A 46,503-nucleotide genomic window follows, 5' to 3' on the forward strand; every position below is an offset into this window, starting at 1 on the left:
ACCCCGCTCTCGGCGCTTTCTTCTCGCCCATAAGGGCGCTCCGGGCCACGCCCCACCCCGCCCAGCGGGGTGGGGGGGGGGGGCGGGGCCCCCCCGCGACACGGTATTTCTCGGCCACTTCCGGGCCGTAGAACTCTTCGGCGGCCGGCCTCCGTTCCGTCGACGGCACCACCCACGCGACCGTGCCGCCCGCCCGGCGGAGGGCGTCCGCGAGACGGCCGATGGCGGGCACGATGCCCCGGCAGTACGGGTTTCCGTGCACGAAGAACGGGATCATGTCGACGACCACCAGCGCGGTCCGCCCGGGAACGAGCCGGGGGAACGCGAAACGCCTGCCACGACGGGCCTCGTGCCGGGCGTACTCCCGTGGCTCGATCCGCCACGTGTGCTGCTTGCCGATGTCCACGCGGCGGACTGTAGCCGGGCGCACCGACAGAAACGCGCCGAACGGATGACGGACGCCCGGGGCCGCTCTAGATTCGGACCATGGAAATCTCCGAGCAGATCGTGGTTCCCGCGGACGCCGAGCGCACCTGGCGGCTGGTCACCGAGCCCGGGAACTTCCAGCGGTGGTACGCCTTCGGCGGCGCCGAGATCGACCTGGTGCCGGGCGGCGCGATGGCCCTGCGATGGGACGAACACGGCAGCTTCCCCGCGCGGGTCGAAGCCGTGACACCCGGACGTCGCTTCGCTTTCCGTTGGCTGCTGCCGGAACCCGGCGACCTGGTCGACATCACGATCGCCCCGGCGGAAGGGGGCACGCTGGTCCGGGTCACCGAGAGCGGCACGCTGGACGACGCCGGGACGAGCGCCATGGCTTGGCGGAATTCGCTGTCGCTGCTCCGGGAACTCGCGAGTTCGTGACGGCTGAGAAGCACCTCTTCCCGGCGTGACGACACTCGGGAAGAAGTCTTCGGTTCCCGGTGTCGATCCGGGCTCGTCCCGTTCGACGCACTGGTATGACTGACACTGCTTTCGAGCCGACATCGATCACCAACCTCGACCGATACGGGTCCGCGGAGCTGCCGTGGAGCCGTCCGCGCGACGTCCTCGTCGACGACACCCCCAAAGCCGACCTGACCTTCTTCCTGGCCACCGCGCGGCCCGACGGGCGGCCGCATTCGGCGGGCGTCGGGGCCTTGTGGCTGGACGACGCGCTGTACTTCACGAGCGGGCCGGGTACCCGCAAGTCGCGCAACCTCGCGGCGAACCCCGCCTGCTCCGTGTCGGTACGCCTGCGCGGCATCGACCTGGTGCTCGACGGCGAGGCCGAGCGGATCACCGATCCGTCCACTTTGGAGCGAGCGGCGGCCGTCTACCGCACCGGCGGCTGGCCGGTTTCGGCTGCGGGAGACGGTTTCACGGCCGCCTACAGCGCGCCGAGCGCGGGTCCCGCGCCGTGGCACCTCTACCGTCTCACCCTGCACACCGCTGTCGGCGTGGCCACCGCCGAGCCCTACGGCGCCACCCGCTGGGACTTCCGGCGCTGAACCGCCGCGCTTGACAACCGGCGCGGATCCGGGTTGACTGAACACGTCGAACAGGTGTTCGACGTGTTGGGAGAGTGCAACACCGAGTGAAGCCGCCTTCCCCGCGGCGTCCGTTGTCCTCCTGCCACGTTTCCGGGCGTGGCGGGCGGGCACGTGTCCGCAGTGGGGAGGTGCAGCAGTGACGGCCGTGGTGGAAACGCCGGTCGCGCCCGTGGCGCGGCTCGCGGCACTGCCCGGAGTGAGCACGGCCAGCCGTGCGCAGGCGAGAACGCCGGGAAGGGTGCTCCCGGTCTCTCCTGCCCTGGCCGGTCTCCTCCCCGCCACAGGGCTCCGGCGCGGGAGCACCGTGGCAGTGCACGGATCGACCTCATTGCTGCTCGCCCTGCTCGCCGGGGCCACCGCCGCCGGGTCGTGGGCGGCGGTGGTCGGCGTGCCTTCACTCGGGCTGGCCGCGGCGGACGAGCTCGGGGTGGACCTGTCCCGCCTCGCGCTCGTCCCCCGGCCGGGCACGGAGTTCGCCGCGGTGGTGGCGGCCCTGCTCGACGGGGTCGACCTCGTCGTGGCCAACGGGAACGCGGTGGCGCCCGCGGTGGCGCGGCGGCTGTCCACCAGGGCCCGGCACCGGGGTGCGGTGCTGCTCTCCCTCGGCCCCTGGCCGGGAGCCGAGGTGGAGCTCTCGAGCAGCCGTGACCGCTGGCAGGGGCTGGCCGGCGGTCACGGCTCCTTACGGGCGCGGCGGATGTCGGTGCGGGTGCGGGGCCGGGGCGCGGCCGCCCGCCCGGTATCGGCGGAGCTGCTGCTGCCGGGGCCGTCGGGCGACGTCGTCCGCGCGGACACGGCGGCGGTGCCCGCGGCGACGGTGTCTTCGGCGGTGTGCGAGGAGGCCACCGGATGACCGGCCCGCTGCCCGCCCGGATGCTGGTGCTGTGGTGCCCCGACTGGCCGGCGGTCGCCGCGGCCGCCACCGCCGGGATACCGGTGGCCCGGCCGGTCGCGGTGTTCTCGGCGAACCGGGTCGTCGCCTGCTCCGCCGTGGCGCGGACCCGCGGGGTACGCCGGGGCATGCGACGGCGCGAGGCGCAGTCCCGCTGCCCGGACCTCGCCGTGTTCGGCGTGGACGACGGCCGTGACGCCCGGCTCTTCGAGGCCGTGGCACGAGCGGTCGAGGAACTGGTGGTCGGCGTCGAGGTGGTCCGGCCCGGCGTCGTCGCGGTCCCGGTGTCCGGGGCGGCGGGCTACTTCGGCGGGGAACACCGGCTCGTCGAGACGCTGGTCGACAAGGTGGCCGCGGACGCGGGCGTGGAGTGTCAGGTCGGCGTTTCCGAAGGGCTCTTCGCCGCGACTCTCGCCGCCCGACACGGCGAGCTGGTCGAAGCCGGCCGTGGCGCGGAATTCCTGGCACCGCTGCCCATCCGGGAGCTGGACCAGCCGGACACCGACCGCGCCGAGCTGGTCGATCTGCTCGGCAGGCTCGGCCTGCGGACGCTCGGCGCCTTCGCCGGGCTCGCCGAGCGGGACGTGGCCTCCCGGTTCGGGCTCGCCGGAGTGCTCGCGCATCGGCTGGCACGAGGGCTGTCCGAACGCCCGCCGCTGCGCCGCACGCCGTCCCCGGAACTGGCGTTGCCGGAGACCTTCGACCCGCCGCTCGACCGGATCGACGTCGCCGCGTTCCGTGCCAAGGGACTCGGCGAGAAGTTCCACGCCCGCCTCGCCGATCGCGGGCTCGCCTGCACCCGGCTCGGTATCTACGCCACCACCGAGGAAGGCGAGCAGCTCGGCAGGGTGTGGCGCTGCGCCGAACCGCTGACCCCGCACGGCGTCGCCGACAGGGTGCGCTGGCAGTTCGAGAGCTGGCTGCGTGCCGCGCCGGGAGAACGTCCGACAGCGGGGGTGGAGCGGCTGCTGCTGGAGCCGGAGGAACTCGTCGAAGGACGTTCCCTGCAACTCGGGTTGTGGCGGGGCAAGGCCGCCGGCTTCACGGGCCTGGAGGAGGACGACGCCGTCGCCACCGAGCGGGCGGGCCGGGCGTTCGCCAGGGTCCAGAGCCTGCTCGGCCCGGAAGGGGTGTTCACCGCCGTGCTCGACGGCGGCTTCGGGCCTGCCGAGCGGGTCCGGAAGGTGCCGTGGGGCGACCGGCACGAGCCGAGCCCGGCGGCGGAAGCGCGGTGGCGGGGGCGGCTGCCCGCCCCGTCCCCGGCGACGGTGCTGGAACGCCCGTTGCCCGCTCAGGTCTTCGACGCCGAGGGGCGTCCGGTGGGCATCACCGCACGGCGCCGGATCACCGCGCCACCGCGCCGGATCAGCCTGGGCGGGGAAGTCCGGGACATCCTCGGCTGGACGGCGTGGTATTCGGGCGACCGGCGGGCGCGGGTTCCGCTGCTGCTCGCCGGTGGCCGGGGCGAGAGCGAAGAAGCGGTGCTGGCGCTGTGCGCCGGCACCGAGAATCCCGTGTGGACAGTGGAAGGGATGTACGACTGACCATGGACGAGGAATACCGGCGAAGCGTGCGGGACTGGCTGCGGGCGGAGCCGGTCGTACCGGCGCAGCGGCAGTCCTGGGACCTGCCCGAGGACGCCGTGCCGTCGCCGCCGATCCCGGTGCCCCGGGTCTCCCCGGAGAACTGGTGACCGATGGGCTGGAACAATCCGCCCGTTCCCTGGAAGGACCTCGCGGATGCGCTTTCGGGGGAGGCCACCGAGGGTGAGGTGTGGGGCGGCCGCAAGGAGAACCGGCGGAAGCCGAAGGACCCGCCCGCACTCCGGGGCGTCGAAGACGGGGGGAGCGGTGTCCGGGTTCCCTACGCCGAGCTGCACTGTCACTCCAACTTCAGTTTCCTCGACGGGGCAAGCCATCCCGAGGAACTGGTGGAGGAGGCCGCCCGGCTCGGGCTGGACGCGATCGCGCTCACCGACCACGACGGCATGTACGGGGTCGTGCGGTTCGCCGAAGCGGCCAAGGAACTCGGCATGGCCACGGTGTACGGCGCGGAACTGAGCATCGGGCTTTCCGGGCCGCAGAACGGGATCGCCGATCCCGAAGGCGAACATCTCCTGCTGCTGGCCAAGGGAACGGACGGTTATCGCAGCCTGTGCCGGGCGATCACTGCGGGGCAGCTCCACGGCCACGACAAGGCGGAGCTGCCGCCGGAACTTCGCGCGGAGAAAGGAAGGCCGGTCTACCGGCTGGAAGCGGTCGCCGAGGAGGTCGCCGGGGACTGCGTCGTTCTCACCGGCTGCCGCAAGGGCTCGGTGCGTGCGGCGCTGGAGACCGAGGGCCCGGCCGCGGCGGCGGAACGGCTCGCCCGGCTCGTCGACCTCTTCGGCAAGGACAGCGTCTACGTCGAACTGACCGATCACGGGCTGCCGCTGGACAGCGAACACAACGACCTGCTCTGGGAAATGGCGAGGGAGTTCGGGCTGCCGACGGTGGCCACCACCGGGGCGCACTACCCCTGGCCCGAACGCGGCAAGCTGGCCACCGCGCTCGCGGCGATCCGGGCGCGGCGCGGCATCGAGGACATGGCGGGCTGGCTGCCCCCGGACACGACGGCGTTCCTGCGCTCGGGTGCGGAAATGGCGGAGATCTTCGCCCGTTATCCCGGCGCGGTGCAGCGATCCGCCTTGCTGGGCAAGGAATGTGCCTTCGACCTCAAGCTGCTCGCGCCGAAGCTGCCCCCGTTCGACGTTCCGGAAGGTTCCACCGAAGCGAAGCACCTGCGTGAACTCACCTACCGGGGAGCGGAGAGACTCTTCCGAGGGGACAAGAAGGAAGAGTCGTTCCAGCAGATCGATCACGAGCTGGACATCATCGAGAAGCTGGAATTCCCGGGGTACTTCCTGATCGTGTACGACATCGTGCGTTTCTGCCACGAGAACGACATTCTTTGCCAGGGAAGGGGATCGGCCGCCAACTCGGCGGTCTGCTACGCGCTGGGCATCACCAAGGTGGATCCGGTGAAGTACGGGCTGCTCTTCGAACGGTTCCTCGCGCCCGACCGGGACGGCTACCCGGACATCGACATCGACATCGAATCCGACCGGCGCGAGGAAGTCATCCAGCACGTCTACCGGAAGTACGGCCGGTTGCGGACCGCGCAGGTCGCGAACGTGATCACCTATCGGGCAAGGTCCGCGGTACGGGACGCCGCGCGTGCGCTGGGGTACGCACCCGGGCAACAGGACGCGTGGAGCAAGCAGATCGATCGCTGGGGTGCGTTGCACGACACCGAAAAGGATCACGACCACGACATCCCGGAAGAGGTCGTCCAACTCGCCTGCGCGCTCGAAGACTTTCCGCGGCATCTGGGAATCCACTCCGGCGGGATGGTGATCTGTGACGAGCCGGTGAGCCAGGTGTGCCCGATCGAATGGGCGCGGATGGAGAACCGCAGCGTACTGCAGTGGGAAAAAGACGACTGCGCTGTCGCCGGACTGGTCAAGTTCGACCTGCTCGGGCTCGGCATGCTGTCGGCGCTGCACTACATGCTCGATATGGTCAAGGACTACAAGGGCGAGGAAATCGACCTCGCCACCTTGGACCTGAAGGACAAGAACATCTACCGGATGCTCCAGCGCGCCGACGCGATCGGCGTGTTCCAGGTGGAGAGCCGGGCGCAGCTGGCGACGCTGCCCCGGTTGAAGCCCGGCAACTTCTACGAACTCGCCGTCGAAGTGGCGTTGATCCGGCCGGGGCCGATTCAGGGTGGTTCGGTGCATCCCTACATCCGCCGCAAGAGCGGAAAGGAGGAGGTGAAATACGATCACCGGCTGCTGAAGAACGCGTTGGAGAAAACCCTCGGTGTGCCGCTGTTCCAGGAACAGATGATGCAGATCGCCCTCGACGTCGCGGACTTCACCGCCGCCGAGGCCGATCAGCTGCGGCACGCGATGGGCGCCAAGCGGTCCGAGAAGAAGATGGAGCGGCTACGGCAGCGATTCCTCGACGGTGCCATAGCGAACGAAGTCGAACCCGAGCTCGCGGAGCAGATCTTCGGCAAGCTCAAGGCGTTCTCGAACTTCGGCTTCCCGGAAAGCCACGCGCTGAGCTTCGCGCATCTGGTGTTTTCCAGTGCCTACTTCAAGTTCTACCACCCGGACGCGTTCTGCGCCGGACTGCTGCGCGCGCAGCCCATGGGGTTCTACTCGCCGCAGTCGCTCGTCGCCGACGCGCGGCGGCACGACGTCACCGTGCACGGCCCGGACATCAATCGCAGCCTGCCCCACGCGACGCTGGAACCCCTGCCGGACGGGGGAGAACTGCACGCCGTCCGTACCGGGCTCGGCACGGTCCGCACGATCGGCGAGGAACTGGCCAAGACGATCGTGGCCGAGCGCGAGGACGGCGGCCCGTTCGCGAGCATGTCCGATCTGGCGCGGCGCGTGCGGCTGACCCGCCCGCAGGTCGAAGCGCTGGCCACGGCCGGGGCGTTCGCCTGCTTCGATCTCGAACGCCGCGAGGCGCTCTGGGCGGCGGGCGCCGCCGCCGAGGACCGTCCGGAGAAACTTCCCGGCACCTCGGTCGGCGTGCACGCCCCCACCCTCCCCGGAATGTCCGAAATGGACACCGCGGCCGCCGACGTCTGGGCGACGGGGCTGTCCCCGGACAGCTTCCCGACCCAGTTCATCCGCGAACGGCTCGACGCACTCGGCGTGCTTTCGGCCGAGCGGCTGGCGAAGCACGGGCACGGCAGCCACGTCCTGGTCGGCGGCGCGGTGACGCATCGCCAGCGGCCGGGAACCGCGGGCGGGATCACCTTCCTCAACCTCGAAGACGAGACCGGCATGGTCAACGTCGTCTGCACCCGCCACGTCTGGCAGCGCTATCACCGGGTCGCCCGGTCCAGCTCCGCGCTGCTGGTCCACGGCATGGTGGAGAAGGTCGACGGGGTGATCAACGTGCTCGCCGAACGGTTCGAGCCGCTGCCGCTGCGGATTCCCTCGAAATCCCGGGACTTCCGCTGACCGTGCTCAAGCGGGCTTCGTCATCACGCCCCGCACCCCGCCGAGCTTCTGCTCCAGCACGTCACGGCCGCCGTCGACACGGATGATCTGTCCCGTCGCCGCACCGAAACCGTCGCCGGCCACCAGCGCGATCGTGCGGGCGACGTCTTCGGGCGTGAGCACCCTGCCGAGCGCCGAGTGCTCCCGCAGATACTGCCGGACGCCGTCGGTGATCACCTCCGCGGTCGCGTCGGTGTCGACTGCGCCGGGCGAGACCGTGTTCACGGTGACGCCGTATTGGGCGGCCTCGGCGGCGACCTGCCGGCTGAAGGTGTTGAGCGCCGCCTTCGCGGTGGAATGCGCGGTCGAACCACCGGCGTCGTCGGCGGCGGTGCTCGAAACGTAGACGATCCGCCCGGAACGCTGCTCCCGCATGATCGCCAGCACGCGCTGGGTCAGGAAGTACACGCCGGACAGCTCGTTGTTGACCTTCTCGGCGAAAACCTCCCACGGCAGCGAGAGCAGCGGTTCGAGCGGCGGCTGCGCGGTGTTGGCGTTGCACACCAGGACATCGACGCGGCCGTGCGCGGTACGGACGCGCTCGGCCAGCGCCGCCACCTGCTGCTCGTCGCACACGTCGGCCTGGATCGCCGCCGCGCTTCCGCCCGCCGTTTCGATCGCTTTGACGACACCGGCGGCGGCTTCGGCGTTGCGGTGGTAGTTGACGATCACGTGGTAGCCGCGTCGCCCGAGTTCCCGGGCTGTCGCCGCTCCGACGCCCCGGCTCGCGCCACTGACCACGGCGACCGGTGCTGGCTGGTTCATGGATTCCTCCGTCGGGGCAAGGAAATCCGGCGGGTCCGCCGGCAGGACCCAGGCAACCATATCGGCTTTCCTTTGGTAAGGACCTACCTTCAGGTAGGCTCCCTACCGATCGGGAGGTGCGCAGATGGGCAAGGGTGTGTCCGTCCCCGTGGGTGACGTGTTCGACAGCACGTGCCCCGGGCGCATGATCGTCGAGAACCTCACCAGCCGGTGGATGACGCTCATCCTCGCCGCGCTGCGGGACGGTACGTTGCGGTTCTACGAACTCCGCGACAAGGTCGACGGCATCAGCGAAAAGGTGCTGACGCAGAAGCTCCGGAGCCTGGTCCGCGACGGTCTCGTCGAGCGCACCGTCGAGCCGTCCACGCCGCCGAAGGTGAGCTACACCCTCACCGAACTCGGGCACAGCGTCATGCGGCCGCTCGGCGACCTCGTGCGGTGGATCGAGGACAACGGGAGTGCCGTCCTCGCCGCCCAGGACCGGCACGACCGGGAGCACGCCGGCTGATGCCCGGTCTCGTCGAACTCGCGTACACGACCGCGGGCGGTGCCGTCGGGGCGGTCGTGACCAACTACTTCACCAAGTACCAGGATCGGCGCCAGTTGCGTGGCGCAGTGATGGAAGCCCTCTACGCGCTGGCCGCGGTGCCCAGCGGTGTCCGCGAACTCGCGCCCGGCGCCGCGCCGATCCCGCCGGTGGCGGGACGGCCACGTTCGATCGCCGGCGAACTCGGTCTCGTCGTGACACTCGACGAAGGCTCCCCGGCGGATTCGGCGTTCCGCAAGGCGTTGGCGACGTACATGGTGGCCGCGCTCGCCGCCGGGATCCCCCGCGTCGCTATGGACTTCGCCGCGGGCGCGTACGAGCGCGAGCTGGAATGCGAGGCGCTCCGGCTGATCGACGCCGAGGCGGGCAATCCGCTCGGCGCGGCGCCCGCCGAACTCCTCGCCACGTGCGTGAGCTACCGGAAGTCCGCCACCGGACTGCTGCTCAAGCTGCTGTGGCATCCCCGGTGGACGCGGCCGCGGATGCGGTCCGGGATTCGCCGCCTGCGAGCCGGCGTCGAACCGCTGAACGGACAGCAGGAGGCCGTACACCGGCGGCTGCTCGAATCCGGGAGCGTCGCCGCGCTGGCCGAACGGATCAAGGAAAAACCGGAAACCTAACGGACGATTTCTGTCCTATATGGCTTCTAGCGTGGTCCGCACCAGACCACGGACGAAGGAGCCATCGATGACCACCCACCCCGCCGCCGGTCCGATCCCCGCCGGATACACCACGGTCACCCCGTGGATCATCTCCCGGGACACCGCCGCGCTGATCGACTTTCTCAAGCGCGCCTTCGGCGCCGAGGAACTGGGCAGGGTGACCGGCGAGGACGGCAGGATCGGGCACGCCGAGGTCCGCATCGGCGACGCCGTCGTGATGATGTTCGACGCGCGGGACGAGTGGATCGACACTCCCGCGTTCCTCCGGCTGTACGTCGAGGACAGCGAAGCCACGCAACGCCAAGCCGTCGCCGCCGGGGCGACCGAGGTGACGAAGCAGACCGACCTGGCCTTCGGCGATCGCGTCGGCCGCGTGCTCGATCCGTTCGGGAACCTGTGGTGGATCCAGACGCGCCTGGAGGACCTGGATTATCCGGAGATGGAGCGCCGGATGCGGGACCCGAAGTACATCGCGGCCATGGAGTACGTGCAGAGCGCGGACATCGTTCCGCGTAAGGCGTGACCGCGCCCGGAGGCGATGTGTCATCCTTGCCGGGTGACCACCGAGACCGCCGAAGACTACCGCGAGGCCGTGCTTTCCGGACAGTGGTGGGAAAAACGCCATTTCACCGGCTGCGATTTCACCGACGCCGACCTGCGCGGGCTGCGGACGAGGGGCTGCACGTTCGACGACTGCGACTTCTCCGGGGCCGATCTCAGCGGCTCCCGGCACGACGCGTCGGCGTTCCGCTCCTGCGTGTTCGAGCGGACCTCGCTCGGCGAGAGCCGGTGGAGTTCCTGTTCGCTGCTCGGTTCGTCCTTTGTGGACTGCTGGTTCATCGGGATCGCGCTGACCGAATGCGATCTTTCCCTGGCGTCGCTGGCACGGGCGCGGCTGCGCAAACTCGGCCTGTCCGGCCTGCGGCTGCGCGAGGCCAGCCTGATCGAGGCCGACCTCACCGGCGCGGACCTGCGCGGCTCCGACCTGACCGGCGCGCGGCTGGGCGACGCGAAACTGTCCGGCGCGGACCTGCGCGGCGCGATCCTGGACGCGAACGGGCTCGTGCAGGCCGACCTTAGCGGCGTCTACGTCGACCCCGAGACGGCGGTCGCATACGCCGCCGCGCACGGCCTGATCGTCAAGTAGCCCAACAGAAACGGGGCACGCGATGCTCGCGTGCCCCGTTCCGCCGAAGCCGGATCAGTCCACCGGGGGTTCGCCGGGATCGAGTTCGATCAGGTCACCCTCGGCCAGCAGTTCCTCGATCGACGCGGGCAGCAGGTACGCCGAACCACCGCCGGGCTGGTTGAACCAAGGGATGGCGACCCCGGCGAGCGTCTCGAGCGGACGCTGCACGCGGTAGACGTGGTACGGGCGGTTGACCCACTCGGGCACGAGCGAGCGCTCCTCGAACGGCGTGCCCGCGGCGTAGGTCAGGTTCCCGCTCGGCCCGCCGAACCGGTCCAGCTCGCTGCCCGCGGGCAGTTCCCGCAACTCCTTGCCGCGGAACAACGTCAGCGGCGGCTCCCCGGCCATCGGGGCGATCGGCCACTGCTGGTTCCCGCCGCCACCACCGGAGGCACCGGCACCCTGCGCGGCCCGCACGGGCGCTTCGCGGCGCGGAGCGGGCGGTGGCGGAACCGGGACGACCGCCGTCGGCGCCGGAGCGGGCGGCTCGCGCCTCGGCGGCGCGGGCGGGGGCGGCGGAGTCACCTGCCCGCTCAGCGCGGGGGCCGGGGGTGCCTGCGGACGTGCGGGCGGCGGCGACGGCTCGTCGAGCGGGTCGTCCCCGAGCAGTTCCTCGGCCGTGGTGAACGCGGTCTGCTCCTGGGCGGGAATCGACTCCCGCGGCGGAACGGGTTCCCGCACGGGGGCGGGCTCGCGGGCAGGCGCGGGCTCGCGCGGCGGGATCGGGTGCGACCCGGTCGCGATCTCCGGCGAGAGCGTCGCCAGCACCGGAGGCGGCGGGGCGTCCGCCGGATCCGGCTGCGCGGGCTCCGGCTCGGCGGGCGGCGGAGGCGCGGCCACGTGACCGTTCGGATTGAGCAGGACCTTGCCGAGCATGAACGCGGCCGCGTCCTCGGGGTCGCCGAAGACCGCCGGGTTGCTCAGCTCGCCGTCGTACCAGCCGACGCGCCAGCCCTCTTCGACCTGCTCGACACTCCAGCCGTGTTCGGCGGGCTCGCCCAGCCGATAGCCGTCGGCGGGCACACCGAGCTCGTCCAGCTTGGCCCGCAGATCCGCCAGCGCGGGCACGGGATGACGCTCTTCGGGCTGGGCACGGCGCGGCTCCTCGCGCAGCGCCCGGCGCGGGCCGGACTGCTGCTCGCGCCGCGGCGCGGCCGGGGGAGCGGGCGGCTGCTCCTGCCGCGGCTCCGGCTCGGCCAGCGGCAGCGGGCCGGGCACCGGCGCCGCGCCGGCGATACCAGGTTCGGCGATCATGGTCGGCGGGCCGGGGTCGTAGGCCTCCGGTTCCTCGTGGGCACCCACCGGCTCCGAGTGCTCCGCGGGCACCTGCCGCACGGGACCGGTGTCCCCGTCCTCGTGGGCCGCCGCGGGGGAGTACTCCTCGGTCTCGCCGAGATCGGGGTGATGCCCCGGCTCGGGCGAGGAGCCGTTGCTCCCGGCACTGTGCGCCGCGTGCGCAGCCTGCTCCTCGTGCTCCGGCTCGTCGACGAACCGGTCGTCGAACTCCTCGTGCTCCTGGTACGCCTCGTCGTCGTAGTGCTCGGCGTAGTCCCCGGCCTGTTCGTCATGCGCGGAATCCGCGTACTCGTGCCGCTGTTCGAAGTCTTCCTCAAACGGCGGCTCGGCCTGCGACGCCGCGGGCGGCTCGGCGGCAGGCGCGTGCACGGCGAGCGGGCTTTCGACCACCGGGGCGGCCTGCGCGGCGGCAGGCGGCTCGGCGGGCGGCGGACCGTCCTGAGCGGGCGGTGCCGGAGGCGCAAACGCTTGCGGGGCCACCGGCGGGGGCGGCGGCGCGGCCTGCGGGGGCGGCCCGCCGGGACGCTGCTGCGGCGGCTGGTTGCCCCGGGTCAGATACGCGCCGGCGGCCTGCAGCGTCGCGTCGTCGACCGGCGGAAGCGCGAAACCGACGGACCGGACGTGCTCGATCAGGTCCGGTTCGGGCGAGACGCCGTAGGTGCGCAGGTAGAAGTTGACCGCCGCGGGCCAGATCCACTGCCCGTCGCTGTGGAACGCGACCGGGACGGTGGCCTCCGGCGTCTGGGCGAGCCGGTCGATGTCGTAGCCGCGTTCGGTGACCACCAGCGGCGCGTGGTCGAGGTACTCCAGCAGCCTGTCCTGCTCTTCGACCTCGAGGTCGGGGCGGTTGATCACCGGACGGCCCGCCGGGCCGATGGTGTCGAAGATGCGGGCGATCCGGAAGTGCGGGCCGGGCAGCTCGGGTCCGAGACCCGACATGCGGCGGATCAGCCAGTCCGGGACGTTCTCCTCGGTCCGCGGGAACATCCGCAGCTCGTCGGAGTACGCCTGCGGCGGCGGCGCGAGGTCCCACTGCGGTTCGTCGCGGTTGTACTCGAGGTTGTAACTGGACGGGTGATCGAGCTGGTAGCGCGCGTTGAACCAGGTGCCACGGCCGTCGCGGTACATCCCGGCACGCAGGCGCCCGAACAGCGTCGCGATGTCGTGGGTGGCGACCCACTCCTGCGCGGTGCCGTCCTCGGTGATGATCTCCCCGGTCAGCTCGTGGTATCTGCCGACGGCTCGGTACTCCGCGGTCACCTTGCGCCAATCGCGCGGGGCGGCGCGCAGCAGGGCGAGGCCGATCTGCTTGACCAGGGTGTCCTGCTCCGTCGCGTTCAACTGCGTCGTCGGTTGTGCCACGGACACATTTTGACTGTTCGCGCGCGCGTGTGCACCCCGCATGTGGGTTTTGCCGCCCTCCGGCAGCCGGACACGCCCGCTGACCTCGGCGTATGTGGAGTGTCCTGCGTCACGTCATGATCGCGGGTGGGTGAGTGTAACGATATCGGGAGAGCCCGCCGAAAGCCCGGAACGACGCGCGGGGAGGCCGCGGAGCGCGCTTTGCCAGAATGGTGCTCATGACGGCCAAGGTTCTCGACGGTAAGGCCACCAAGGACGCCATCTTCGCGGAGCTGCGCCCGCGGGTGGCGGCGCTCGCCGCGCGGGGGGTGACCCCCGGGCTGGGCACGGTGCTGGTCGGCGACGACCCCGGCTCGCACGCGTACGTGAAGATGAAGCACGCCGACAGCGCGAAGATCGGCGTCAACTCGATCCGCCGCGACCTCCCCGGTGACATCACCCAGGACAAGCTCGAGGCCGTCATCGACGAGCTCAACGCCGACCCGGCGTGTCACGGCTACATCGTGCAGCTGCCGCTGCCGAAGCACCTCGACCCCGGCCGGGTGCTCGACCGCATCGACCCGGCCAAGGACGCCGACGGCCTCGCCCCGGTCAGCCTCGGCCGCCTCGTGCTCGGCGAGCGGGGCGCCCTGCCGTGCACCCCGTACGGGATCATCGAACTGCTCAAACGGCACGACGTCCCGATCGCCGGTGCGCAGGTCACCGTCGTCGGCCGCGGGATCACTGTCGGCCGCACCCTCGGGCTGCTGCTGACCCGGCGCAGCGAGAACGCCACGGTGACGCTCTGCCACACCGGCACCCGCGACCTCGCCGCCGAGGTCCGCCGCGCCGACATCGTCATCGCCGCCGCCGGAGTGCCCGGGATCATCACCCCCGAAATGGTCAAACCCGGTGCCGCCGTGCTGGACGTCGGCGTCTCCCACGTCGACGGCAAGCTGACCGGCGACGTCGCCCCCGGCGTCGCCGAAGTCGCGGGCTGGCTGTCGCCCAACCCCGGCGGCGTCGGACCCATGACCAGGGCGATGCTGGTCGGCAACGTGGTCGAGGCCGCGGAACGTTCGGTCGCGGGCTGATGGCCGTGGCCGGACAACGGAGCGACCGCCGCACGACGCGGGAGCACCTGCCGTTCGCGCTGGTCCTGCTCGTCGTCGCGGTCGCCGCGCTGCGGATCTTCCAGTACCACTGGCGGGAGGGCGCGGTGCTCATCGGCGGCGCGCTCCTGCTCGCCGGTCTGCTGCGCGGGATCCTGCCCACCGAGAAGGCGGGACTGCTCGCCATCCGCGGCAAGCCCGTCGACGTCCTGACCTACGCGGCCTTGTCGGTCCTCATCCTCTTCGTGGCGCTGACCATCATCGGCGGCCCCTTCGGCGGCTCTTCCTGAAGGGGACTTTTGTCTCGCGGGACGAGCTGAAGGGGACTTTCGTCGCATGTAACGCGAGGAAAGTCCCCTTCAGCACACGCTGGGTCAGGAGGCCATCGCGGGGGTGAGGCGGGACTCGCGGCGGTCCAGGCCGCCGGACACCGCCGCGATCGAAAGGCCCAGCACGGCGAGCAGCGCGCCGACCCAGTTCGGGGCGACCAGGCCGAGACCGCCCGCGATCACCAGGCCGCCGAGGTAGGCGCCGATCGAGTTGGCGATGTTGAACGCCGACTGCACCGCCGCCGACACCAGCGACGGCGTCCCGCCCGCCTTCTCCATGATCCGCGCCTGCATCATCGGGCCGATCATGAACCCGGCGACGCCGACGAAGAAGATCGTGATCGCCGCGCCGACCTTGCCCTGCGCGGTCACCGTGAAGATCCCGAGCACCGACGCCAGCCCGAGCAGCGCGACGTACAGGCTCGGCATCAGCGCGCGGTCCGCGAGCCGCCCGCCCAGCAGGTTGCCGATCGTCATGCCGACCCCGGCCAGCGCGAGCAGCACCGTGACGTTCGACGGCGAGTAGCCCGCGACGTCGGTCAGCATCGGCGCGATGTAGGACAGGCAGGCGAACACGCCGCCGAGGCCGAACATCACGATCGCCAGCGCGAGCCAGACCTGCGGGCGGCGGAACGCGCCGAGTTCGTTGCGCAGCGAAGGTTCCGCGGGCCTGCCCTGGTGCGGCACGAGCTTCGCGATCGCGGCGATCGCGACCAGGCCGATCACCGCCACGACGCCGAACGTCGCGCGCCAGCCGACCCGCTGGCCGAGCAGGGTGCCCAGCGGCACGCCGACGACGTTGGCCAGCGTCAGGCCGAGGAACATCATCGACACCGCCTTGGCGCGCTGGCCGTTCTTGGCCAGGCTCGACGCGACCACCGCGCCCGCGCCGAAGAACGCGCCGTGCGGCAGCCCGGCGAGGAAACGGAACGCCACCCCGAACTCCTGGTTGGGCGACAACGCGAACAACGCGTTGCCCAGGGTGAACAGGCCCATCATGGCCAGCAGCATCGTCTTGCGCGGCAGCCGGACGGCGGCCGCGGTGAGCAGCGGCGCCCCGACCACGACACCGAGCGCGTAGCCGGAGATGAGATAGCCCGCGGTCGGGATCGACACCCCGAAGTCGGCGGCGGCCTGGGGCAGCACACCCATCATGACGAACTCGGTTGTCCCGATGCCGAAGGCACCGATGGCGAGCGCGAGCAGCGCGACGGGCACGGCTCTCCTTCCCTGGGTAAACGATTTCTCAGACCAGGCTCCGGCCACAGTGCAGGCTCCGGCCACGGTGTCTGAATCGATTTAGTCGGCTGGCAAAAAGGAAGACAGCTTCAGCGGCCCCGGCGGCGCGTGCTGTCCCGCGTTCAGTTCAACCCACGAGGGGTGCCGTTGTCATCCCGGTTTCGCGTGAGCCCGCCCACGTGGACGATCAAGCGTCGTGGGGCGCGGCCAGCACCGCGTCGAGCAGTCCGGGGAAGACGACGTCAAGATCGTTGCGCCGCAACGAGTTGTAGCGCGTGGTGCCGTCCTGGCGGCTGGCGAGGACGCCCGCCTGGCGCAGGATTCCCAGGTGATGGGTCAGTGTGGACTTCGTCACGGGGACGTCGAACGCGCCGCACGCGACCTCGCCCTCGGTGTTCGCGACCTGGCGCACGATCGCGAGGCGGACCGGGTCGGCCAGCGCGCGGAGCAGGGCCTCGATCGTCAGCTCGGTGCGATCGGGATGGACGATCGGCGTCAGGGGTACGGCGCTGTTCACGGTCCCATAGTACGACAGTCATCGAAATTGTCGGTGCCGCGTAGTACGGTGATCTTCGTACTACGACAGCCATCGAACTATGTTTGTTGGGGGATCCACCTCATGGCCACCGTCTCCACGGCAGCACCGCAGGCACCGCCGGTGAAGCAGGCGAGAACGTCCGTGCTCGCGCTCGGCACGTTCGCCGTCGGCACCAGCGGGTACGTCGTCGCCGGGCTGCTTCCGGCGCTGACCACGCAGCTGCACATCTCCGCCACCACCGCGGCGCAACTGGTCACCGCCTTCGCCGTCGCCTACGCGATCGGTTCCCCGCTGTTCGCCGCGCTCACCGGGCGCTGGGAACGGCGTGCCGTCCTGGTCGGCGCGCTCGTCGTCACCGCGGTCGGCAATGTCCTGGCCGCGCTCGCACCGGAGTACTACACCCTGCTGGCCGCGCGGGTCGTCACGGCGATCGGGGCGGCCGTGTTCACGCCCGCGGCCAGCGCGGTCGCCGCCGAGCTCACCGCGCCGGAGCGGCGTGGCCGCGCGGTGGCGCTCGTGTTCGGCGGGCTCACCATCGCCACCATCCTCGGCGTGCCGCTGGGCAGCCTGCTGTCCCAGCAACTCGGGTACCAGACCGTGTTCGCGCTGGTCGGGGCGTTCGCGCTGGCCGGGGCGGTCGCGGTCCGGTTCGCGCTGCCGAAGGTCGCGCCACCGCCCCCGGTGCGGTTCGCGGAACGCTTTTCCGTCGCCAAGGACACCCGGGTCCTGGCGATGCTGGTGACCACCGTGCTCGCCTGCCTCGCGGCGTTCACCGTGTACACGTTCATCTCGCCCGTGCTGGCCACCACGGCCGGGCTGCACGGCACGGCCGTGACGGTCCTGCTGTTCTGCTACGGCATCGGGGGCGCGATCGGCAACTTCGCCGGCGGCCGCGTCACCGACCGCTGGGGCGCGCGGCGGCCGCTGCTCGCCGTGGTCGCCGGACTCACCGTGGTGCTGGCCGTGCTGCCGGTGGTCGCGAGCACGGCCGTCGGCGCGGGCATCGTGATGTTCCTGTGGGGCCTGTGCACCTGGTCGTTCAACCCGCCGGTGCAGCACCGGCTGATCGAGCTGTCGCCGGTGCACGCTGGGCTGGCGCTTTCGCTCAACGCCTCCGCGATCTACCTCGGGGTCGGCCTGTCCGGCGTCGTCGGCGGGGTGGTGCTGGACGTCGGCGGGCCGACCCTGCTGCCGGAGGTCGCGGCGGTGCTGACCGCGGTGGCCGCCGTGGTCGTCCTGGTGGGCTGGCGCGCCCGTACCGCCACCGCCCGGGAGGAGGTGGCGGTATCGAGCTGATGGCGCCGGTTATCCGGTGTGTGCCTGTACCTCGCAGTCGGGGCCGGGATACACCAGGGCTTCGTGCCCGTCGGCGAACCGGACCAGATAGGGCGGTTCCCCGTTCTTGCCCCGCACCTCGAGGATCTCGCCGCGCTGTTCGGCGGATCCCACGGTGCGGCCATGGACCTGGATCTCGTCTCCTACCATCGCGTGCATGGGGCTTCACCTCCGCAGGTTCCAGGTTAAAAGCGAGGAGGGATCGCGTACAGGGCCGATGGGTCGCCTGGCCAGTTACTGATCCGGCCAGAAAGCAGGCGGACACGGGCCGCAGCCGGCCTGCTCGCAGAGACCCGTCTCCGCCGTGGCTGTGGTCGGATCAGTAACCAACGGCACAGTAGAGTGGTGCCATGACCAACGCACAGTCTGGAGGCGTCGAGCCTCGACGCCGGTGAGCCCGTCGATCCGGGTCCGCACCCCTCGGGAACTGCGGGCGAACCGGCGGAAACGAGCTCACTCCTGCTGGGGACATCTGGTCGCGGCGCCGCTCTGGCCACAGCACGGCGCGAACCTCGGCACCCTGCTCCGCACGTGTGACGCCGTCGGCGCTTGCCTTGCGGTACCACGGTTTCCGTGGGTCCCGGAGGCATTGCGCCGCGGCAACACCTTGCGCCGCCCGGCCTGCGTGCACTGGGTGCACGATCCGCCCGGCTGGCTTGCGCGGGGGCGCGCGGCAGGTACTCACGTGGTCGGGGTCGAGCTGGCCGAGGAAGCGGTGCGGCTGGCCGACCTCCCGCCCGCGCGGGGCCGCACGATCGCGGTGCTCGGGCACGAGCGGCACGGCGTCCCGTCCGAGGCGCTGGACCTGCTCGACACCGTGGTCGAGATCCCGATGGCCGGCATGGGCGCCAGCCTGAACGTCGCGGTGGCCGGGAGCCTGGTGCTGTACAAGCTCGCCGGGCTGCTGTGAGAAGGTGCCGTCCGTGGCGGAAGTGGTCGATGTGGTGCGCGGCCGTGGCGGGGAACTGGTGCTGCGACGCGCCGGGGAAGCGTTCGAGGTCATCGCGAACGGGGTGTTCCTCATGGATACCCGCAACGGCGAATCGGAGCGGCTCCTGGTGACCGGCGCGGCGGACGCGCTGGCCCCGGGGGCGCGGATCCTGATCGGTGGTCTCGGCGTCGGGTTCTCGCTACGGGCGGCCCTCGAGCACCCGAACGTGGGCGAGGTGGTCGTCGTGGAACGAGAGCCCGCGGTGATCGAGTGGAACCGTGTCGGTCCTTTGAGGACGGTGCATGGCGACGCGCTCGCCGACCCGCGCGTCATCGTCGTCGAGGCGGATCTCGTTGCCTGGCTGCGGGAAACCGGCGAAACCTTCGACGCGCTGTGCCTCGACATCGACAACGGTCCTGAATGGACTGTCACGGACGGGAACGCGGCGCTGTACGGCGAGTCCGGCGTAGAAGGTCTCGTCGCGCGGCTTCGGCCCGGCGGCGTGATCGCGGTGTGGAGCGCCGGCGCGGCGCCCTCGTTCACCGAGCGGCTGCGATCGCGGTTCGCCGACGTCCGGGTGGCCGAGGTCCCGGTACTGCGCGGCGAACCGGACGTTGTCTGGTTCGCTAAGATGTCGGGCCGGTAATACGTGGTTATCGCTGGGAGGGGACGTTAGGTGACGACGTCGGCGGAGACGCTGGAGTTCCAGTCGGAAGCGCGGCAGCTGCTGCGGCTGATGATCCACTCGATCTACTCGAACAAGGACACGTTCCTGCGGGAACTGATCTCGAACGCTTCGGACGCGCTGGACAAGCTCCGGCTGGAGGCGTTCCAGGACAAGGACCTGCAGGCCGAGACCGATGACCTGCACATCACGCTCGAAACCGACCCGGAGCAGCGCACGCTCACCGTGCGCGACAACGGCATCGGGATGTCCCGCGACGACGTGGTGAACCTGATCGGCACGATCGCGAAGTCCGGCACCGCCGAGTTCCTCGCCAAGCTCAAGGAGGCGAAGGACGCGGCCGCCTCCGGCGACCTGATCGGCCAGTTCGGCATCGGCTTCTACTCCAGCTTCATGGTGGCCGACAAGGTCACGCTGGTGACCCGGCGGGCAGGGGCGGACGAGGGAGTCCGGTGGGAGTCCGAGGGCGAGGGCACCTACACGATCGAGCCGGTCGCCGACGCCCCGCAGGGCACCGCGGTGACGCTGCACCTCAAGCCGGTCGACGTCGAGGACCACCTCTTCGACTACACGTCGGTGGCGAAGCTCCGGGAGATCGTCAAGAAGTACTCGGACTTCATCACCTGGCCGATCCGGATGACGACCGAGCCCGCCGCCGAGGGCGAAGAGGGTGAGGAGAGCGCCGAGCCGAAGGTCGAGACGCTCAACTCGATGAAGGCGCTCTGGGCCCGCCCGTCCTCGGACGTGAGCGAGGACGAGTACCACGAGTTCTACAAGCACGTCAGCCACGACTGGCAGGACCCGCTGGAGACGATCCGGCTGCAGGCCGAGGGCACGTTCGAGTACCAGGCGCTGCTGTTCCTGCCCTCGCGCGCGCCGATGGACTTGTTCATGCGGGAGCGCAAGCGCGGCGTGCAGCTCTACGTCAAGCGCGTGTTCATCATGGACGACTGTGAAGCGCTGATGCCGGAGTACCTGCGCTTCGTCAAGGGCGTGGTCGACGCGCAGGACCTTTCGCTCAACGTCTCGCGCGAGATCCTGCAGCAGGACCGCCAGATCCAGCTGATCCGGCGCCGCCTGGTCAAGAAGATCCTCTCGACGATCAAGACCATGATGTCGGGAGACGAGAAGAGCGCCGAGAAGTACGCGACCTTCTGGCAGGAGTTCGGTCGCGCGGTCAAGGAAGGGCTGCTCGACGACACCGAGAACCGCACGGCCATCCTCGACATCTGTTCGTTCTCCTCGACACACGACGCCGAGAAGCCGACCACACTGCGCGAGTACGTCGAGCGGATGAAGGACGGCCAGGAGCACATCTACTACCTGACCGGCGAGTCGCGGCAGGCGATCGAGAACTCGCCGCACCTGGAAGCCTTCCGCGCCAAGGGGTTCGAGGTGCTGATCCTGACCGACCCGATCGACGAGATGTGGGTCGACGCCGTCGCCGGGTTCGAGGAGAAGCAGTTCCAGTCGGTCGCCAAGGGCCAGGTCGACCTCGACACCGACGACGAGGAGAAGACCGCCGAGCGCGAGCAGAAGCAGAAGGACTTCGCCGGCCTGCTCACGTGGATGTCCTCGGCGCTGGAGGACAACGTCAAGGAGGTGCGCCTGTCCTCGCGGCTCACCACTTCGGCCGCCTGCATCGTCGGCGACAGCTACGACATGACGCCGACGCTGGAGAAGATGTACCGGGCGATGGGGCAGGAACTGCCGCCGGTCAAGCGCATCCTCGAACTCAACCCGGAGCACCCGCTGGTGAGCGGCCTGCGCGCCGCGCACGAGGCGCGACCGGAGGACGAGGGGCTCAAGGAGACCGCCGAGCTGATCTACGGGATGGCGCTGCTGGCCGAGGGTGGCGAGCTGGCCGACCCCGCGCGGTTCGTCTCGCTGCTGTCCCAGCGGCTGCAGAGCGCGCTGTAGGCGAAACCCACGCACCGCCGCCGTCCACAGTGGACCCACCGGTTCACCGCGGCGGCGGTGCGCGGCGCCGTGTCGACGCCGTCGCGTGTTCCGGCGGCCTCATGTCGGCATTCCGGTTGGACGCCGCACTGCTTGCACAGCAGATCGGGGAAGATCTGGACCTTCTGGTCGCTTGACCTTGTCGATAATGGAGTAGGGCGTTTCGCTACTCTCCGTTACCAGAGACGCGTCGGCAGCCCGCGAAGTGGCGACATCATGTCGGTACCACTGGCCGGTTGACGGCGGACGAAGAACAACCAGTTCGGATGGCTGCGCACGCCCGAGGTTTCGCTCTCCGGTTTACCTGCCAAAATGACCTCATGACCCGTACCTTGCACCTGACCGGCAACGTCGAGGCGGACCAGCTGCTGAGCGAGGATGCGCTGGCGCTGCTGATCGGCATGCTCCTGGATCAGCAAATCGCGATGGAGACGGCCTTCATCGGGCCGAAGAAGATTGCCGACCGTATGGGCGGCTTGGACATAACCAAGATCGCGGAAGCCGACACCGAAACATTCGTGGAACTGTGCGTGACGCCTCCCGCTATTCATCGCTACGGAGGCTCGATGGCCCGGCGGGTGCAGACGCTGTGCCAGTACATCATCGAGCACTACGACGGCCGGGTCGAAGGCATCTGGACCGACGGTCGTCCCAAGCCGGACGGCCCCGAGGTGCTCAAGCGGCTCAAGGCCCTGCCTGGCTACGGCGAGCAGAAGGCCAAGATCTTCCTGGCTCTGCTGGGCAAGCAATACGGTGTGCAGCCAAAGGGCTGGAGGGCGGCAGCGGGCGCATACGGTGACCGCGGCTCCCGGCGGTCCATTGCGGACGTCACCGGCCCGGACACCCTGGCCGAGGTGCGGGCGTTCAAGAAGGCGGCCAAGGCTGCGGCCAAGGCCGGCTAAAGCTACGCCGGCTTCGGGCAGGCGCGTTCAACCGGCCAGGGCTGACAACCTCACAGGACGGGTGCGTTACACCTCGTCAACTACAGGCGACTGAGGTGTATGACCAATCAAGTCGCGAACACTTCCCAGTCAGTAACCGTTGCTGTTTCATCGGTAGGTGACTTGCCTTCGTTCCAGCCAGTCATGCGTCCGATTCCGCGCTGGGTAATAGCTGCCGGTGTTCCTGTGATGGTGCTCGTCGCCGCAGCAGCCGTGTGGGTGCTACTCGAATCCTCGGTAGGCACGGCACAACTGGATGCCATACGCACGGGTGGCACTCTGGGGGTCGGACTCGGCGGGGTTGTGGCTTTATGGCTTGCGATACGCAAGCAGCGGTCCACTGAACTGGACCTGGTGCAAAAGCACAACGCGCACCGGCTTGCCGAGCGGACTGCAGCGCACAACGAGAAGATTGCTGCGGACAGTTACGCTCATCAGCTGCAGATGGCCAAGGATGCGAGTGAGGACGCTATATCGCGTCGGATCGCTGAACGGTACAGCAAAGCGGTAGAGCAACTCGGGTCCGATCAGGCGATTGTCCGGTTGGGCGGATTGTACGCGCTGGAAAATCTGGCTCAGGAGAATCTCGAACCGAGCCTGCGACAGACCGTTGTCAACGTTATTTGCGCGTACCTGCGGGTCGCGCCGGTCGAGGGTGGGCAGCAAGGCCGTGCTTCGAGGCCATTGGGGCGCCGTCCGGTCAATGGCGGCAAGGCTGTCTCGCACGCCACGTTCGCTGGCCGACGTTCCAGTGCCAAACCAGCTGCGCCGGTGTCGTCTGATGAACATCAGGTTCGGCTTGCCGCCCAGCGCATCCTGGCGAGTCACCTGCGCCCAGGTGCTGAGGTGTTCGGGACGCTCGATGCCTTCTGGTCCGGCATGGACCTCGATCTCAGTGACGCGTTCCTCGTGAACGTTGACTTCAGTGAGTGCCACATCCGGAATGCGCGATTTTGCCGTGCGACATTTTGTGGAGAGGCGTCGTTTGGTGATACCGTATTTCTTGAACGGGCAGAATTTGACGAAGCCCGCTTCGACGGCAATGCAGATTTCGAGAATTCCGTTTTTGAGGAAGGTGCGCTTTTCGGGCAGGTCGAATTTATGCGGTTGACGGGCTTCTATGGTGCCGAGTTCGCTGGATATGCCGGGTTCGAAAGCTCCTTGTTTATGGCTGGCACCAGTTTCACGAAAGCTAAATTTGGCGATGGAGCGGAGTTCGGCGGGGCTAATTTTGCTGGGTTTGTCAGTTTTGACGAAGTCAAGATTTCTCGTGGGGTCGGGTTTGAAGGTGCAGAATCGTCCGAGATTGTCGAATTCAACGGGGCCGAGCTGGGCGGTGACCTCGAATTCAGGCGTATCAAATTCGCTCGGGGTGCGAACTTTATGAAAGCAACCTTGTGCGGTGATGCCGCTCGGCTGGCCAAGGCGATTGAAAAGTTCCCCGGCCTCGTTCCTGTGGCAGCTCAAGACGACCAGCCGGCTGGGGTGGCTGATTGAGCGAGTACTTCTTCGGGGCTCAACCTCCTGGCGGTTGGTGCATCGATGACTTTGTCATCCTGCCGTGAAACGGCCGGGGGTCGTCCCGAGATACCGCTTGAAATGCCGGGTCAGATGGGCCTGGTCGGCGAAGCCGGCGCGGACCGCGGCCTCGGCGGCGGGAGTCCCGGCGAGCAGGAGGCGGCGGGCCCGGTCGACGCGGCGGCCGGTCAGGTAGCGGTGCGGCGGCAGGCCGAACCGCCTGCCGAAGGCGCGGACGAGGTATGCCGGGTGCGCGCCGAGGGTGTCGGCGGCTTCGCGCAGGGTCAGCGCGTCGGGCAGGTGTGCGTCCAGCAGGTCCCGGAGGTCGTCGGCGACGCCCCTGGCGGGCGGGGCGCCGGTCAGCGGGCGGTCGAGGTGGTCGCGCAGGCGGTCGGCGACCAGGACCAGCCTGCTTTCGGCTTCGAGGGTGTCCGCCGGATGTGCCAGCGTCTCGTGTAGCTGGTGGACGCGGGCACGCAGCAGCGGATCGGCCATGCTCGGGTGGTCGACGGCCGCGCCGATCAGGTCCTCGCCCAGGATCGACGTGTCGAGGTAGAGCACGCGCTTGCGGAAGCCGTGGCTGGTCGCGGCCCGGCCGTCGTGCGCGACGTTCGGTGGCAGCAGCGTCACCGACGCGCCGAGCGCGCCGTGATGATGGCGGTCCAGGTCGTAGCGGATCGCGCCGTCATCGACGATCAGCAGCGTCCACGTGTCGTGCGTGTGCACCGGATAAGCGTGCTCGACGAAGCGTGCGTGGAAGACCTCGGCGATGCCCGGCACCGGCGGCTGCCAGGCCGAGATCCGTTGCCACATGTCAAGAACGTACAAGACGCCTAGGCCACGCGGCGGCGAGTCTTGCTGGCATGTCCGAACCGATTCGCTTCCCCACGAAGATCGCCGTGCTCCTGCGGGACGACCTGGCGTCCTGGCAACGGCTGAACGTCACCGCGTTCCTGGTCAGCGGCATCGCGCACGCGACCCCCGAGATCATCGGCGAGCCGTACGAGGACGCGGACGGCACCGGTTACCTGCCGATGTTCGGCCAGCCCGTCATGGTCTTCGCCGGGACCGCCGACGTGCTCGCCGCCGCGCACAGCCGTGCCCTCGCCCGCGGCCTGCGGATCTCGGTCTTCACCGACGAGCTGTTCCACACCGGTAATGACCGCGACAACCGCGCCGCTGTCCGCGCGGTGCCTGGCGAGAAGCTCGCGCTGGCCGGGCTGGCGGTGCACGGCCCGAAGAACGCCGTCGACAAGATCCTCAAGGGCGCCACGCTGCACCGGTGACCGGTGCGGCGAAAGACTCCACAAAGGACGGTGAGCCGAGCCGGATCACCGTGGCGCGCGGGCGTGGACGACGAAGGCGGAACGCGGACGTTCGTCCTCCGTGTCCAGCCTGCGCGCGACGACGTCGGTGAAACCGGCGCCGGTGGCCAGCGCGGCGGCTTCCTCGGCCGTGTCCGGGATCGGCAGGTCGGCCGGGACGAACGCGGCGAACGCCCCCGACGGGGAAAACCTTGCCGCCACGGGAAGGCTGAAGGCCGCGACACCGCCGGGCCGCAGCACGCGCAGCCAGTCGCGCAGCGCGGGCGCGCCGAGGAAATGCAGTGCGGACGCGCAGAGCACGGCGTCCGCGCTGCCGTCTTCGGCGGGCATCGGCACCGCGGAGCCGACCTGCCAGGTGATCCGGCGGTCCGGGTCCAGCGTGGCCGCCTTCGCCTCGGCCTGCGCGATCATGCCGGGGGAGATGTCCACCGCGAGCACCTTGCCAGGGGACAGCCGCAGGGCCGCGAACGCCGCGTGGCCGGTGCCCGCCGCGACGTCGAGCAGCAGCGCGGGTGCCGGTTCGACGGCGAGCCCGTCGACGAGCGCGTCCGCGACGGTCGCGTGGAAGGTGTTTTCGTCGTAGGTTCCGGCCAGCCCGTCGTGCAGTTCGGCCATGGTGGGGTCGCTCACCGATCCACCTTAGCCACGTTTCACGGCAGCGGGCGACGTCCCGCGAAACCCAGATCCGTGCGGTGATACCAGGCCAGCTCGCGATCGCCTTCGAGCCAGCACAACAGGACGTCCACACCGTCCATCTCGGACGGGAAGTCCACGAGCAGCGGCGCGAACCCCTTGAGCTCGGCGCCGGTGACCTGCACGGCGGTCATCAGCTCGTCGAGCCGGGCCTGCGCGGCCTTCCACTCGGGCAGGCCGCCGAGGTCGGTGTCGCGCCCGCCGACCCGGAGCGCGGCGGCGAGTTCGGCGGCGTCGGCCCGTACGCGCACGAGTTCGTCGAGCACGGGTCTCAGCCGGGCGAGTTCGGCGCGCGCCTCCGACACGGTGAACAATCCCATGCGTCGATGGTCCCACCGCACCCGGCGGCGGAACGACCCCGGTCCGTTACGAAATCCGGGTAGCGCACCAGGTCGGGCGGTCATCCGACAGGTAAGGCCGCGCGTACCGTGACGGCCGGCGTAAGCCCGCGGGCGGGCCACGCCGCCCGGTGAGCCTGGCCACAATCCGCTGTTGGAGACTTGATGCCGACCACTACTGGAACCATCCAGCTCCGTTAAGCAGTACGCTTGTACCGCTACCGGCGAGACGAAGAAGTAACGCGAAGATCCGCGGAAGGAGCACCGCCGCTCATGGCCAAGATCAAGGTCCAGGGCACCGTCGTCGAACTCGACGGCGATGAGATGACCCGCATTATCTGGCAGTTCATCAAGGACAAGCTGATCCACCCGTACCTGGACGTCAACCTGGACTACTACGACCTGGGCATCGAGGAGCGGGACCGCACCGACGACCAGATCACCGTCGACGCCGCGAACGCCATCAAGCAGCACGGCGTCGGCGTCAAGTGCGCCACCATCACCCCGGACGAGGCGCGCGTCGAGGAGTTCGGCCTGAAGAAGATGTGGGTCTCGCCCAACGGCACGATCCGCAACATCCTCGGCGGCGTGATCTTCCGCGAGCCGATCGTCATCCGGAACATCCCGCGGCTGGTGCCGGGCTGGACGAAGCCGATCATCATCGGCCGTCACGCGCACGGCGACCAGTACAAGGCGACCAACTTCAAGGTCCCCGGCCCCGGCACCGCGACGATCACCTACACCCCGGAAGACGGCTCCGCGCCGATGGAGTTCGAGGTCGCGAAGTTCCCCGAGGGCGGCGGCGTCCTGATGGGGATGTACAACTACCGCAAGTCCATCGAGGACTTCGCGCGCGCCTCGCTGCAGTACGGCCTGGACCGCGAGTACCCGGTGTACCTCTCCACCAAGAACACGATCCTCAAGGCCTACGACGGCATGTTCAAGGACGTGTTCCAGGAGATCTTCGACACCGAGTTCAAGGCCGCCTTCGACGCCAAGGGCATCACCTACGAGCACCGGCTGATCGACGACATGGTCGCCGCCTCGCTCAAGTGGGAGGGCGGCTACGTCTGGGCGTGCAAGAACTACGACGGTGACGTCCAGTCCGACACGGTCGCGCAGGGCTTCGGCTCGCTCGGCCTGATGACGTCGGTGCTGCGCACGCCGGACGGCAAGACCGTCGAGGCCGAGGCCGCGCACGGCACGGTCACCCGGCACTACCGCCAGCACCAGCAGGGCAAGCCGACCTCGACCAACCCGATCGCGTCGATCTACGCCTGGACCCGGGGCCTCGAGCACCGCGGCAAGCTGGACTCGAACACCGAGCTGGTCGGCTTCGCGAACACGCTGGAGCAGGTCGTCATCGAGACCGTCGAGAGCGGCAAGATGACCAAGGACCTCGCCCTGCTCGTGGGCAAGGACCAGTCGTGGCAGACCACCGAGGAGTTCCTCGGCACGCTGGACGAGAACCTGGCCAAGAAGATCGCCTCGCAGGGCTGATCACCGGCTCCGCGAAAAGCCCCCTTTCCCGGCTGAAATGCCCGGAAAGGGGGCTTTTCGGCGTTTCGGGGCCGTTACCGGGTGGTCACCTGGCGTCACCGCCGGGTGACGCTGTTGGCGCCTCCGGGTGGTTGGCAATGCGGAAGCTGTCCGGCCTGCCAAGGTTTGCCTACCCTGGTCGTGGCAGGTTCCCGTACTGAGGAGCTGACGTGATCCTGGGCTTGGCGAAGAAGACGTGGATCATCATCGGCGTGATCGCCGCGGTGATCATCATCTACGCGCTGAACAAGCAGTCCGCGGACGCGACTTCGGCGACCGGGTGCAAGGTCGGTGTCACCGCGGACGTGCTCAACGTCCGCGAAGCCCCCGACGGCAACGCGAAGATCGTGGGCAAGTACGTCAAGGACGCGAAGGTCGACGTGCTGCCCGGCGCGCAGAACGGGTTCCGCAAGATCTCGGACACCAAATGGGTTTCCGCCGAGTTCACCAAGCCGGAAGAGGGCGCGAAGTGCTGACAGTCCTGGCCTGACGACCAGACCCTCGCCGTCGTACTCGGTTTGGCCTGCCTCCGCCGCGTGGCGTCCCGCCTCCGCCGCGGTCATCACCCGGTGCGGGCCGTCTGGTGGCGCGCTCAACCGGACACCGTGGTTCGGCACGTAGTGAGGTTTTCTCGGTAGGTGCGGGGGTGCGGTTTTGCTGGTGAGTGTTTCCCCGAGGGCATGGTGGTGCGGTGAAGGCCTCCTTTACGGCGTTGAGCGCTGTGAAGGAGGCCTTCACAGCCTTTGGTGGGCCCGAGGATGTGTCGCGAATGGGGTCGGCGAGCGCAGGGAAGTCCGAGGGACGCCCTGGGTGCATCCACCGCACCCAGGGACGCCCTTGTCACACCCCAGACCAGCGCACCGAAGGCGTCCTGCAACTCCTCCGGCAACACACACGGCCCCAGAACCCTTAGCGAGAAAACCTCAGGGGGGCAGCAAGGACGCCGTCGTCCGGACGCCTTGCACCGTGTAGTGCCACGCGCGGCCGGGCTCCGGCCACGCGCCGCAGCTGCCCAGCACTGTCAGCTCGCTAACGGGATGCAGTCTTCCAGAGTATTCGACGCATGCTTCTGGACCCGGCCGCGCGGAATTGTCGGGGCCGCGAGGTAGCGTGCCCGGCGTGCTCATCGTCTCCACTGTGAACGTCAACGGCCTGCGGGCCGCCGTGAAAAAGGGCTTCGTCGAATGGCTCGCCGCGACGAAGGCCGATGTCGTCGCGTGCCAGGAGGTGCGCGCGGAACGTGATCAGCTGCCGGCGTCGGTCGTCGATCCCGAAGGCTGGCACGCGGTGCACGCGCCGTCGGAAGTCAAGGGCCGCAACGGTGTCGCGGTGTACAGCCGGGTCGAGCCCGAGGAAGTGCGGGTCGGCTTCGGCGAGCCCGAGTTCGAGAACAGCGGCCGCTACCTCGAGGCGCATCTGCCGAAGGTCGTGGTGGCGAGCCTGTACCTGCCCAGCGGGGACGTCGGCACCGAGCGGCAGGCGGAGAAGGAGCGCTTCATGGCGGCGTTCCTGCCCTACCTCGCGGAGCTGCGCGGCAAGGCCGAGGCGTCGGGGCGGGAAGTGGTCGTGGTGGGGGACTGGAACATCGCCTACGACACCGTGGACCTGAAGAACTGGCGCGGAAACCAGAAGAACTCGGGATTCCTCCCGGAGGAGCGGGCCTGGCTCGGCCAGGTGTACGAGAAGGCGGGGTACGTCGACGTTCAGCGCGTGCTGGACCCGGCGGGGCCCGGCCCGTACACATGGTGGTCCTACCGCGGCAAGGCCTTCGACAACGACTCGGGCTGGCGTATCGACTGCCAGCTCGCCACCCCGGGGCTGGCGGCGAAGGTCGTCTCGGTGGAGGTCGAGCGGGCGGCGTCCTATGACCAGCGCTGGTCCGATCACGCTCCGGTGACCGCGGCCTACGACATCGAGTTCCCCGGCTGACCGAGCGGCCTTTCGCGTCGGCGTCGGCGGCGTGCGGACCCGTTCGTGGTCACGGCGCGTGCTGGTCGTGAGCCCGCTACCACTGTGAGTAGCACAGAGTGGGGGTGGGCGTCGTAGCTCCCCGTGTGGGCGCTAGTCTCTGGCCCCGAGTTGATCAGGACTCGCAGGTCTTGACACGCTCGGTAGTTTTTTGACCAGTAGCACGTCGGGTCTCACTCGTGTGGGTGAGAGCTCGCTCAGAACCGTTACTACGTGGGAGGCACCCCGGTGCGCAACCCAGGTCAGCCCCTGACGCGATCCGTCCTGCGCGGGACCCGGGTCACGGCCGCGCTCGTCGCCGTGCCGGCGACGCTGCTCCTGGCCGGGGGCGGCGTGGCACTGGCCGACGACCCGGACTCGCGGGTCGAGACCAGCGTGGTGTCGTTCGGGCTCCTGGGCCCGGTCGGCGTGGTGGCCGTCGCGCTGGGCATCGTCGGGATGGCACTCGGGGTCCTGCGTCAGCGGCGCAAGGTCCGCGCTGCCGAAGCGGCGGCCACGCAGGCGGAGAACGCCGCCGACGTCACGGCCATGGCGGAGGCCGTCCTCGCCGAGGCGGACCTGGCCGAGGCCGAGCTGGCCCAGGCGGACAAGCCGACCCGACCTGCTCTCACGCCCTATCGCCGTTCCTGAGCCGAGCGCGCCCAGCGGGCTGAACGCGCTCGGCGGGGGAGCGCTTACCGGGTGTTCGAGGCGATCCAGCTGGCGAAGTACGGGACGTCCACGTAGATGGACGGGCCGGTCGCGCAGGTGGGGTTGTTGTTGCCGGCCCGGCTCGTGGCGCCGATCAGCTGCCACACGCCGTTGACCTTCTTGACCTGCGGGCCGCCCGAGTCGCCGTAACAGGCGCCCTTGTTCCCGCCGGGGTTGTTCGTACAGATCTCACTGGCTCCGTTGATCCCGGAACAGCGGCTGTCCGACACGATCGACGTGTCCAGCTGCTGCAGGTTCACCGGTGCGCCGCAGCCGCCCCGGCTCGGGCAGGTCTGGCCCCAGCCGATGATGCGGGTGGCCGTGCCGTCCGGACCGGACGACCCCGCGATCGCGATCGGGGCCTGGCTGACCGACGTCGCCAGCTTCAGCAGCGCGATGTCCGCGCTCGGGTGCGCGATCCGCGAGGACACTCTGGCCACCGCGCCGCCGCTCGTCCGGTTGGTGGTGCCGACGCGGACCTGGGCGGGCTGTCCGCAGTGCTTCGCGGTGACCACCCAGTTCGCCTTGATCAGGGAGCCGCCGCAGGAGTGGCTGCCGCTGCCCGACTGCAGCGACGCCATGAACGAGTAGACCTCGGTGGCGTTGGTGCCACCCACGATGTTCGGCTGCACACCCGTGGGTTCCGTCGAAGCCGCGGCCACGCCGGGCAGGGACAGGGCCGCCGCGATGGCCACGGCCGCGCCCGCGAGCAGAGATCGTGCCTTCATCGGGTTCTCCTTCGTGTCGACCGGTAGTCCGGTGATCACGAAGGGTAGAAACGCCAGGTGTGTGTGCAGAACCGTCGGAAGTATGGGGTATTTCACGGATTCGTCCGAATGGTCGCACCGGACCTCGCGGTTCGGGGTACCGGGGCGCCTGGAAGAATCCGGGCGTGTCCGAAGAACAGACCGCGCCCGCCGCTCGTCCCCGCGTCCTCTCCGGGATCCAGCCGACCGCCGACTCGTTCCACCTCGGCAACTACCTCGGCGCGCTGCGTCAGTGGGTGCGGATGCAGGACACGCACGAGACCTTCTACATGGTCGTCGACCTGCACGCGATCACCGTCGAACAAGACCCGAAGGTGCTGCGGCAGCGAACCCGGATCGCGGCCGCGCAGCTGCTCGCCATCGGCATCGACCCGCGGCGAAGTGCCTTGTTCGTGCAGAGCCAGGTGCCCGAGCACGCCCAGCTGTCCTGGGTGATGGAGTGCCAGACCGGGTTCGGCGAGGCCAGCCGGATGACGCAGTTCAAGGACAAGTCCGCCAAGCAGGGCGCCGACCGCGCCAGCGTCGGGCTGTTCACCTACCCGGTGCTGCAGGCCGCGGACATCCTGCTGTACCAGGCCAACGCGGTGCCCGTCGGCGAGGACCAGCGTCAGCACCTCGAACTGACCCGCAACCTCGCGCAGCGCTTCAACAACCGGCTGGGCAAGACATTCACCGTGCCGGAGCCGTACATTCTCTCCGACACCGCGAAGATCTACGACCTGCAGGACCCGACGGCCAAGATGAGCAAGTCCGCGGCGACGACGAACGGGCTCATCGAACTGCTGGAGGATCCGAAGCGCTCGGCCAAGAAGATCCGCTCCGCGGTCACCGACACCGGCCGCGAGGTCGTCTTCGACACCGAGAACAAGGCCGGGGTTTCGAACCTGCTCACGATCTACTCGGCGCTGACCGATCGCAAGATCGCCGAGCTGGAAACGGCGTACGAGGGCAAGGGATACGGCGACCTGAAGAAGGACCTCGCCGAGGTGCTCGTCGAGTGGGTCACCCCGTTGCAGGCCGCAGTCAAGTCCTATGTGGACGATGTCGCGGAGCTGGACAGGATCCTCGCCGCCGGTGCCGAGCGGGCGCGTTCGGTGGCGTCGGAAACGCTCGCGCGGGTGTACGAGCGGATCGGCTTCCTTCCCCCGGCCTGAGTGCTCGCATTGCGGGCGGCAGCGGGGGTGGTTAGCGTTTCCCGGTGGCGAACGCACGCGAAACCAGCCCCGGCAAGGAAAAACTGATCCCCCGGTTGCGGCGGAAATATCCCTGGCTCGATCACCTGTTCCGCGCGAACGACGCGTTCGGGGAACGGTACGGGAACCATTACGCGGCGGCGATCACGTATTTCAGCGTGCTCGCGGTGTTCCCGCTGCTGCTGGTCGCGTTCGCCGTGGTCGGCAAGGTGGTGAACCACGACCCGGCGATCATCGGGCAGATCCAGGACGGCATCAAGAAGTCCGTGCCCGAGGGGTTGCAGGAACTCGTCATGGGGATCGTCAAGGGCGCGCTGGATTCCGGTGGCGGGATCGGGATCTTCGGGTTGTTGCTCGCGCTCTATTCCGGGATCGGCTGGATGTCGAACCTGCGGGACGCGCTCACCGCGCAGTGGGGCCTGGAGAAGAAGTCGCTGCCGCTCGTGTCCACCACGCTCAAGGATCTGCTGGCCTTGATCGGACTCGGGCTGGCGCTCGTCGTGTCGTTCGCGTTGACCGCCGCCGGGACCGGGGTAGGGCATCTTCTCCTGCGCCTGGTGGGGCTGGAGCACGAGGGCTGGGCGGTGTTCCTGCTGACGGCCGCGACCATCGTGCTCGGCATCGCGGCCAACACATTGGTGTTCCTGTGGGTGATCGCCCGGCTTCCCCGGGAACACGCGACCTTCCGCAGCGCGGTCAAGGGCGCGATCTTCGCCGCCGTCGGATTCGTGATCCTGCAACAGGTTGCGACGATCTACCTGAACTCCGTGCTGAAGTCGCCCGCGGCGGCGCTGCTCGGTCCGGTGATCGGCCTGCTCGTGTTCGCGAATCTCGTCTCGCGGTTCCTGTTGTTCGTCACGGCGTGGACGGCGACGGCGCGGGAGAACCAGCGCAAGGTCGTCCAGCCGCCTCCGCCGGTGGTCCTGGAACAGCGTGTCGTCGTCGAGCCGGGCCCGGGGCTGGGCGCGGTCGCCGGCGCGTTCGGGGTCGGCGCGATCCTCGGCTGGCTGGGGCGCCGCCGCTCTTAGCGGTTCTGCTCGGCCTGCGTCTTCTTGCGCTGGTAGCCGACGGCGAAGCCACCGGCGATGATCAGGAACACCAGCACGGTGATGACCCAGCCGGTGGTGCCGAAGGCGTCCTTCGCCGCGGTGCCGCCGGCGGCGGCGTTGGCGACATTGGTGCCACCCGCCTTGCCCGAGCTCTCCTCCGTGCCGGCCGTGGCCGGGGCCTGGTAGTCGATCTTCCCGACCGGATCGGCCTTGACCTTTTCGAGCGCGAAGCCGTAGTCCAGCAGCTTGCTCGCCTGGCTGACGACGGGCGTCGGCTGCTGCTCGGCGCGCACCAGCACGATGGCGACCCGCTTGCCGTCGCGCTGCGCGGCGCCGACATAGGTGTGCCGCGCGTCGTCGGTGAAGCCCGTCTTGCCGCCGAGGAAGCCGGGATAGACGCCGAGCAGCTTGTTGTCGTTGAGGATCGGAATGGCCGGTTTGCCGTTCGAGCCAGGCAGTTCGTACTGCTTGGTGGCTACGGCTTTCGCGAACTCCGGCTGCTTCATCGCGTAGTGGAAGATCAGGCTCAGGTCATACGCCGAGGTCGACATGCCGGGGCCGTCGAGCCCGGACGGCGTCGCCGCGCGGGTGTCCGTCGCGCCGACGCGGGCGGCGAGCCCGTTCATCTTGGCGAGCGTCGCGTCGACACCGCCGAGCGCGGTGGCGAGCGCGTGCGCGACGTCGTTGCCCGAGTGCATCAGCAGCCCGTGCAGCAGCTGGTCCACTGTGTACTGTTCGCCGGCCTCGATGCCGACACAGGTGCATTCCTGCTCGGCGTCCTCCTTGGTCACCGTGATCGGCTGCTCGGGTTTCAGCTCGGTGACGGCGACGAGTGCCAGCAGCGTTTTGATCAGGGAGGCGGGGCGCTCGCGCACGTGCGGGTCCTTCGCGGCGAGCACATTGCCGGTGTCGAGGTCCTGCAGGACCCACGACGCGGCGGTGACGCCGTCCGGCGGATTCAGCACGTCCGCCGGGACCACCGTCCCGCATTCACCCATCCGGGCACCGCCGACCGGCTGGGCCGGGACCGGCAGCGGCGCGGGCGAGGCCTGGCCGGGTGCCGGCTTCTCGGAGGTGTCCACCGGCGCGGGCGGGGCCGCGTTCTTGGCGCAGGCCTCGGCGGGTTTCGGGACCGCGGGCCGTGGCGCGGCGGACGCGGCGGCCGGTATCGCGAGGGCGATGGTGGCGGCGAGCGTCGTGGCGAGGACCTTGAGCGACCGGCGTGATGCGCTGTGCACCCACGCAGGCTAGCGCCGACGGGCCGGTTGCATACTCAGGGGCATGCGCATTTCGCGAGGTACCTCGGTTTTCCTGCTCGCTTTCGGGGTGTGGTCCTGGATCATCTGGATCACCTTCGCCAAGAACCTGTGGGAGAGCGACCGGGCGTGGGCGGCGGACGGATCGCCCACCGGGTACTTCATCGTGCACGCGGTGCTGACGGTCGTGTCGTTCCTGCTGGGGACCGCCATCGGCGTGCTCGGCTGGCGGGGCGTCCGCGCGCACGCGCGGGAACGGTCCGGCGCCTGAGCCGTTCGCACTATGCGGTGACCGTCCTTTGGTCGGTGGCGGGCAGGCGCGGTGGACCCTAACGTTCACGCCACCGACTTGTGGAGGTGGAATGTCCCGTTTACGACGATGGTTCGTCCCCGCGCTGGGTCTCGCGGTGACCGCCGGGGTGCTGGTCGCGCCCGCCGCGTCGGCCGCGCCCGCACCTTCGTGTGACACGACGAGCGCGCCGTACACCTATGTCGTGCTGTACAAGCCTGGGCAGCCCGTGGGCCAGGTCGACTCGGAGCTCAAGGCGAAGTGCGGCGCGAAGGTCGCGTACTACCCCGAGATCGGCGTGGCGGTGGCGAGCTCGCGCAACGCGGACTTCGCGCAGCGGATCGGGGTGAACCGGGCCTATTCCGGCGGAAAGGACGTCGCGGGCGCCGCGGCTTCGCGCGCGTCGATCGGCGCGGTGGGCAGGCTGGAGGAGACCACCAGCACGCCCGCGGGCGAGGGCGATCTTTCCGCGGAGCAGTGGGACATGCGGGCGATCAAGGCGCCCGAGGCGAACAAGGTCAACCCGGGCAGCCGGTCGGTGACCGTCGGCGTGCTGGACTCGGGCATCGACGCGAAGCACCCGGCGCTCGCCGCGGCGGTGGACCCGAAGGCGTCCGCGGGCTGTGTCACGGGCGCGGCGGACCCGGCCCCGGGGGCGTGGGCGCCGACCAACTCCGACCACGGGACGCACGTCGCGGGGACCATCGCGGGCAAGGACACCGCGCGCGGGTTCACCGGCATCGCGCCCGGCGTCCGGCTGGCCTCGGTGAAGGTGGTCAGCGACGGCGGGTACATCTTCCCGGAGTCCGCGGTGTGCGGGTTCATGTGGGCCGCGCAGCACAAGTTCGCGGTGACGAACAACAGCTACTACATCGACCCTGGCATGTTCTACTGCGCGAAGGAACCCGGCGACGCGGCGGCGTTCGAAGCGGTGCGCCGCGCGGTGTCGTTCGCGACCGGGCGCGGCGTGCTTTCGGTGGCGGCCGCGGGCAACGCGGGCTTCGACATCCCGAAGCAGACCACCGACCCGAACCGGCCGCACAAGGTCGACGGCTCGTGCGCGATCCTGCCGGGCGGCCTCGACGGCGTCGTGACCGTGTCGTCGGTGGGCTACGCCGGGACGAAGGCGTCGTACAGCAACTTCGGCAGGCACGCGGTGGAGGTGACCGCCCCGGGCGGTGACGGCGCCCAGCTGCCGCCACCCGGCCAGGGCGCGGGCTGCCCGCTCTCGACCACCGTGTTCGGCGGCCCCTACGGCACCAAGTGCGGCACCTCGATGGCGTCCCCGCACGCGGCCGGTGTCGCGGCCCTGCTGGCTTCGCGTTATGCCGGTGCTCCGCCTGCCGTGCTGACCCGGCTCCTGGAGGCAGGCTCGGACGCCGTCCCCTGCGGCTCCGACGTCCCGACCTGCTCGGGCCCGGACCGCGACAACTCCTACTACGGCCACGGCCGCGTCAACGCCCTCCACGCCGTCAAGTAGTTCCTGTCCGTTTCAGAGGTCCGTGGGGGCCTCCTTGAGGGATCCAGAGTCCCTCAAGGAGGCCCCCACGGACTTTCAGGCTGCTTTGCGGGCGATGGCGACGGCCGGACGTGGGCGGCCGGCCGCGGCTCGGTACGCGGCAAGGAGTTCGGTGAGGACGCCCTTCGGGTCGTCTTTGAGCCTGGAGGGCAATGTCTGCACAACAGTGATGCCCGCGGCGGCGTAACGAGTGTTGCGTTTCAAGGTTCGTGCGTAGCCGTCTCGATAAAAATGGAACTCGACCGAATCGATTTCCCAGGCCAAGGCGATGTCATCCCACCAGGCGTCCGGACATCCCACGTAGCTTCCATTTGCGTCATACACCTCGGTATTCCAATGGCTGGGTAGGACTGGCAAGTCACGTGCGACTGTCTTCGCCCTGGCTTCGGCGATCGAGCGAAGGTCGGCCCATTCGCTGAGTAGCCGCCGTGGGATGGCAGTTCCTTTCTTGGTCCCGCGGTCGAGTTCCATGGCGAGCGCAGCCGGGGAGCAGCGGCCACGCTGCACTGCTTCGATCAGCAGTTGCTCTATCGGCTCCGCTTTGCGGAGCCGCCGAACCGCATCTGTAGTCGCACGTACCGGAGGTGCCAGCGGCAGCCCGTCTCGTGACCACGGCTCCGGCAGACGCCGTGTTCGTTCTATCGTCACGAACTCCGAACTCAGCACTTTGAGATGATGCGGCACCAGCATGTGCAGGTTATTGCCCGAGGAAGCTGGGACGCGGAAGCCGTATAGGCGGCAAGCTTCAATGCCGGTGATCATGCTCGTCGGGCTCGCGTAGAGCAACGCGGCTAGAGCTCGCTCGCGTTCCGTGGGCGTGTTGTTGTGCAAGAGAATGATGCCGGGCAGCAAGCGCTGCCATGGGCCACCGGGAAGGCACCTGTTGTAGATGACCTTGCTTCCCATTTCCAGGGATTCCAAGGTCATGGCTTTGATGACGCCTTCCCGGCTTCGCTCTCTGAGCAGTTCGGGGTGCTCAGCCCATCTCCCCCGTTTGTTCATGTGGCCATGGTGTGCCCCTGACAACTGCCTCGCCAGACCCGCTACGCGATCTGTGGATAACTACCCGCAGCCGACTCGCTTGTGGATAACTCCGGAAAGGTCCGTGGGGGCCTCCTTGAGGGACCCAGAGTCCCTCAAGGAGGCCCCCACGGACCTCTGAAGCGGTGAAGCGGTTAGACGCGTTTGAAGAGGAGGGCGCGTTTGACTTCTTGGATGGCCTTCGTGACCTGGATGCCCCGAGGACAGGCGTCGGTGCAGTTGAACGTGGTCCGGCAGCGCCAGACGCCCTCGGAGTCGTTGAGGATGTCGAGACGCTCTTCGGCGGCTTCGTCACGCGAGTCGAAGATGAAGCGGTGCGCGTTGACGATCGCGGCGGGGCCGAAGTACGAGCCGTCGTTCCAGTACACCGGGCACGAGGACGTGCAGCAGGCGCAGAGGATGCACTTGGTCGTGTCGTCGAACCGGTCGCGGTCGGCCTGCGACTGGATCCGCTCGCGCGAGGGCTCGTTGCCGTACGAGATCAGGTACGGCTTGATCGAGCGGTACGCCTCGAAGAACGGATCCATGTCGACATAGAGATCCTTCAAGGTGCGAAGGCCCTTGATCGGCGCGATCGTGATCACGGTCGGCTTGCCGGACGTCGAGAGCAGGTCCTTCATCAGCACCTTGCAGGCCAGCCGGTTGATCCCGTTGATCTGCATGGCGTCCGACCCGCACACGCCGTGCGCGCACGAGCGGCGGAACGAGAACGTGCCGTCGATGTAGTCCTTGACATAGAACAGCAGGTTCAGCAGCCGGTCGGTGCGCTGCGCCGGGACGTCGTAGGACTCCCAGTGCGGCTCCTCGTCGACCTCCGGGTTGAACCGCAGGATCTTCAGCGTGACCGTGATCGGGGTGTGCTCGTCCGAAGAGGACGGAGCTTCCTCGGTGGTAGCCGCAGTCATCAGTACTTCCGCTCCATCGGTTCGTAGCGGGTGAAGGTCACCGGCTTGTAGTCGAGCCGGATGTCGGACGACAGACCGGAGCCCTGCTTGTAGGCCATGGTGTGCCGCATGAAGTTCGTGTCGTCGCGGTTCGGGTAGTCCTCGCGCGCGTGGCCGCCGCGGGATTCCTTGCGCGCCAGCGCACCGACGACGAGGACCTCGGCCAGCTCCAGCAGGAAGCCCAGCTCGACGGCCTCGAGCAGGTCGGTGTTGTACCGCTTGCCCTTGTCCGCCACGGTGATCCGGCCGTACCGCTCCTTCAGCGCCTGGATGTCGGTCAGCGCCTGCTTGAGCGTGTCCTCGGTGCGGTACACCGAAGCGTGCGAGTCCATCGTCTGCTGCATTTCCTTGCGGATGTCGGCGACGCGCTCGTCGCCGTGCTCGGAAAGCAGCTGTGCCAGCTGGTCCTCGACCAGGGCGGCCGGGGTCTCCGGCAGCTCGACGTGCTCATGCGCCAGCGCGTACTCCGCGGCGGCGATGCCGGCGCGGCGGCCGAACACGTTGATGTCCAGCAGCGAGTTCGTGCCGAGCCGGTTCGAGCCGTGCACGGAAACGCACGCGACCTCGCCCGCGGCGTACAGGCCGGGGATGACGTTCTCGTTGTCCCGCAAGGCTTCGCCGTGGATGTTGGTCGGGATACCACCCATGACGTAGTGGCACGTCGGGAACACCGGCACCGGCTCCTTCACCGGGTCGACGCCCAGGTAGGTCCGGGAGAACTCGGTGATGTCGGGGAGCTTGGTCTCCAGCACCTCGACCGGCAGGTGCGTGACGTCGAGGACGACGTAGTCCTTGTTCGGGCCGCAACCGCGGCCCTGCAGGACTTCCTGCACCATCGAGCGCGCCACGATGTCGCGCGGCGCGAGGTCCTTGATGGTCGGCGCGTAGCGCTCCATGAAGCGCTCGCCCGAGGCGTTGCGCAGGATCCCGCCCTCGCCGCGGACGGCTTCGGAAATGAGAATCCCCAGGCCCGCGAGGCCGGTCGGGTGGAACTGGAAGAACTCCATGTCCTCCAGCGGCAGGCCCTTGCGGAAGATGATGCCGAGGCCGTCACCGGTGAGGGTGTGCGCGTTCGACGTCGTCTTGAAGATCTTGCCCGCGCCGCCGGTGGCGAACACGACCGACTTCGCCTGGAAGACGTGCAGCTCGCCGGTGGCCAGCTCGTAGGCGACGACGCCGGAGGCGACCGGGTTGCCGTTCTCGTCCTCGCTCGTCACCAGGTCGAGCACGTAGAACTCGTTGAAGAACTCGGTCCCGTGCTTGACGCAGTTCTGGTACAGCGTCTGGAGGATCATGTGCCCGGTGCGGTCCGCGGCGTAGCAGGCGCGGCGCACCGCGGCCTTGCCGTGGTCACGGGTGTGCCCGCCGAACCGGCGCTGGTCGATCTTGCCCTCGGGCGTGCGGTTGAACGGCAGGCCCATCTTCTCCAGGTCGAGCACCGCGTCGATGGCCTCTTTGGCCATGATCTCCGCGGCGTCCTGGTCGACGAGGTAGTCGCCGCCCTTGACCGTGTCGAAGGTGTGCCACTCCCAGTTGTCCTCTTCGACGTTCGCCAGCGCGGCGCACATGCCGCCCTGCGCCGCGCCGGTGTGCGAACGCGTGGGGTAGAGCTTGGTGAGTACCGCGGTGCGGGCGCGCTGGCCGGATTCGATGGCCGCGCGCATCCCGGCGCCACCGGCGCCGACGATCACCACGTCGTACTTGTGGAACTGCATCAGGTTCTCCGCTTACGTGCGTGTGGTGGACGTCAGTTGGCGGGCATGTTCGGGTCGAACGTGAAGATCACCATCGTGCCGACGGCCAGGATCAGCGCCATCGAGACGTAGAGGACGATCTTCAGCCAGAACCGCGTGGTGTCCTTGCGGGCGTAGTCGTCGATGATCGTGCGGAGCCCGTTGCCGCCGTGGATCTGGGCGAGCCACAGCATCGCCAGGTCCCAGAACTGCCAGAACGGCGACGCCCAGCGGCCTGCCACGAAGCCCCAGTTGATCCGGTGCACACCGCCGTCGAGGATGTTCATGATCAGCAGGTGGCCGAGCACCAGGATGATCAGGGCCAGGCCCGAGATCCGCATGAACAGCCAGCTGTACAGCTCGAAGTTGCTGCGCCGGGCGGCCGGGCGCCGCGGCGCGCGCGGGCGGTCGAGAACGAGGTCGGCCATGTCAGTTACCCCCGAACAGCGTTTCGACGGTGCGCTTCATCATGAAGAACGCGCCGGGAACCATCACCACGACCCACACGATCCCGATGACCCACAGCATCGCCTTCTGCAGCTTCGGGCCCTTCGACCAGAAGTCGACCAGCATGACCCGCAGGCCGTTCAGCGCGTGGAAGAGCACCGCGCCGACCAGGCCGACCTCCATGAGGTTCACCAGCGGCGTCTTGTAGGTCTCGATCACCTGGTCGTAGGTGTTCGGCGACACGCGCACCAGCGCGGTGTCGAGCACGTGCACGAACAGGAAGAAGAATGTGAGCACGCCGGTGATGCGGTGCAGCACCCAGGACCACATGCCGGGGTCGCCCCGGTAGAAGGTCCCCTTCCGGCGTGAGGCACCCGCCCGATCGCTCGCCGCTGCCTCAGGGGCAGTGCTCGCCGTGGTGGACATCGGTGAACGGCCTCCAACGTCATGGCTGTGTTGCCCGGCTGACCGCTGAAGTCCGCACTCGCCGCCGGGGGAGCCAGGCGTCCACTAGGGACACAACTCCGGCGACAATGCCGAGATCAAGGTCATCGAGCGTGGATGCAAGGGATGCTAGACCCGGCACCGGTGAGCGGCTCACCTCCGGGTTCGTCTCTGTGATGGACCAGACACCCCCGACACGGGGGTATCGCCCGGACGTGTGGCCCAGGGCACGCGTCCGCGGGGCTGTTCGGTCCGCGTGAAGCGCCGTACATCCGATCTATGCAGTCCTTGTGGTCGATATCACGCCTTTGGGTTCTGTTCCGCTTATCGGGAGCTATCCGGCCGGATGGCGTGTTTTCTGCTGAGGGTTGTTGACGGTTTCTGCGTGGTCTCTTACGTTCATTTCACGTCAGACATCCGACCAATCGTCGGAACTCACGATGGGGTGACGATGACGAAGCCCGCTGGTTTCCCTCGACGCGACCTCCTCGGCGGCACGGTGGCCGGGCTCCTCGCCACTACGCTCGCCGCCGGGACACCCGCCATCGCGGCGGAGAAACCGCTGGACAGCGACGTTTTCCCGCCGCGGATCGGGGGCATGTCCGACGAGCAGTGGGCGCGCTTCCTCGCCGCGCAGGATCTGCGCTGGCAGCGCCTGCCGCGCACCTGGTACGAGGGCGCGTTCCTGGGCAACGGCTTCGTCGGCACGCAGGTCTACCGGGAGCAGACGCCGTCGAGCAGGAGCGCGCTGAAGTTCACCGTCGACCACAGCGAGAGCCAGGATCACCGGCCCGCCTTCGGCAACGAATGGGGCGTCGCGCGGCTGCCGATCGGCAAGGTGCTGCTCACCCCGGCCGGCACGCTCACCGGCGCGGACCTGCGGCTCGACCTGTGGAACGCGGAACTCTCCGGAACGGTCACCACCGACCGGGGGACGTTGGAGATCCACGCGTTCGTGCACTCCACCCAGCCGGTGCTGGTGATCGACGTCCGCCCGAGCGCGGGGGAGCGCGGCTTCTCGCTCGCCTTCGAACCGTTGCCCGCGGTCAGCCCGCGCATCGTCCGCGAGCAGCCGCCGAAGGGGTTCGACCCCAATCCGGCGTGGACGACCCACGACGAGCGCGGCGTCTCCTTCGTGACTCAGCCGCTGTTCGCGGGCGGCCAGAACGCGACGGCATACCAGCTCCGGCGGGCCGCGCACGGCGGGCGCACGCTCGTGCTCTCGACGGCGCACAGCTTTCCCGGCACCGAAGCCGAGCGGACCGTGCGGACGGCGATCGGCGCGGCGGGCACGATCGGCGCGCTGCGCGCCTCGCACCGCCAGTGGTGGCACGCCTTCTACCGCCGGAGCTTTCTGTCCATTCCGGACGCGAAGCTCCAGAGCTTCTACTGGATCCAGCTGTACAAGCTCGCGTCGGCCGCCCGCGCGGAGGCGCCGATCATGGCCACCACCGGGCCGTGGCTGGAGCCGACGCCGTGGCCGTCGGTGTGGTTCAACCTCAACGCGCAGCTGGAATACTGGCCGGTCCACGGCTCGAATCACCTCGAACTCGACCCGATTCCGCGCACGGTCCGCGAGAACCAGCAGACGCTGATCGACGGCTTGAGACCCGAGTATCGCGCCGATTCGATGGGGCTGCGGCGCAGTACCGACGCACGTTTCGCGGACGCCGGGTACGTCGGTGTGCCGAATCCCGACAGCGACGCCGAGATCGGCGACCTGCCGTGGCTGCTGCACAACGTCTGGCTGAGCTACCGGCACACGATGGACGTCGCGATCCTGCGCGACGACCTGTTCCCGGTGCTGCGCAAGGCGATGAACTATTACCTGCACTTCCTGAAGTACGGCGCCGACGGGCGGCTGCACCTGCCGCCGACGTTCTCGCCCGAGTACGGCCGCGCGCCCGACTGCAACTACGACCTCGCGCTGATCCGGTGGAGCTGCCAGACCCTGCTGGACGCGGCGAAGACGCTGGGCATCGACGATCCGCTCGCGCCGAGGTGGCGTGAGGTGCTCGCGAAGCTCGTCGACTATCCGGTCGACGAGAACGGCCTGATGATCGGCACCGGCGTTCCGTTCGCCAAATCGCACCGGCACTATTCGCACATCCTGGCGGCGTATCCGCTGTATCTGCTCAATGTGGACGATCCGGCCCAGACCGCGCTCATCGCGAAGTCGCTGGATCACTGGATCAGCTTCGAAGGCGCGTTGCGCGGGTTCAGCTTCACCGGTGCCTCGTCGCTGTCGTCGGCGCTGGGCCGGGGCGAGGACGCGCTGAAGCACCTCCGCGAGTTCGTCGCGCGGTTCGCGCAGGCCAACACCATGTACTACGAGGCGGGGCCGGTGATCGAGACGCCGCTCTCGGCGGCGCAGTCGGTGCACGACATGCTGTGCCAGAGCTGGGGCGACACGGTCCGGCTCTTCCCCGCGCTCCCCGCCGCCTGGCGCGACGTCGTCCTCCACGACTTCCGCACGCAGGGCGCGTTCCTGGTGAGCGCGGCGCGCAAGGCCGGGGTCACCACGTTCGTCCGCGTGCGTAGTCTCGCCGGGCAGCCGCTGAAGCTGAAGCCGTCGATCGACGGGGCGGTGACGGTCGAGGGCGCGCGGCGCTGGCGGCAGCGTCCTAACGGGACACTTGAGATCGACCTGCCGCGCGGTGGCGAGGTGCTCGTGTACCCGCGCGGAAGACGTCCGGACACCACGATCGGGCCGGTCCCGATCAGCGAACCGGCGCCGCCGTGGGGACTGCCGATGCTCCCGCCGAGCGGGCAGCAGGTCCCGGTCGATCTCGCCGTTGTGCTCAACTCCGACGGCGTGACCAGCGAGTTCTACCTCGGCGACGGGGATTTCGACGGCGCGGGCAACACCTACCCTGCCGCGCAGCTGCCGCAGACCGGGCAGCTCACCGACGACGGCGTGCCGTTCCTCTTCGTCAACGGCGCCGAGGGCACGCCGAACAACGTCGTCGGCACCGGACAGGCGATTCCGTTGCCCGCCGGGAACTACGGCGTGCTGCACGTGCTCGGCGCGGCCGACACCGGCAAGAGCACCACGACGCTCACAGTGTCCTATAAGGACGGATCCACGGCGCAGGTTCCCCTGCGGCTCACCGACTGGCGGACCGCCGCGGCGTTCGGGGAGACCGAAGCCGTGGTCACCACCCAGCTGCACACGCGGGCGGGGATCCAGGCGGCGCGGCTCGCGATCTTCCACCAGCGCGTCCCGCTCGACCCCGCGCGCGAGGTCGTCTCGGTGACCCTGCCGCCCGCCACCGGCCCACGTCCGCACCTGTTCGCGCTCACCTTGGAGAAGCCCAACGTTCCGTGAAGGCCTCCTTCACAGCGTTGTGCGCTGTGAAGGAGGCCTTCACGGACCACGGAGAAAGGGACGGCATGAGGAAGAGAGCTGTGCTGGCGGGGGCGCTGGTGGTGACGTCGGTGGTGTTCGGGCTGCCCGCCTCGGGGCAGGCGTCGTCCGCGACGCGCTGGACGCTGACCGCGCCCGGCATGTCCGTCCATCAAGGTGCGACACCGGAAGCCCATATCGCGCTGGACCGGGGACGGCTCACGCTGTCGGTCACCCGCGGCGCGACAACGGTGCTGGAGCCCTCGGCACTCGGCGTCGAGACCGCGAACGGTGATCTGACGAGCGGGCTCGCGGTCACCGGGTTCTCGCAGCGGCCGATCCACGAGACGTACGAGACCAAGGTCGGCAGGCGGCTGAACCATACCGTCGATGCCGCCGAGACGACGCTGAATCTGCGCGGTACCGGTGGGCAGGCGTTCGCGGTGGTCTTCCGTGTATCTGCGGACGGCGTCGCGTACCGATATGTCTTCGACACTCCTAAGTGGACAACCGTGGTCCGCGAGGCGTCGGAATTCGCGGTTCCGCAAACGGCCGATTCGTTCCTGTTGCCATATGACAACGGCCGCAGCGATTACGAGAGCATCCACGTCCACCGTCCGGTGGCCCAGCAGGATCCCGTCGAGTACGGCTACCCGTCGCTGTTTCACGTAGGCGATTCGTGGCTGACCGTGCTGGAGTCGGACCTCAACGGCAGCTACGGCGGTTCGCGGCTCAAGCTGGACGCCGCGTCCAAGCGGTTCGGCCTCGTTCTGCCCGATCCGGCCGAGGTCGCGAAGGGACCACTGCGGACACCGTGGCGGGCGATGATCGTCGGCGATCTGGCCACGGTCGCCGAAAGCACGCTGGTGACCGACCTGGCGAGCCCGTCGAAGCTCGCCGACACGTCGTGGATCAAGCCCGGCGTCGGCGCGTGGTCGTGGTGGTCCGACGGGCCCAGCGCGGGGAGCCTGGAGAAGCAGAAGCAGTTCGTGGACTACGCGGCGAAGATGGGCTGGGAGTACACGCTCGTCGACTCGGGGTGGAACGCGAGCTGGATCCCCGAACTGGTCAAGTACGCCGCGGACCGGCACGTCGGGATCTGGCTGTGGGCCGACGCGAAGATCACCGACACCGACAGCGAGCGCGAGAAGAACTTCAAGCAGTACCGCGACTGGGGTGTCGTCGGGCTGAAGATCGACTTCGTGGAGTCCGACCGCCAGGACCGGACACGCTGGTACGACGACGTGCTCGCGGCGTCGGCGAAGTACCACCTGATGCTCAACTTCCACGGCGCGCCGATCCCGCGCGGCATCGAGCGCACCTGGCCGCAGGTGATGTCGGTCGAGGCGGTCAAGGGCGCCGAGGGCACCAAGCCGAAGCCGGGCCGCGAGCCGTTCCCGATCGAGCACTACGTGACGCTGCCGTTCACCCGGAACCTGACCGGCTCGATGGACTTCACCCCGGTCACCTTCAGCGGCGTGCGGCCGAACAGCGAGGGCGGTGAGCTGGCGCTGGCGGTGGTGTACGAATCGGGCGTCCAGCACTTCGCGGACAGCGTCGAGAGCTACCAGGCGCGTCCGGTGGCCGAACGCCTGCTCAGCCACGTCCCGACGGTGTGGGACGAGACGCGGCTGCTCGCAGGCGACCCCGGCAAGCTCGCCGTGTTCGCCCGGCGATCCGGCGCCAAGTGGTACGTCGGCGCGATCACCGCGGGCTCCGCGACCCAGCTGGACACGCCGCTGACATTCCTGCCGCCCGGCGACTGGCTCGCCGAGATCTACGGCGACGGGGCCGACGGCAAACTCGTCCAGACCACTCAGCGGGTCACACCGGGTAGCGCCCTGAGCGTCCCGGTCGCGGCCAACGGCGGTTACTCGGCGCGCTTCTGCCAGGCCCCGCCGGGCGCTACAAGCTGCTGAAGGGGACTTTCGCCTCGTCAGATGAGCTGAAGGGGGGGGGGCTCAGCGAGGAAGCGCCGAGAATGAACAGCACAAATCATAAACATGGGGGAGGGGGTGATCGAGCAAGACGCCGCCCCAGGAATAG

44 protein-coding genes and 1 pseudogene are annotated in these 46,503 nt (G+C 69.1%); 29 read left to right on the forward strand and 16 right to left on the reverse strand.

Annotated features, from left to right (window positions below):
• Window positions 1-406 (reverse strand): annotated as a pseudogene (locus ACFWX1_RS30430) (cysteine hydrolase); the annotation flags it as partial.
• 80 nt (window positions 407-486) lie between these two features.
• Between ACFWX1_RS30430 and ACFWX1_RS30435 the strand changes: the two are divergent.
• The 6 genes from ACFWX1_RS30435 (at window position 487) to ACFWX1_RS30460 (ending at window position 7,450) form a co-directional block, all read left to right on the forward strand.
• Window positions 487-864 carry an SRPBCC domain-containing protein gene (locus ACFWX1_RS30435; protein ID WP_378393147.1) on the forward strand — a complete coding sequence of 126 codons (378 nt, stop codon included), beginning with the start codon at window positions 487-489 and terminating at the stop codon, window positions 862-864.
• A gap of 95 nt (window positions 865-959) precedes the next feature.
• Complete coding sequence (locus tag ACFWX1_RS30440; protein ID WP_378393149.1) at window positions 960-1,490, forward strand: pyridoxamine 5'-phosphate oxidase family protein; 531 nt, start codon at window positions 960-962, stop codon at window positions 1,488-1,490.
• 178 nt (window positions 1,491-1,668) lie between these two features.
• A complete protein-coding gene (locus tag ACFWX1_RS30445; RefSeq protein WP_378393151.1) occupies window positions 1,669-2,385 on the forward strand; it encodes a hypothetical protein in 717 nt (238 codons plus the stop codon).
• Window positions 2,382-3,968: a DNA polymerase Y family protein gene (locus ACFWX1_RS30450; RefSeq protein ID WP_378393153.1), complete on the forward strand. Its 1,587-nt coding sequence runs from the start codon at window positions 2,382-2,384 to the stop codon at window positions 3,966-3,968. The genes ACFWX1_RS30445 and ACFWX1_RS30450 overlap by 4 nt, the downstream gene beginning before the upstream one ends.
• 2 nt (window positions 3,969-3,970) lie before the next feature.
• Window positions 3,971-4,117, forward strand: coding sequence for a hypothetical protein (locus ACFWX1_RS30455; protein WP_378393155.1), 147 nt, complete (start codon window positions 3,971-3,973; stop codon window positions 4,115-4,117).
• A 3-nt stretch (window positions 4,118-4,120) separates the two neighbouring features.
• The gene (locus ACFWX1_RS30460; RefSeq protein ID WP_378393157.1) at window positions 4,121-7,450 is read left to right on the forward strand and encodes an error-prone DNA polymerase; all 3,330 of its coding nucleotides are present in this window, start codon (window positions 4,121-4,123) and stop codon (window positions 7,448-7,450) included.
• 6 nt (window positions 7,451-7,456) lie between these two features.
• Here ACFWX1_RS30460 and ACFWX1_RS30465 read toward each other — a convergent pair whose 3' ends face one another.
• Complete coding sequence (locus ACFWX1_RS30465; protein WP_378393159.1) at window positions 7,457-8,254, reverse strand: SDR family oxidoreductase; 798 nt, start codon at window positions 8,252-8,254, stop codon at window positions 7,457-7,459.
• Window positions 8,255-8,378: 124 nt separating this feature from the next.
• On the opposite strand from ACFWX1_RS30465, the gene ACFWX1_RS30470 reads away from it, so the two are divergent.
• The 4 genes from ACFWX1_RS30470 (at window position 8,379) to ACFWX1_RS30485 (ending at window position 10,610) form a co-directional block, all read left to right on the forward strand.
• A complete protein-coding gene (locus ACFWX1_RS30470) occupies window positions 8,379-8,762 on the forward strand; it encodes a winged helix-turn-helix transcriptional regulator (protein ID WP_378393161.1) in 384 nt (127 codons plus the stop codon).
• Entirely contained in the window at window positions 8,762-9,421 is a 660-nt protein-coding gene (locus ACFWX1_RS30475) for a hypothetical protein (RefSeq protein ID WP_378393163.1), read from the forward strand. Before ACFWX1_RS30470 ends, ACFWX1_RS30475 begins: the two co-directional genes overlap by 1 nt.
• A gap of 67 nt (window positions 9,422-9,488) precedes the next feature.
• On the forward strand, window positions 9,489-9,986 hold the full coding sequence (locus ACFWX1_RS30480) for a VOC family protein (RefSeq protein WP_378393165.1): 498 nt from the start codon (window positions 9,489-9,491) through the stop codon (window positions 9,984-9,986).
• 33 nt (window positions 9,987-10,019) lie between these two features.
• On the forward strand, window positions 10,020-10,610 hold the full coding sequence (locus ACFWX1_RS30485; RefSeq protein ID WP_378393167.1) for a pentapeptide repeat-containing protein: 591 nt from the start codon (window positions 10,020-10,022) through the stop codon (window positions 10,608-10,610).
• 54 nt (window positions 10,611-10,664) lie between these two features.
• Here the strand turns inward: ACFWX1_RS30485 and ACFWX1_RS30490 are convergent, their stop codons facing one another.
• Window positions 10,665-13,352 carry a TNT domain-containing protein gene (locus tag ACFWX1_RS30490; protein WP_378393169.1) on the reverse strand — a complete coding sequence of 896 codons (2,688 nt, stop codon included), beginning with the start codon at window positions 13,350-13,352 and terminating at the stop codon, window positions 10,665-10,667.
• Window positions 13,353-13,528: 176 nt separating this feature from the next.
• On the opposite strand from ACFWX1_RS30490, the gene ACFWX1_RS30495 reads away from it, so the two are divergent.
• Window positions 13,529-14,383 carry a bifunctional methylenetetrahydrofolate dehydrogenase/methenyltetrahydrofolate cyclohydrolase gene (locus tag ACFWX1_RS30495; RefSeq protein ID WP_378393171.1) on the forward strand — a complete coding sequence of 285 codons (855 nt, stop codon included), beginning with the start codon at window positions 13,529-13,531 and terminating at the stop codon, window positions 14,381-14,383.
• Window positions 14,383-14,691, forward strand: a complete 309-nt coding sequence (locus tag ACFWX1_RS30500) for a DUF3017 domain-containing protein (protein WP_378393173.1) — start codon at window positions 14,383-14,385, stop codon at window positions 14,689-14,691. The genes ACFWX1_RS30495 and ACFWX1_RS30500 overlap by 1 nt, the downstream gene beginning before the upstream one ends.
• A gap of 84 nt (window positions 14,692-14,775) precedes the next feature.
• Here the strand turns inward: ACFWX1_RS30500 and ACFWX1_RS30505 are convergent, their stop codons facing one another.
• Both ACFWX1_RS30505 and ACFWX1_RS30510 read right to left on the reverse strand, forming a co-directional pair.
• Window positions 14,776-15,948 carry an MFS transporter gene (locus ACFWX1_RS30505; RefSeq protein ID WP_378393174.1) on the reverse strand — a complete coding sequence of 391 codons (1,173 nt, stop codon included), beginning with the start codon at window positions 15,946-15,948 and terminating at the stop codon, window positions 14,776-14,778.
• Between the two features lie 208 nt (window positions 15,949-16,156).
• Window positions 16,157-16,486, reverse strand: a complete 330-nt coding sequence (locus ACFWX1_RS30510) for an ArsR/SmtB family transcription factor (RefSeq protein ID WP_378393175.1) — start codon at window positions 16,484-16,486, stop codon at window positions 16,157-16,159.
• A 102-nt stretch (window positions 16,487-16,588) separates the two neighbouring features.
• Between ACFWX1_RS30510 and ACFWX1_RS30515 the strand changes: the two genes are divergently transcribed.
• Complete coding sequence (locus ACFWX1_RS30515; RefSeq protein ID WP_378393176.1) at window positions 16,589-17,803, forward strand: MFS transporter; 1,215 nt, start codon at window positions 16,589-16,591, stop codon at window positions 17,801-17,803.
• Between the two features lie 9 nt (window positions 17,804-17,812).
• Here the strand turns inward: ACFWX1_RS30515 and ACFWX1_RS30520 are convergent, their stop codons facing one another.
• Window positions 17,813-18,001 (reverse strand): DUF1918 domain-containing protein, encoded by a 189-nt coding sequence (locus ACFWX1_RS30520; RefSeq protein ID WP_378327525.1) that lies wholly within the window; start codon window positions 17,999-18,001, stop codon window positions 17,813-17,815.
• 232 nt (window positions 18,002-18,233) lie between these two features.
• Here ACFWX1_RS30520 and ACFWX1_RS30525 point away from each other — a divergent pair, with 232 nt between their 5' ends.
• From ACFWX1_RS30525 to ACFWX1_RS30545, 5 genes are all read left to right on the forward strand, one after another.
• Window positions 18,234-18,752, forward strand: coding sequence for a TrmH family RNA methyltransferase (locus ACFWX1_RS30525; protein WP_378393177.1), 519 nt, complete (start codon window positions 18,234-18,236; stop codon window positions 18,750-18,752).
• A 13-nt stretch (window positions 18,753-18,765) separates the two neighbouring features.
• Window positions 18,766-19,419 (forward strand): spermidine synthase, encoded by a 654-nt coding sequence (locus ACFWX1_RS30530; protein ID WP_378393179.1) that lies wholly within the window; start codon window positions 18,766-18,768, stop codon window positions 19,417-19,419.
• A gap of 30 nt (window positions 19,420-19,449) precedes the next feature.
• The gene (htpG, locus tag ACFWX1_RS30535; protein ID WP_378393181.1) at window positions 19,450-21,378 is read left to right on the forward strand and encodes a molecular chaperone HtpG; all 1,929 of its coding nucleotides are present in this window, start codon (window positions 19,450-19,452) and stop codon (window positions 21,376-21,378) included.
• A 359-nt stretch (window positions 21,379-21,737) separates the two neighbouring features.
• Window positions 21,738-22,319, forward strand: coding sequence for an HhH-GPD-type base excision DNA repair protein (locus ACFWX1_RS30540; RefSeq protein WP_378393183.1), 582 nt, complete (start codon window positions 21,738-21,740; stop codon window positions 22,317-22,319).
• Window positions 22,320-22,418: 99 nt separating this feature from the next.
• Window positions 22,419-23,855 (forward strand): pentapeptide repeat-containing protein, encoded by a 1,437-nt coding sequence (locus tag ACFWX1_RS30545; protein WP_378393185.1) that lies wholly within the window; start codon window positions 22,419-22,421, stop codon window positions 23,853-23,855.
• Window positions 23,856-23,909: 54 nt separating this feature from the next.
• Here ACFWX1_RS30545 and ACFWX1_RS30550 read toward each other — a convergent pair whose 3' ends face one another.
• The gene (locus ACFWX1_RS30550) at window positions 23,910-24,689 is read right to left on the reverse strand and encodes an AraC family transcriptional regulator (RefSeq protein WP_378393187.1); all 780 of its coding nucleotides are present in this window, start codon (window positions 24,687-24,689) and stop codon (window positions 23,910-23,912) included.
• 50 nt (window positions 24,690-24,739) lie between these two features.
• Here ACFWX1_RS30550 and ACFWX1_RS30555 point away from each other — a divergent pair, with 50 nt between their 5' ends.
• Complete coding sequence (locus tag ACFWX1_RS30555) at window positions 24,740-25,162, forward strand: DUF2000 family protein (RefSeq protein ID WP_378393189.1); 423 nt, start codon at window positions 24,740-24,742, stop codon at window positions 25,160-25,162.
• Window positions 25,163-25,207: 45 nt separating this feature from the next.
• Here ACFWX1_RS30555 and ACFWX1_RS30560 read toward each other — a convergent pair whose 3' ends face one another.
• Both ACFWX1_RS30560 and ACFWX1_RS30565 read right to left on the reverse strand, forming a co-directional pair.
• Window positions 25,208-25,831, reverse strand: a complete 624-nt coding sequence (locus ACFWX1_RS30560) for a class I SAM-dependent methyltransferase (protein WP_378393191.1) — start codon at window positions 25,829-25,831, stop codon at window positions 25,208-25,210.
• Between the two features lie 20 nt (window positions 25,832-25,851).
• Window positions 25,852-26,214, reverse strand: a complete 363-nt coding sequence (locus tag ACFWX1_RS30565) for a DUF2203 domain-containing protein (RefSeq protein WP_378393193.1) — start codon at window positions 26,212-26,214, stop codon at window positions 25,852-25,854.
• 291 nt (window positions 26,215-26,505) lie between these two features.
• On the opposite strand from ACFWX1_RS30565, the gene ACFWX1_RS30570 reads away from it, so the two are divergent.
• The 4 genes from ACFWX1_RS30570 to ACFWX1_RS30585 all read left to right on the forward strand — a co-directional run bounded on the left by ACFWX1_RS30570 (window position 26,506) and on the right by ACFWX1_RS30585 (window position 30,369).
• Window positions 26,506-27,732: an NADP-dependent isocitrate dehydrogenase gene (locus ACFWX1_RS30570; RefSeq protein ID WP_378393195.1), complete on the forward strand. Its 1,227-nt coding sequence runs from the start codon at window positions 26,506-26,508 to the stop codon at window positions 27,730-27,732.
• Window positions 27,733-27,941: 209 nt separating this feature from the next.
• A complete protein-coding gene (locus ACFWX1_RS30575) occupies window positions 27,942-28,247 on the forward strand; it encodes an SH3 domain-containing protein (RefSeq protein ID WP_378393197.1) in 306 nt (101 codons plus the stop codon).
• Between the two features lie 634 nt (window positions 28,248-28,881).
• Window positions 28,882-29,700: an exodeoxyribonuclease III gene (locus tag ACFWX1_RS30580; protein ID WP_378393199.1), complete on the forward strand. Its 819-nt coding sequence runs from the start codon at window positions 28,882-28,884 to the stop codon at window positions 29,698-29,700.
• A gap of 267 nt (window positions 29,701-29,967) precedes the next feature.
• Window positions 29,968-30,369, forward strand: a complete 402-nt coding sequence (locus ACFWX1_RS30585) for a hypothetical protein (protein WP_378393201.1) — start codon at window positions 29,968-29,970, stop codon at window positions 30,367-30,369.
• A gap of 44 nt (window positions 30,370-30,413) precedes the next feature.
• On the opposite strand, the gene ACFWX1_RS30590 is transcribed toward ACFWX1_RS30585, so the two are convergent.
• On the reverse strand, window positions 30,414-31,157 hold the full coding sequence (locus ACFWX1_RS30590; RefSeq protein WP_378393203.1) for a S1 family peptidase: 744 nt from the start codon (window positions 31,155-31,157) through the stop codon (window positions 30,414-30,416).
• 164 nt (window positions 31,158-31,321) lie between these two features.
• Here ACFWX1_RS30590 and trpS point away from each other — a divergent pair, with 164 nt between their 5' ends.
• Window positions 31,322-32,350, forward strand: coding sequence for a tryptophan--tRNA ligase (gene trpS, locus ACFWX1_RS30595; protein WP_378393205.1), 1,029 nt, complete (start codon window positions 31,322-31,324; stop codon window positions 32,348-32,350).
• A 44-nt stretch (window positions 32,351-32,394) separates the two neighbouring features.
• Complete coding sequence (locus ACFWX1_RS30600; RefSeq protein ID WP_378393207.1) at window positions 32,395-33,417, forward strand: YhjD/YihY/BrkB family envelope integrity protein; 1,023 nt, start codon at window positions 32,395-32,397, stop codon at window positions 33,415-33,417.
• Here the strand turns inward: ACFWX1_RS30600 and ACFWX1_RS30605 are convergent.
• Window positions 33,414-34,676 carry a D-alanyl-D-alanine carboxypeptidase family protein gene (locus ACFWX1_RS30605; RefSeq protein ID WP_378393209.1) on the reverse strand — a complete coding sequence of 421 codons (1,263 nt, stop codon included), beginning with the start codon at window positions 34,674-34,676 and terminating at the stop codon, window positions 33,414-33,416. The two genes, ACFWX1_RS30600 and ACFWX1_RS30605, sit on opposite strands and share 4 nt — an antisense overlap.
• Window positions 34,677-34,719: 43 nt before the next feature.
• Between ACFWX1_RS30605 and ACFWX1_RS30610 the strand changes: the two genes are divergently transcribed.
• Window positions 34,720-34,965 carry an SCO4848 family membrane protein gene (locus ACFWX1_RS30610; RefSeq protein ID WP_378393211.1) on the forward strand — a complete coding sequence of 82 codons (246 nt, stop codon included), beginning with the start codon at window positions 34,720-34,722 and terminating at the stop codon, window positions 34,963-34,965.
• A gap of 91 nt (window positions 34,966-35,056) precedes the next feature.
• Window positions 35,057-36,463 carry a S8 family serine peptidase gene (locus ACFWX1_RS30615; RefSeq protein WP_378393213.1) on the forward strand — a complete coding sequence of 469 codons (1,407 nt, stop codon included), beginning with the start codon at window positions 35,057-35,059 and terminating at the stop codon, window positions 36,461-36,463.
• Window positions 36,464-36,538: 75 nt separating this feature from the next.
• Here the strand turns inward: ACFWX1_RS30615 and ACFWX1_RS30620 are convergent, their stop codons facing one another.
• The 5 genes from ACFWX1_RS30620 to sdhC form a co-directional block, all read right to left on the reverse strand.
• Entirely contained in the window at window positions 36,539-37,504 is a 966-nt protein-coding gene (locus ACFWX1_RS30620; protein WP_378393215.1) for a hypothetical protein, read from the reverse strand.
• Window positions 37,505-37,677: 173 nt separating this feature from the next.
• Entirely contained in the window at window positions 37,678-38,448 is a 771-nt protein-coding gene (locus ACFWX1_RS30625; protein ID WP_378393217.1) for a succinate dehydrogenase iron-sulfur subunit, read from the reverse strand.
• Complete coding sequence (gene sdhA, locus ACFWX1_RS30630) at window positions 38,448-40,202, reverse strand: succinate dehydrogenase flavoprotein subunit (protein WP_378393219.1); 1,755 nt, start codon at window positions 40,200-40,202, stop codon at window positions 38,448-38,450. Before sdhA ends, ACFWX1_RS30625 begins: the two co-directional genes overlap by 1 nt.
• Window positions 40,203-40,234: 32 nt before the next feature.
• Window positions 40,235-40,648: a succinate dehydrogenase hydrophobic membrane anchor subunit gene (locus ACFWX1_RS30635; RefSeq protein ID WP_378327502.1), complete on the reverse strand. Its 414-nt coding sequence runs from the start codon at window positions 40,646-40,648 to the stop codon at window positions 40,235-40,237.
• A 1-nt stretch (window position 40,649) separates the two neighbouring features.
• Entirely contained in the window at window positions 40,650-41,093 is a 444-nt protein-coding gene (gene sdhC / locus ACFWX1_RS30640) for a succinate dehydrogenase, cytochrome b556 subunit (RefSeq protein ID WP_378393221.1), read from the reverse strand.
• A gap of 469 nt (window positions 41,094-41,562) precedes the next feature.
• Between sdhC and ACFWX1_RS30645 the strand changes: the two genes are divergently transcribed.
• Both ACFWX1_RS30645 and ACFWX1_RS30650 read left to right on the forward strand, forming a co-directional pair.
• Complete coding sequence (locus ACFWX1_RS30645; RefSeq protein ID WP_378393223.1) at window positions 41,563-44,439, forward strand: Tat pathway signal sequence domain protein; 2,877 nt, start codon at window positions 41,563-41,565, stop codon at window positions 44,437-44,439.
• Between the two features lie 65 nt (window positions 44,440-44,504).
• Window positions 44,505-46,376, forward strand: coding sequence for a glycoside hydrolase family 97 catalytic domain-containing protein (locus ACFWX1_RS30650; RefSeq protein WP_378393225.1), 1,872 nt, complete (start codon window positions 44,505-44,507; stop codon window positions 46,374-46,376).
• The last annotated feature ends 127 nt before the right edge of the window (window positions 46,377-46,503 follow it).

It is taken from the genome of Amycolatopsis sp. NPDC059021 (genome assembly GCF_042739895.1).
In the GTDB taxonomy this organism is placed as follows: domain Bacteria; phylum Actinomycetota; class Actinomycetes; order Mycobacteriales; family Pseudonocardiaceae; genus Amycolatopsis.

Excerpts from the sequence above, each read along its gene's own strand:
- ACFWX1_RS30435 (WP_378393147.1), top strand. The coding sequence starts at position 487 with ATGGAAATCTCCGAGCAGATCGTGGTTCCCGCGGACGCCGAGCGCACC.
- ACFWX1_RS30440 (WP_378393149.1), top strand. The coding sequence starts at position 960 with ATGACTGACACTGCTTTCGAGCCGACATCGATCACCAACCTCGACCGA.
- ACFWX1_RS30450 (WP_378393153.1), top strand. The coding sequence starts at position 2,382 with ATGACCGGCCCGCTGCCCGCCCGGATGCTGGTGCTGTGGTGCCCCGAC.
- ACFWX1_RS30455 (WP_378393155.1), top strand. The coding sequence starts at position 3,971 with ATGGACGAGGAATACCGGCGAAGCGTGCGGGACTGGCTGCGGGCGGAG.
- ACFWX1_RS30460 (WP_378393157.1), top strand. The coding sequence starts at position 4,121 with ATGGGCTGGAACAATCCGCCCGTTCCCTGGAAGGACCTCGCGGATGCG.
- ACFWX1_RS30465 (WP_378393159.1), bottom strand. The coding sequence starts at position 8,254 with ATGAACCAGCCAGCACCGGTCGCCGTGGTCAGTGGCGCGAGCCGGGGC.
- ACFWX1_RS30470 (WP_378393161.1), top strand. The coding sequence starts at position 8,379 with ATGGGCAAGGGTGTGTCCGTCCCCGTGGGTGACGTGTTCGACAGCACG.
- ACFWX1_RS30475 (WP_378393163.1), top strand. The coding sequence starts at position 8,762 with ATGCCCGGTCTCGTCGAACTCGCGTACACGACCGCGGGCGGTGCCGTC.
- ACFWX1_RS30480 (WP_378393165.1), top strand. The coding sequence starts at position 9,489 with ATGACCACCCACCCCGCCGCCGGTCCGATCCCCGCCGGATACACCACG.
- ACFWX1_RS30490 (WP_378393169.1), bottom strand. The coding sequence starts at position 13,352 with ATGCGGGGTGCACACGCGCGCGCGAACAGTCAAAATGTGTCCGTGGCA.
- ACFWX1_RS30495 (WP_378393171.1), top strand. The coding sequence starts at position 13,529 with ATGACGGCCAAGGTTCTCGACGGTAAGGCCACCAAGGACGCCATCTTC.
- ACFWX1_RS30500 (WP_378393173.1), top strand. The coding sequence starts at position 14,383 with ATGGCCGTGGCCGGACAACGGAGCGACCGCCGCACGACGCGGGAGCAC.
- ACFWX1_RS30515 (WP_378393176.1), top strand. The coding sequence starts at position 16,589 with ATGGCCACCGTCTCCACGGCAGCACCGCAGGCACCGCCGGTGAAGCAG.
- ACFWX1_RS30520 (WP_378327525.1), bottom strand. The coding sequence starts at position 18,001 with ATGCACGCGATGGTAGGAGACGAGATCCAGGTCCATGGCCGCACCGTG.
- ACFWX1_RS30540 (WP_378393183.1), top strand. The coding sequence starts at position 21,738 with ATGACCCGTACCTTGCACCTGACCGGCAACGTCGAGGCGGACCAGCTG.
- ACFWX1_RS30545 (WP_378393185.1), top strand. The coding sequence starts at position 22,419 with ATGACCAATCAAGTCGCGAACACTTCCCAGTCAGTAACCGTTGCTGTT.
- ACFWX1_RS30550 (WP_378393187.1), bottom strand. The coding sequence starts at position 24,689 with ATGTGGCAACGGATCTCGGCCTGGCAGCCGCCGGTGCCGGGCATCGCC.
- ACFWX1_RS30555 (WP_378393189.1), top strand. The coding sequence starts at position 24,740 with ATGTCCGAACCGATTCGCTTCCCCACGAAGATCGCCGTGCTCCTGCGG.
- ACFWX1_RS30565 (WP_378393193.1), bottom strand. The coding sequence starts at position 26,214 with ATGGGATTGTTCACCGTGTCGGAGGCGCGCGCCGAACTCGCCCGGCTG.
- ACFWX1_RS30570 (WP_378393195.1), top strand. The coding sequence starts at position 26,506 with ATGGCCAAGATCAAGGTCCAGGGCACCGTCGTCGAACTCGACGGCGAT.
- ACFWX1_RS30590 (WP_378393203.1), bottom strand. The coding sequence starts at position 31,157 with ATGAAGGCACGATCTCTGCTCGCGGGCGCGGCCGTGGCCATCGCGGCG.
- ACFWX1_RS30610 (WP_378393211.1), top strand. The coding sequence starts at position 34,720 with ATGCGCATTTCGCGAGGTACCTCGGTTTTCCTGCTCGCTTTCGGGGTG.
- ACFWX1_RS30615 (WP_378393213.1), top strand. The coding sequence starts at position 35,057 with ATGTCCCGTTTACGACGATGGTTCGTCCCCGCGCTGGGTCTCGCGGTG.
- ACFWX1_RS30620 (WP_378393215.1), bottom strand. The coding sequence starts at position 37,504 with ATGAACAAACGGGGGAGATGGGCTGAGCACCCCGAACTGCTCAGAGAG.
- ACFWX1_RS30625 (WP_378393217.1), bottom strand. The coding sequence starts at position 38,448 with ATGACTGCGGCTACCACCGAGGAAGCTCCGTCCTCTTCGGACGAGCAC.
- sdhA (WP_378393219.1), bottom strand. The coding sequence starts at position 40,202 with ATGCAGTTCCACAAGTACGACGTGGTGATCGTCGGCGCCGGTGGCGCC.
- ACFWX1_RS30635 (WP_378327502.1), bottom strand. The coding sequence starts at position 40,648 with ATGGCCGACCTCGTTCTCGACCGCCCGCGCGCGCCGCGGCGCCCGGCC.
- sdhC (WP_378393221.1), bottom strand. The coding sequence starts at position 41,093 with ATGTCCACCACGGCGAGCACTGCCCCTGAGGCAGCGGCGAGCGATCGG.
- ACFWX1_RS30645 (WP_378393223.1), top strand. The coding sequence starts at position 41,563 with ATGACGAAGCCCGCTGGTTTCCCTCGACGCGACCTCCTCGGCGGCACG.
- ACFWX1_RS30650 (WP_378393225.1), top strand. The coding sequence starts at position 44,505 with ATGAGGAAGAGAGCTGTGCTGGCGGGGGCGCTGGTGGTGACGTCGGTG.